This window comes from Janthinobacterium violaceinigrum (assembly GCF_009208555.1).
In the GTDB taxonomy this organism is placed as follows: Bacteria; Pseudomonadota; Gammaproteobacteria; order Burkholderiales; family Burkholderiaceae_D; genus Janthinobacterium; species Janthinobacterium violaceinigrum.
Window position 1 is genome coordinate 1 of sequence record NZ_WFLI01000013.1, and the last position, 57671, is coordinate 57671.

Annotated in this window: 49 protein-coding genes and 1 pseudogene (1 of these 50 running past the window's edge); 19 read left to right on the top strand and 31 right to left on the bottom strand. The window is 64.1% G+C overall.

Features of this window, described 5'->3' with window-relative positions; translation table 11 throughout:
* The 3 genes from GCN75_RS13065 to GCN75_RS13075 all read left to right on the top strand — a co-directional run.
* A partial coding sequence (locus GCN75_RS13065; protein WP_152282908.1) for a hydrolase 1, exosortase A system-associated occupies positions 1-659 on the top strand: 659 nt, incomplete at its 5' end.
* Positions 660-682: 23 nt separating this feature from the next.
* On the top strand, positions 683-1915 hold the full coding sequence (locus tag GCN75_RS13070; RefSeq protein ID WP_193317489.1) for a glycosyltransferase: 1233 nt from the start codon (positions 683-685) through the stop codon (positions 1913-1915).
* Positions 1912-2625: a tetratricopeptide repeat protein gene (locus GCN75_RS13075; RefSeq protein WP_152282910.1), complete on the top strand. Its 714-nt coding sequence runs from the start codon at positions 1912-1914 to the stop codon at positions 2623-2625. Before GCN75_RS13070 ends, GCN75_RS13075 begins: the two co-directional genes overlap by 4 nt.
* Here the strand turns inward: GCN75_RS13075 and GCN75_RS13080 are convergent.
* From GCN75_RS13080 to GCN75_RS13120, 9 genes are all read right to left on the bottom strand, one after another.
* On the bottom strand, positions 2612-3355 hold the full coding sequence (locus GCN75_RS13080) for a hypothetical protein (RefSeq protein ID WP_152282911.1): 744 nt from the start codon (positions 3353-3355) through the stop codon (positions 2612-2614). The genes GCN75_RS13075 and GCN75_RS13080 overlap by 14 nt on opposite strands.
* 16 nt (positions 3356-3371) lie before the next feature.
* Positions 3372-3809 (bottom strand): DUF6678 family protein, encoded by a 438-nt coding sequence (locus GCN75_RS13085; protein WP_152282912.1) that lies wholly within the window; start codon positions 3807-3809, stop codon positions 3372-3374.
* A 10-nt stretch (positions 3810-3819) separates the two neighbouring features.
* Positions 3820-5049 carry a formate-dependent phosphoribosylglycinamide formyltransferase gene (gene purT, locus GCN75_RS13090; RefSeq protein WP_152282913.1) on the bottom strand — a complete coding sequence of 410 codons (1230 nt, stop codon included), beginning with the start codon at positions 5047-5049 and terminating at the stop codon, positions 3820-3822.
* A 112-nt stretch (positions 5050-5161) separates the two neighbouring features.
* Positions 5162-5659, bottom strand: coding sequence for a VOC family protein (locus tag GCN75_RS13095; RefSeq protein WP_152282914.1), 498 nt, complete (start codon positions 5657-5659; stop codon positions 5162-5164).
* Between the two features lie 67 nt (positions 5660-5726).
* Positions 5727-7163, bottom strand: coding sequence for a TolC family protein (locus tag GCN75_RS13100; protein ID WP_152282915.1), 1437 nt, complete (start codon positions 7161-7163; stop codon positions 5727-5729).
* A complete protein-coding gene (locus GCN75_RS13105) occupies positions 7153-8496 on the bottom strand; it encodes an HlyD family type I secretion periplasmic adaptor subunit (RefSeq protein ID WP_152282916.1) in 1344 nt (447 codons plus the stop codon). The genes GCN75_RS13100 and GCN75_RS13105 overlap by 11 nt, the downstream gene beginning before the upstream one ends.
* A complete protein-coding gene (locus GCN75_RS13110; RefSeq protein WP_152282917.1) occupies positions 8493-10691 on the bottom strand; it encodes a type I secretion system permease/ATPase in 2199 nt (732 codons plus the stop codon). The genes GCN75_RS13105 and GCN75_RS13110 overlap by 4 nt, the downstream gene beginning before the upstream one ends.
* Before the next feature lie 89 nt (positions 10692-10780).
* Positions 10781-13828, bottom strand: a complete 3048-nt coding sequence (locus tag GCN75_RS13115) for a calcium-binding protein (protein ID WP_193317490.1) — start codon at positions 13826-13828, stop codon at positions 10781-10783.
* Between the two features lie 241 nt (positions 13829-14069).
* Complete coding sequence (locus GCN75_RS13120; protein WP_152282919.1) at positions 14070-14966, bottom strand: LysR family transcriptional regulator; 897 nt, start codon at positions 14964-14966, stop codon at positions 14070-14072.
* Between the two features lie 111 nt (positions 14967-15077).
* Here GCN75_RS13120 and GCN75_RS13125 point away from each other — a divergent pair, with 111 nt between their 5' ends.
* The gene (locus GCN75_RS13125) at positions 15078-16577 is read left to right on the top strand and encodes an MFS transporter (protein ID WP_152282920.1); all 1500 of its coding nucleotides are present in this window, start codon (positions 15078-15080) and stop codon (positions 16575-16577) included.
* Here GCN75_RS13125 and GCN75_RS13130 read toward each other — a convergent pair.
* The 3 genes from GCN75_RS13130 to GCN75_RS13140 all read right to left on the bottom strand — a co-directional run bounded on the left by GCN75_RS13130 (position 16559) and on the right by GCN75_RS13140 (position 19488).
* Positions 16559-17095: a CPBP family intramembrane metalloprotease gene (locus GCN75_RS13130; protein WP_193317491.1), complete on the bottom strand. Its 537-nt coding sequence runs from the start codon at positions 17093-17095 to the stop codon at positions 16559-16561. The genes GCN75_RS13125 and GCN75_RS13130 overlap by 19 nt on opposite strands.
* A 97-nt stretch (positions 17096-17192) precedes the next feature.
* The gene (locus GCN75_RS13135; RefSeq protein WP_152282922.1) at positions 17193-18773 is read right to left on the bottom strand and encodes a methyl-accepting chemotaxis protein; all 1581 of its coding nucleotides are present in this window, start codon (positions 18771-18773) and stop codon (positions 17193-17195) included.
* A gap of 280 nt (positions 18774-19053) precedes the next feature.
* On the bottom strand, positions 19054-19488 hold the full coding sequence (locus tag GCN75_RS13140) for a hotdog fold thioesterase (protein WP_152282923.1): 435 nt from the start codon (positions 19486-19488) through the stop codon (positions 19054-19056).
* A 144-nt stretch (positions 19489-19632) separates the two neighbouring features.
* Here GCN75_RS13140 and lpxO point away from each other — a divergent pair, with 144 nt between their 5' ends.
* From lpxO to fdx, 3 genes are all read left to right on the top strand, one after another.
* Positions 19633-20532, top strand: a complete 900-nt coding sequence (gene lpxO, locus GCN75_RS13145; protein WP_152259182.1) for a lipid A hydroxylase LpxO — start codon at positions 19633-19635, stop codon at positions 20530-20532.
* Positions 20533-20613: 81 nt separating this feature from the next.
* A complete protein-coding gene (locus GCN75_RS13150; protein WP_152282924.1) occupies positions 20614-21000 on the top strand; it encodes a DUF6331 family protein in 387 nt (128 codons plus the stop codon).
* 61 nt (positions 21001-21061) lie between these two features.
* Entirely contained in the window at positions 21062-21394 is a 333-nt protein-coding gene (fdx, locus tag GCN75_RS13155) for an ISC system 2Fe-2S type ferredoxin (protein WP_152282925.1), read from the top strand.
* Between the two features lie 33 nt (positions 21395-21427).
* Here fdx and GCN75_RS13160 read toward each other — a convergent pair whose 3' ends face one another.
* Positions 21428-23464 (bottom strand): M13 family metallopeptidase, encoded by a 2037-nt coding sequence (locus tag GCN75_RS13160; protein ID WP_152282926.1) that lies wholly within the window; start codon positions 23462-23464, stop codon positions 21428-21430.
* A gap of 222 nt (positions 23465-23686) precedes the next feature.
* Between GCN75_RS13160 and GCN75_RS13165 the strand changes: the two genes are divergently transcribed.
* Positions 23687-23923: a DUF7661 family protein gene (locus tag GCN75_RS13165; protein ID WP_152283000.1), complete on the top strand. Its 237-nt coding sequence runs from the start codon at positions 23687-23689 to the stop codon at positions 23921-23923.
* Positions 23924-23950: 27 nt separating this feature from the next.
* Here GCN75_RS13165 and GCN75_RS13170 read toward each other — a convergent pair whose 3' ends face one another.
* The 6 genes from GCN75_RS13170 to GCN75_RS13195 all read right to left on the bottom strand — a co-directional run bounded on the left by GCN75_RS13170 (position 23951) and on the right by GCN75_RS13195 (position 31050).
* Positions 23951-24520, bottom strand: coding sequence for a DUF1439 domain-containing protein (locus GCN75_RS13170; protein WP_152282927.1), 570 nt, complete (start codon positions 24518-24520; stop codon positions 23951-23953).
* Between the two features lie 206 nt (positions 24521-24726).
* Entirely contained in the window at positions 24727-25671 is a 945-nt protein-coding gene (locus tag GCN75_RS13175; protein WP_152282928.1) for a hypothetical protein, read from the bottom strand.
* A gap of 34 nt (positions 25672-25705) precedes the next feature.
* The gene (locus GCN75_RS13180) at positions 25706-26149 is read right to left on the bottom strand and encodes a hemerythrin domain-containing protein (RefSeq protein WP_152282929.1); all 444 of its coding nucleotides are present in this window, start codon (positions 26147-26149) and stop codon (positions 25706-25708) included.
* A gap of 93 nt (positions 26150-26242) precedes the next feature.
* Positions 26243-27598, bottom strand: a complete 1356-nt coding sequence (gene prsR, locus GCN75_RS13185) for a PEP-CTERM-box response regulator transcription factor (RefSeq protein ID WP_152282930.1) — start codon at positions 27596-27598, stop codon at positions 26243-26245.
* A 15-nt stretch (positions 27599-27613) separates the two neighbouring features.
* A complete protein-coding gene (prsK, locus tag GCN75_RS13190; RefSeq protein WP_152282931.1) occupies positions 27614-29665 on the bottom strand; it encodes an XrtA/PEP-CTERM system histidine kinase PrsK in 2052 nt (683 codons plus the stop codon).
* Positions 29662-31050, bottom strand: a complete 1389-nt coding sequence (locus tag GCN75_RS13195; protein ID WP_152282932.1) for a TIGR03013 family XrtA/PEP-CTERM system glycosyltransferase — start codon at positions 31048-31050, stop codon at positions 29662-29664. The genes prsK and GCN75_RS13195 overlap by 4 nt, the downstream gene beginning before the upstream one ends.
* A 202-nt stretch (positions 31051-31252) precedes the next feature.
* Here GCN75_RS13195 and nadB point away from each other — a divergent pair, with 202 nt between their 5' ends.
* Entirely contained in the window at positions 31253-32866 is a 1614-nt protein-coding gene (nadB, locus tag GCN75_RS13200; protein WP_152259173.1) for an L-aspartate oxidase, read from the top strand.
* Positions 32867-32905: 39 nt separating this feature from the next.
* Here nadB and GCN75_RS13205 read toward each other — a convergent pair whose 3' ends face one another.
* Genes GCN75_RS13205 through GCN75_RS13225 form a run of 5 tightly spaced genes read right to left on the bottom strand, consistent with a single transcriptional unit; the run spans position 32906 to position 39346 of the window.
* Positions 32906-34213, bottom strand: coding sequence for a toxin-antitoxin system YwqK family antitoxin (locus tag GCN75_RS13205; RefSeq protein WP_193317492.1), 1308 nt, complete (start codon positions 34211-34213; stop codon positions 32906-32908).
* Positions 34198-35544 carry a toxin-antitoxin system YwqK family antitoxin gene (locus tag GCN75_RS13210; RefSeq protein WP_152282934.1) on the bottom strand — a complete coding sequence of 449 codons (1347 nt, stop codon included), beginning with the start codon at positions 35542-35544 and terminating at the stop codon, positions 34198-34200. Before GCN75_RS13210 ends, GCN75_RS13205 begins: the two co-directional genes overlap by 16 nt.
* A 9-nt stretch (positions 35545-35553) precedes the next feature.
* Positions 35554-37893, bottom strand: a complete 2340-nt coding sequence (locus GCN75_RS13215; protein ID WP_152282935.1) for a hypothetical protein — start codon at positions 37891-37893, stop codon at positions 35554-35556.
* Positions 37890-38648, bottom strand: a complete 759-nt coding sequence (locus GCN75_RS13220) for a PP2C family serine/threonine-protein phosphatase (RefSeq protein WP_152282936.1) — start codon at positions 38646-38648, stop codon at positions 37890-37892. The genes GCN75_RS13215 and GCN75_RS13220 overlap by 4 nt, the downstream gene beginning before the upstream one ends.
* A 14-nt stretch (positions 38649-38662) precedes the next feature.
* On the bottom strand, positions 38663-39346 hold the full coding sequence (locus GCN75_RS13225; RefSeq protein ID WP_152282937.1) for a vWA domain-containing protein: 684 nt from the start codon (positions 39344-39346) through the stop codon (positions 38663-38665).
* Positions 39347-39505: 159 nt separating this feature from the next.
* Here GCN75_RS13225 and GCN75_RS13230 point away from each other — a divergent pair, with 159 nt between their 5' ends.
* The 5 genes from GCN75_RS13230 (at position 39506) to GCN75_RS13250 (ending at position 42550) form a co-directional block, all read left to right on the top strand.
* Positions 39506-39967, top strand: a complete 462-nt coding sequence (locus GCN75_RS13230; protein ID WP_152282938.1) for a hypothetical protein — start codon at positions 39506-39508, stop codon at positions 39965-39967.
* 198 nt (positions 39968-40165) lie between these two features.
* Positions 40166-40900, top strand: coding sequence for a helix-turn-helix transcriptional regulator (locus GCN75_RS13235; RefSeq protein WP_193317493.1), 735 nt, complete (start codon positions 40166-40168; stop codon positions 40898-40900).
* A gap of 186 nt (positions 40901-41086) precedes the next feature.
* Positions 41087-41536, top strand: coding sequence for a hypothetical protein (locus GCN75_RS13240; protein WP_152282940.1), 450 nt, complete (start codon positions 41087-41089; stop codon positions 41534-41536).
* 33 nt (positions 41537-41569) lie between these two features.
* Positions 41570-41962, top strand: a complete 393-nt coding sequence (locus GCN75_RS13245) for a hypothetical protein (RefSeq protein ID WP_152282941.1) — start codon at positions 41570-41572, stop codon at positions 41960-41962.
* Positions 41963-42025: 63 nt separating this feature from the next.
* Complete coding sequence (locus GCN75_RS13250; protein ID WP_152282942.1) at positions 42026-42550, top strand: hypothetical protein; 525 nt, start codon at positions 42026-42028, stop codon at positions 42548-42550.
* Between the two features lie 74 nt (positions 42551-42624).
* Here GCN75_RS13250 and GCN75_RS13255 read toward each other — a convergent pair whose 3' ends face one another.
* Positions 42625-44667: a carbohydrate binding domain-containing protein gene (locus tag GCN75_RS13255; protein WP_152282943.1), complete on the bottom strand. Its 2043-nt coding sequence runs from the start codon at positions 44665-44667 to the stop codon at positions 42625-42627.
* A 276-nt stretch (positions 44668-44943) separates the two neighbouring features.
* On the opposite strand from GCN75_RS13255, the pseudogene GCN75_RS13260 reads away from it, so the two are divergent.
* Positions 44944-45767, top strand: a pseudogene (locus GCN75_RS13260) (lipid II flippase Amj family protein).
* A gap of 104 nt (positions 45768-45871) precedes the next feature.
* Here GCN75_RS13260 and GCN75_RS29955 read toward each other — a convergent pair.
* From GCN75_RS29955 to GCN75_RS13285, 5 genes are all read right to left on the bottom strand, one after another.
* Entirely contained in the window at positions 45872-46126 is a 255-nt protein-coding gene (locus tag GCN75_RS29955; protein ID WP_152282944.1) for a nucleotidyltransferase family protein, read from the bottom strand.
* The gene (locus GCN75_RS13270) at positions 46123-46266 is read right to left on the bottom strand and encodes a ParA family protein (RefSeq protein WP_226941362.1); all 144 of its coding nucleotides are present in this window, start codon (positions 46264-46266) and stop codon (positions 46123-46125) included. Before GCN75_RS13270 ends, GCN75_RS29955 begins: the two co-directional genes overlap by 4 nt.
* A 214-nt stretch (positions 46267-46480) precedes the next feature.
* Positions 46481-50530 carry a phosphoribosylformylglycinamidine synthase gene (gene purL / locus GCN75_RS13275; protein WP_152282945.1) on the bottom strand — a complete coding sequence of 1350 codons (4050 nt, stop codon included), beginning with the start codon at positions 50528-50530 and terminating at the stop codon, positions 46481-46483.
* A 201-nt stretch (positions 50531-50731) separates the two neighbouring features.
* Positions 50732-51796, bottom strand: a complete 1065-nt coding sequence (locus tag GCN75_RS13280; RefSeq protein ID WP_152282946.1) for a GGDEF domain-containing protein — start codon at positions 51794-51796, stop codon at positions 50732-50734.
* Positions 51797-51954: 158 nt separating this feature from the next.
* Positions 51955-53007 (bottom strand): GGDEF domain-containing protein, encoded by a 1053-nt coding sequence (locus tag GCN75_RS13285; protein ID WP_193317494.1) that lies wholly within the window; start codon positions 53005-53007, stop codon positions 51955-51957.
* 234 nt (positions 53008-53241) lie between these two features.
* Here GCN75_RS13285 and GCN75_RS13290 point away from each other — a divergent pair, with 234 nt between their 5' ends.
* The 3 genes from GCN75_RS13290 (at position 53242) to GCN75_RS13300 (ending at position 56830) form a co-directional block, all read left to right on the top strand.
* Positions 53242-54867: a response regulator gene (locus GCN75_RS13290; RefSeq protein WP_152282948.1), complete on the top strand. Its 1626-nt coding sequence runs from the start codon at positions 53242-53244 to the stop codon at positions 54865-54867.
* 153 nt (positions 54868-55020) lie between these two features.
* Complete coding sequence (locus GCN75_RS13295) at positions 55021-56352, top strand: S41 family peptidase (protein ID WP_193317495.1); 1332 nt, start codon at positions 55021-55023, stop codon at positions 56350-56352.
* On the top strand, positions 56345-56830 hold the full coding sequence (locus GCN75_RS13300; protein ID WP_193317496.1) for a MarR family winged helix-turn-helix transcriptional regulator: 486 nt from the start codon (positions 56345-56347) through the stop codon (positions 56828-56830). The genes GCN75_RS13295 and GCN75_RS13300 overlap by 8 nt, the downstream gene beginning before the upstream one ends.
* 70 nt (positions 56831-56900) lie before the next feature.
* Here the strand turns inward: GCN75_RS13300 and GCN75_RS13305 are convergent, their stop codons facing one another.
* The gene (locus tag GCN75_RS13305; RefSeq protein WP_226941365.1) at positions 56901-57293 is read right to left on the bottom strand and encodes a hypothetical protein; all 393 of its coding nucleotides are present in this window, start codon (positions 57291-57293) and stop codon (positions 56901-56903) included.
* A 256-nt stretch (positions 57294-57549) separates the two neighbouring features.
* Between GCN75_RS13305 and GCN75_RS13310 the strand changes: the two genes are divergently transcribed.
* A protein-coding gene (locus tag GCN75_RS13310) for a VOC family protein (RefSeq protein WP_152282951.1) crosses the window boundary here: on the top strand, positions 57550-57671 show its beginning. It continues 277 nt past the right edge of the window; the window shows 122 of its 399 coding nt (coding positions 1-122); its start codon is at positions 57550-57552; its stop codon lies off the right edge, out of view.

Genomic DNA, 57671 nt, shown 5'->3' on the forward strand with positions numbered 1-57671 from the left:
GCCTGGGCGCCCACGCTGGCCGCCAGCTGCTGAATGGCCTGCGCCTGGTTCGTCCGGTCCGCAACGTAGAGGCCCACCAGCTGCGGGTGGGCGGCGCGCTGGCGCAGTTCTTCGACGCCGTGCCCTCGCTGCGCGAAGTGGCGCTGTGGGGCTTGTGCGACGGCGCCACGGCAGCCGCCTGCCATGCGCCGCGCGACGCGCGCATCACCGCGCTGATCCTGCTCAACCCGTGGGTGCGCAGCAGCGCCGGCCTGGCGCGCGCCACCCTGCGCCACTATTATCTGCGCCGCCTGCTGCAAGGGACCTTCTGGCGCAAGCTGGCGGCCGGCGGCATCAGAGCGGGCGCCGGCCTGGCATCGCTGCGCCGGGTGGCGGCCGCCACGCAGCAGCAGGCGGCGCAGGAAGACGACGCGCCCGCGCCAGCCCTGCTGCGGGCGCTGGCGCAATTCCAGGGCAAGGTCTTGCTGATCCTTAGCGGCGAGGACCTGGACGCGCGCGAATGGCAGTCCCTGCTCGATGCCGATCCGGCCTGGCGCGCCGTGGCCGCCCGCGGCCACTGGACGCAGGCGCAGGTCGATGGCGCCAACCACACGTTCGCCAGCGCCGCCTGGCGCGGCGAAGTCGAACAGCTGTGCGCACGGTGGCTGCAGTCATGGTAGGGACCGCGCCAAAACGGGTATTGATGATCGCCTACCATTTTCCCCCGCTTGCAGGCGGCAGCGGCATCCTGCGCACCGTGGGCTTTGCGCGCCATCTGCCCGCCTGCGGCTGGCAGCCGCTGGTACTCAGCCCCAGCGCCAGCGCGTATGCGCAACGCGATGATGCGCAGCTGGCGCCCGCCACCGTGCGGCGCACCGTGGCGCTGGACGCGGCGCGCCACCTGGCCATCGCGGGGCGTTATCCGCGCTGCCTGGCGCTACCCGACCGCTGGAGTTCCTGGTGGCTGAGCGCCGTGCCGGCCGGCCTGCGCATGATCCGCCTGTACCGCCCGGACGCCATCTGGTCCACGTATCCGATCGCCACGGCGCACCTGATCGCCATCACCCTGCAAAAGCTGAGCGGCCTGCCGTGGATTGCCGACCAGCGCGACCCCATGCTCGACGACAGCGATCCGCTGGCGCCGTATCCGCCCGAAGCGCGCCTGCGCCGCGTGCATGCGTGGATAGAACAGCGCATCGCGGCGCGCAGCGCGGCCATCGTCTGCACCACGCCGGGCGCCATCGCCGCGCACGAAAGACGGCTGGCGCAGGTGGGGCGCGCGCGCTTCCACCTGATCGAGAACGGCTACGACGACGGCCATGAGCATGACGGCGCCACTGAGCGGACGGGCCCGCGCGGCCGCTTCCTGCTGCTGCACAGCGGCGTGATCTACCCGTCCGAGCGCGATCCGCAAGCGCTGTTCCAGGCCCTGGCCCGGCTGCGCCAGGATGGCGTGCTGCATGCGCGTAATTTCCAGCTGGTGCTGCGCGCCACGGGCCACGATGCGTGGCTGGCCAGCCTGCTGGTGAAATACGGCATCCTCGACCTGGTGCGCCTGGAACCCTTGCAGCCGCACGGCGCGGCCCTGCGGGAAATGCAGGCCGCCGATGGCTTGCTGCTGCTGCAGGCGGCCAATTGCAACGCGCAGATTCCCGCCAAGCTGTATGAATACCTGCGCTGCGGCCGGCCCATCCTGGCGCTGACGGACCTGGCCGGCGACAGCGCGGCCACGCTGCGCCACTGCGGCATCGACACCATCGGCCAGCTGGCTTCCAGCAGCGACTGCGCGCACGCCCTGCTGCGCTTCCTGGCACTGGCGCGCCAGGGCCGCGCGCCGCTGGCCAGCCCTGCCGCCGTCGCCCTGCAATCGCGGCAAGCCCGCAGCAACGCCCTGGCCCAGTTGCTGGACCAGGTCAGCCACAGGAGAAGCGCATGAAACGCCCGATACTTGCCTGCATCCTCGCCGCCTGCTGCGCCGGCGCCGCTGCCGATTGTCCGCCCTACGTCAAGCACACGCCGGGCGGCGACTACACGAGCGCGGAAGACCGCGACGGCCTGGCCGTCGTCGAGAAATTCCATTTTTCGCGGGCCGTGGAAACGCTCGCGCAGGGCCTGACGGGCAGCCTGGGCGCCGACATCAGCTACACGCTCGAGCACTTCCCGAATCACCACCGGGCGCTGGCCTCGATGGCAAAACTGGGCTTGCGCCTGAAAAGCGCGCAGCCCGTCGGCGCCCGCTACACGGTCAGCTGCTATTTTGAGCGGGCGATCTCCTTCGCGCCGCACGACGTGACGGCGCGCATGGTGTTCGGCAACTACCTGCTGGCCACGGGCCAGGACGCGGCGGCGCTGGAACAGCTGGACGCGGCCAGCCGCCTGGCGCCCGACCAGGCCACCATCCAGTACAACCTGGGCCTGATGTACGTGAAAAAGAAGGAATACGAGAAGGCCAGCGCGCACGCGCAAAAGGCCTATGCGATGGGCTTTCCCCTGCCGGGGCTGAAGAACAAGCTGAAGGCGGCGGGCAAGTGGCGCGAACCGCCGCCCGCGCCCCCTGCCGCTTCCGCTGCCGTGGAGGTTGAAGCGGCGGCCTCCGCACCGGCGGAACCGGCCGTGCCGCCGGTGGAAAAACCTAGCGGGGAATGACGGCCGGCCGCTGCGCCACGCTCAGGTGGCCCGTCGGCGAGGCGGCCAGCGCGGCGGCCAGGTCGCGCCGCGATTGCGCCTTGTCGGCGGCAGTGCCGATATGCGCCAGTTCCGCCGGCTGCAGCACGGTGGCGGTGAGCAGCATCACTTCGCCAAATGGCGTGCCGAATGACGGGGGGATCGTCGCCGTGCCCTGGGCCAGCAGCACGCCCACCTGTCCGTGTTCATCTTCCAGGCCTGTCGGCGCCTCCTGCACGTCCAGCACCATCGATACGCTGCCGTGGCGCTGCACCAGCAAATCGATGGAGCCGTGGTCGGCCACGTTCTGGCTGACCTGGTAAATCGCGTCGAACAGCCAGGATTGCGCCACGGCCTGGCCGTCGAAGGCGGCCAGCGGCGCCTCGATGCACACTTCCAGCAAATGGCCGCGCGGGACAAAAACGTCGTCGTCATCCTCGAACGGGTCGCTCAAGCCGTCGCTGGCGAGAATGATGGTATCGGCGCGGCGGATCACGCGCCAGGCCTGGCGCAGCGACGGCCAGCGGGGGCCGCCCATGAAGGCGGGATTGACGAGGGGCGCCAGCACGTCGGCGTCAACGTCGCCCAGGCTGGCATAGAAGGCGTCGCGCGCGGCGCAGGCCGTGGCCAGCATCTGCGCGCCCGCTGCCTTGCCGACGACGGCGTCGTCCGGTTGCGGTACTTGCGGAATAGCGTGTTCGTTTTGAGACATGGCGAAACTCTGAAAATTAGTCGGCGGGGGGAAAGTCTTCATTATTGCGGGGCAAATAGCCCCAGATGCGCGCCACCCGGTCGCGCACCTCGAAATCAAAGCCGATGCGTGCCAGTTCGGGCACGATCCACACGCCATGGTCGATGATTTTCCTGGGCAGCAGCATGCCCACGTGTTCTTCCGAATACAGGCTGATGTCGAACCATTCCACGCCCATGAACGGAAACGGCGGGTGGTAATCCCATTCCGTATCCCAGCGCGACACGTAGCCGGTGACGGAGCCGTAGCGATAGGATGGCACCCAGTCCTTGCGCCCGCGCATGAAGGCCAGCAGTTCGTTCCACTTGCAGTCGTTGGCGGCGCCGGCCAGGTTGCGCCGCGCGATGTGGCCGCGCAGCTTGCGCTTGATGTCATCGCCGCCGGCGTCGGCCAGCGGCAGGCTGGGGTCGGCCATCACGCCGCCATCAGCGGGCGACCGGCTTGACTTTGGAGGCGGCCAGCACGGCCCGTTCGCGGGCCGTTTCGATATCGTCGGCCGTGGCCAGCGCCACGCCCATGCGGCGGCGGGCGAACGATTCCGGCTTGCCGAACAGGCGCAGGTCCGCGCCCGGCACGCGCAAGGCGTCGGCCACGCCTTCGAAGGCGATGCCCTTCGCTTCGACCTGGCCATAGATGACGGCCGAGGCGGCGGGCGAACGCAGCGCCACGTTGACGGGCAAGCCCAGGATGGCTTTCGCGTGCAGTTCGAATTCGCTCTGCGCCTGGCTGGCCATGGTGACCATGCCCGTGTCGTGCGGACGGGGGCTCACTTCCGAGAACCACACCATATCGTCCTTGACGAACAGCTCCACGCCGAACAGGCCCAGGCCGCCCAGGTTGTCCGTCACCTTGCGGGCGATGTCGCGCGACCGCTCGAGTGCCAGCGGCGCCATGCGGGCCGGCTGCCACGATTCCACGTAGTCGCCCTGCACCTGCAAGTGGCCGATCGGTTCGCAGAACTGCGTCTCGACCTGGCCCGAGGCGCCCACGGCACGCACGGTCAGCAAGGTGATTTCATAATCGAAGTCGATGAAGCCTTCGACGATCACGCGGCCCGTGTCGACCCGGCTGCCGCTGGCCGCATACGCCCACGCCGTTTCCACCTCAAGCGCGCTATCGAGCTTGGACTGGCCCTTGCCCGACGAGGACATCACGGGTTTCACGACGCACGGGAAGCCGATTTCCTGGCAAGCCGTTTGCAGCTCTTGCAGGCTGCTGGCGAAACGGTACGGCGACGTGGCCACGCCCAGGGTTTCGGCCGCCAAGGTGCGGATGCCTTCGCGGTTCATCGTCAGCACGGCCGCGCGCGCGTTCGGGATGCACGTGATCTGCCCCGCCGCTTCCAGCGCCGCCAGGGTGTCCGTGGCGATGGCTTCGATTTCCGGCACGATCAGGTCCGGCTTTTCCAGGTCGATCAGCGCAGCCAGGGCCACGCCGTCGCTCATGTCGATCACGTGCGAGCGGTGGGCCACGGGGTGGCCGGGCGCATTCGGGTAGCGGTCGACGGCGATCACTTCCACGCCCAGGCGCTGCAGCGAGATGATCACTTCCTTGCCCAGCTCGCCGGAGCCCAGCAGCATCACTTTGATGGCGGTGGAAGACAGGGGCGTACCGAAGGTGCGTGGCGCGATGGTGCTGCTGGTGCTTGAGGTCATGGCAGAGTCTGTAGGCGGATGGAAAGATGGCTGGGACTATAACAAATGCCGGCCATCTTGGACAGGGCGCGCCGCTGCCGTGCGGCCCCGTTTCCCAGCCTAGCGGGCTGCGCTAGCCCGCGTACGCCCGCTTGATCTGCTCGATGTCGATCTTTTTCATGCCCATCATGGCTTTCATCACGCGCTGGGCCTTGACGGGGTCGGGGTCCGTCAGCAGGCGGATCATGATGGTGGGCACGATCTGCCACGACACGCCGAACTGGTCCTTGAGCCAGCTGCATTGCTGGGCTTCCGGCGGCCCCCCTACGGACAGCAGGTTCCAGTAGTGGTCGACCTCATCCTGCGTTTCGCAATTGACCTGGAACGAGATGGCTTCGGAAAACTGGAACATAGGGCCGCCGTTCAAGCCCGTGAACGTCTGGCCATCGAGCTCGAAGGCCACCGTCAAGACGCTGCCCGGCTCCTGGCCGTGGATTTCCCTGCCCTCTTCGCCGTAGCGCAGGATCTGGCCGATCTTTGAATTGGGAAATATTTCCGTGTAAAACCGGGCTGCCGCCTCGGCGTTGCCGTTGAACCATAAACATGGGGTAATCTTTTGTACGCTGTGCATGATGTCTCCCTTGGTCGAAGTAGAAACACCTTCCCTGTGCGGGAAGGCCAGTGCACCATCATAGTCACTATTGCGCCGTCAAGGCGCGCAATTTGCCGCCTGCGCCGCCGCTTTTGCCACTTTCTTGCGCGATATCGCCGCGCCCCAGCATGCCGGCGCTGGCCAGCAGGCGCAAGCGGGCCGAGCGCCATTCCGCTTGGCAACGGATGCGTTCCTGCTGCGCTTCCAGCAGCGCCGACTGCGTAGTGAGCATTTCCAGGATGTCCGCCGCGCCCAGGCCGAACTTGCGCTGCACGCTGGCCAGCGCATCCTGCGCCGCACCCAGCCACGTCTGCGCGGCAGTCAGGTTGGCCAGGGCCGTGCTTGCCTCCGCATGCGTCCTGACCAGGTCCATCAGGGTCTGCTGCTGCACTTCCTGCGCCTCCGCTTCCCTTTGTTCGGCCTGCGCCTGCGCGCCGCGCACCTTGTAGTGGCGCGCAAAACCGTCGAACAGGGGGATGTTGAGCGAAATGCCCACCAGGGTTTCGCGCGTGGAGGCAGGCGACAAGCCCTGGTTGGGGCGGCCATTCTGGTACATATTCGCCGTCAGGTCGATGCTGGGCCGGCCCTCGGAGCGGGCCACGGCCACCCGTTCGCGTGCGGCAGCCAGCTGCGCCTGCGCCGCCACGATGGCCGGATGCCGCTCCCGGGCCTGTGCCAGCCAGGCGTTCAAGTCTTCGCGCAAGCCCGCGTTCAAGCCCGCCCCTGCGCCATCCCCGTCGTCGTCCACGAGCACCGCCGTATCGGCCGGCAAGCCCAGGGTGTACACGAGCACGGCGCGGGCCTTGCGCTCGTCGCCGTCGGCGCGGCTGGCGCCCAGCGCCGCCTTGGCCAGCGCGCTCGTCGCTTGCAGGGTGTCGCTGTGCGAGCCCAGGCCCCGCTGCGCGCGCCGCTGCGTCGCCTGCACCGTTTCCTGGGCCAGCGCCTCGTATGCCTGCCGCATCCGCACGCTGGCGCGCGCCGTCTGCGCGTCGAAATACGCGCTGACCGTTGCCGCCAGAGTCTTTTGCAGCACGGCGTCGCGGTTGGCCAGGGCCGCATCGAGCAAGGCCTGGGCCGAACGCTGGCCCGCCGCGCGCCCGCCAAAGTCGAACAGACGCCAGGACAGGCTGAGCGAACCCGTATTGCTGGCCAGGCTGCTGGAAGCCGTTGTGGTGCCGGGATAGGCCGTGCGGTCATGCACGCGGCTCAGGCTCCCATTCAGGGTGGGCAGATAGGCGGCCCTCGCTTCGCCCACGCCGGCCGCCTGCAGCCGGATGCCGGCCCAGGCGCCGTGCACCTGCGCGTTGCGGCACAGGGCCAGGTCGACGGCCGCCGGCAGGCTCAATGGCAAACTCAGTTGCACCTCGGCCCCATAGGCGGACGCGCATGGCGCGGCGGCGAGCTCGCCCGCCTGCTCCGCCCGCACGGGCAAGGCCCCCAGCAAGGCGGCGGCCAGCAAGGCGGTGCGGCATCTAGCGTTCATGCAGCGCCTCCTTCTGGTGCTGCACCAGCGGCGACAGCACGTATTCGATCACGCGCCGCGTGCCCGTGCGGATTTCCGCGCGCACGGCCATGCCGGCCGACAGCGGCACCACTTTGCCGTCGATGACGATGGCCGGCTGCCGCAGCGTGATCCTGACGGCGTAGACGAGGCCCTTCTTCTCATCCTCGATGGCGTCGCGCGACACGCTGCTGACGACGGCGGGCACGGTGCCATACTTGGTGTAGTCGAAGGCGTCGACCTTGACGGCAACCGCCTGCCCTTCCTGCACGAAGCCGGCGTCGCGGTTTTCCAGCATGGCGTCGATTTCCAGCCGGCCCTGGCGCGGGACGATCTGCATCAGCGCCTGCGCGGCCGGCACCACGCCGCCCACCGTGTGCAGCTTGAGCTGCTGCACCGTGCCGTCGACGGGCGCCGTCAAGCGCAGCAGGCTGCCGCGGGCGCCAGCGCGGCGCGCATCCTGGCCGCTGGCGGCCGCCACCCTGGCCCCTTCCGCCAGCGCATCGTATGCATCCTTGCGCGTCTGCGCGACCAGGGCCGCGCGTTCGCTGCGGGCCGACGCCAGCTGGCCCGCCAGGTCGATGCGCGCCTGCTCCTTTTCCAGCCACGCGTGTTCGGCCACGTCGCGCGTGGCCGCCAGCGTCCGGTAGTCGCCGGCGCGCTGCACCGCCAGCGGCAGCGCCTGCGCATAGCGGGCGATTTCGCCATCGAGATGGGCCAGCCGGGCGCGGAAACTCGCATACTGGCCATCCACATGCGCCTGGGCGGCGGCGACGTCGGTGGCGGAAGCCTCCACGGGCGGCGCCAGCTTCGGCGCGCGCACGCCGTCGACGGCGGCGATCAGCGCGCGCGAGCGGGCCATCTGCAGCGCGGCCGCCACGGCGTCGCCGGCCGCCTTGTCGCGCTCGGCGTCGGGGCCGCGGCTGTCCAGCTCCACCAGCAGATCGCCCGCCTTCACGGCTTGCCCCTCCCGCACGTGCAGGGCGCGCACGGCGGCCACGTCGACGGAAGCGATGGTCTTGGTGTTACCGGACGGAATGATCTTGCCCGCCGCATTGACGATGATGTCCACCTTGCCGAAGACGGCCCACAGCACCACGCAGCCGACGAGCAGCATCAGCACGCGCGCCGTGAAGCGCAGCGACGGCGACACGGGCCGCTCCTGCAGCGCCAGCGCGGCCGGCAGGAAGGCCGCCTCGTCCTCGCTCAGCACGGGTCCGCCCAGGGTGGCGCGGATGCGCCAGCTGTGCCGCAGCACCTGGCCGTAGCGGGCCAGCAGTTCGCCATATGCGGCCAGGCGATGGCCGGCGCTCATGCGGTGCTCCCCGTCGTTCCCTGCTGCAAGCCGTACAAATGGGCGTAGATGCCGCCGGGCCGGGCCAGCAGCGCCGCGTGGGTGCCCAGCTCGGCCACCTGCCCCCGCTCCATGACGACGATGCGGTGCGCCTCGCGCACGGCCGACAGGCGGTGGGCGATGATCAGCACGGTGCGCCCCGCGCAGATGCCCCGCATATTGTCCTGGATGATTTTTTCCGACTCGTAGTCGAGCGCGCTCGTGGCCTCGTCGAAAATCAGGATGCGGGGATTGCCGACGAGGGCGCGGGCAATGGCGATGCGCTGGCGCTGGCCGCCCGACAGGCCCGTGCCATGCTCGCCCACCATGGTGTCGTAGCCTTCAGGCAACTCGCAAATGAAATCGTGGGCGCCTGCCAGTTTCGCCACGGCAATGACGGCGTCGATGGGCAGCGCCGGGTCGCTCAGCGCGATATTGTCGCGCACGGAGCGGTTGAACAGGATGTTTTCCTGCAGCACCACGCCGATCTGGCGCCGCAGCGACGCCGTGTCGATGACGGCGATATCCTGTCCGTCGATCAGCACCCTGCCCCGCTCGGGGATGTACAGGCGCTGCGCCAGCCGCGTCAGGGTGCTCTTGCCGGAACCGGAACGCCCGACGATGCCGATCACTTCGCCGGGCGCGATGGCGATCGACACGTCGCGCAGCACCTCGGCCGCGTCGGGCCGGTAACGGAAACCCACCTGCTGGAAGGCGATGGCGCCCGCGATGCGGGGCATGCGCGCCTTTTGGCCGCCCCCGTTCAGGCCGCCGGATTCCGTGCGGGCATTGAGGATGTCGCCCAGCCGGCTCATGGAAATACCCACCTGCTGGAAATCGTTCCACAGCTGCGCCAGGCGCAGGATGGGCGAGGCCACCTGGCCCGCCAGCATATTGAAGGCCACCAGCTCGCCCACCGTCATCTTTCCATCGATGACGAGGGTGGCGCCCCACCACATGATGGCCGCCGTCACCAGTTTGCTGACGAGGGTGACGCCGCCGCTGGCCAGCATGCCGATATTGTTTGCAGACAAGCCAGCCGACACATAGCCGGCCAGCTGCTTTTCCCACTGCTGCTGCCAGCGGGGCTCGACGGCCATGGCCTTGACCGTGTTGACGCCGCTGATCGTTTCGACCAGGAAAGACTGGTTTTCCGCGCTGCGGTTGAATTTGTCGTTCAATCGCCCCCGCAGCACGGGCGTGAGCAGCATCGACAGGGCTGCGTAGACGGGAATCGAAGCGAGCACGATCACGCTCAGCGCGACGCTGTACCACAGCATGGCGGCGATGAAGATGAAGGAAAACAGCACGTCGAGCACCAGGGTCATGGCGTTGCCGGTGAGGAAGGAGCGGATGCTTTCCAGTTCATGGATGCGGGCCACGGAATCGCCCACGCGGCGCGCCTGGAAATACGCGATCGGCAAGGCCAGCAGGTGGCGGAACAGGCGCGCGCCCAGTTCCACGTCGATCTTGCTGCTCGTGCGCGCAAAGACATAGGTGCGTATCTGGCCCAGCACGGCCTCGAAGACGATGGCGCAGACCAGACCAATGGCCACCACGTTCAGGGTCTGCATGGCGTGGTTGACCAGCACCTTGTCCATCACCACCTGGAAAAACAGGGGCGTGGCCAGGCCGATCAGTTGCAGCACGAAGGAAATCAGCAGCACTTCACCCAGCAGCCGGCGGTATTTGACGATGGCGGGGATGAACCAGCTGAAGTCGAAGCGGGCCGTCTCGCCCGCATAGCTGGCCTTGCTGGTGAAAAAGATCAGTTCGCCTGTCCAGGTGGCGAGAAACGCTTGCAGGCCCAGAATTTGCGGCGGCTGGCCCGGATGCTGGATCAGCAGCTTCGCCATGCCCGCCCCGCTGTCTTCGACCTTGCCGAGGATAAAGAAACGGCCGTCCGTATCGATGGCGATGGCCGGCAGCGGCGCCTGCGCCAGCCGCGTCAAGGGCTGGCGCACCAGCTTGGCCGTCAGCCCCAGCTGTTTTGCGGCCAGCAAAATGGTTTGCCGCGTGAACACGGCCTGGCCGTAAGCGTGCTTGAGCTGGGCGCCGTCGGCAGGCACGCCATGCAGGCTGGCCATCAGCAGCAGCGACAGCAAGCCCGTATCGGGCGTGGCGGATTCAAGGGGCGGCGTATCGTGGCTATGGGAAGTTGCGGGAAGTGCGCTCATCGGATCATGTCAAAAATTCAATGGCGCAGCCTGGCCGGCACGTGCAAGGCCGGCCAGGCTGCGTAAGGGGTGATACGGCTAGCCAGGCTTTAGTGGGCTGCCGCCAGCTGGATCTGCGCCGACGCAGCGCCATGGCCCGACCACGGGGCCGATGCAGCGGCCGGCACGGCAAAGCCGGCCATGGCTTGCACCAGCTGCGCCGCATCGGCTTGCCAACCGCCGCTGCCGCCCTGGCTGGCAGCGCCCAGCTGCTGGCCCGCGCGCCAGTTCTGCGCCAGCACCGGTGCCAGGGTAGCGGCCGTGCCAGCAGGCAAGGTAAGCTGGCCCAGAGGCGGCGGCGTCAGGCCCGCCATCGCCTGCACGAGGTTTTGCACATTGTTGCCCAGCAAAACGCGGCCATCGGCCATGCGGAATTCCTCGATGCGCACCGCCGAGTCCGAGTACCAGTTGTTGATGGTGATCTTGTCCGTCGTGCCGATGGTGCTCACTTCCAGGTGCACGCCCACCTGGCGGAACCACAGCTGCTCGGCATTGACGCCGGCCAGGAAGGACACGACGTCGTGGCTGCCGGCCTCCACCACCTCGGCGATGATGTCGGCGCCGTCGCCGCGGGCGAAGATATAGGTATCGTTGCCGGCAGCGCCGGCCAGGGTATCGTCGCCCTTGCCGCCCTGGAAGGTATCGTTGCCCAGGCCGCCAAAGAGGATGTTCCTCAGCTCATTGCCGATCAACACGTCGTCGAACTTGCTGCCGATGAGAGTATTGAAATTGGCCAACACGTCGACACCGGGACGCGCAGTCATGGGACCGCCTGCCGGTGCGAAGACCGCCGTCACGCCCGCAGTGGCACCCGTATAGTTGACCGAGTTGCCCGCGCCTGCGCCGTCGAGCACGTTGCCGCCCGGGGTCTCCACGTAAAAGACGTTGTTCGTGTAGGCGCTGCCCGTCACCGTCAGGCCGGCGCCGTTCAGGCGCACGTTTTCCACGTTGTCGGCCACCGTGTAGTTGACGCTGGTGTACACGGTATCGTTGCCGCCGTTGCCCCGTTCGACGATGAAGTCGCCGCCATGGTTGACGTAATACGTATCGTCGCCGCCCAGGCCTTCCAGCAGGTCGGCGCCTGCGGACCCCGTGAGGACGTCGGCGTTCGCCGTGCCCGTGAAGGTCTGTCCCGTGGGCTGGGTGGGACCGTTGAAGTGCCAGGCCTGGGCCAGCACGGGCGCCAGGGCGGCGGCCGTGCCGGCCGGCAAGGTCAGCTGGCCCAGCGGCGGCGGCGTCAGGTTCGCCATCGCCTGCACCAGCAGCTGCACGTCGGTGCCGCGCATGACGTGGCCGGCGGCCGTGCGGAATTCCTCGATGACGGGCGTGGCCGCCTTCCAGTCGCGGATGGTGATCTTGTCCGTCGTGCCGATGGTGCTCACTTCCAGGTCCGCCCCCACCTGGCGGAACCACAGCTGGTCGATATTGACGCCCGCCAGGAAGGCGATGGCGTCGTAATTGGCTTCGCCGGTCGACTCGGCGATGATGTCGGCGCCGTCGCCGCGCCCGAAGACGTAGATATCGTCGCCCAGACCGCCGACGAGGAAATCGTCGCCCTTGCCGCCTTGCAAGGTATCGTTGCCCAGGCCGCCGGACAGGGTGTTGCCCAGCTCATTGCCGGTGAGCACATCGTCATAGCCGCTGCCCGTCAGGCTGGAAAAATTGAGCAGCACGTCGCCGCCCGGGCGTGCCGCGGGGTTGTCGTTGCTGGAAATCATGGTGGCCGTCACGCCAGCCTTGGCGCCCGCATAGGTGGCGCTGGTGTTCACTCCCGTGCTGCGCAGCACATTGCCGCCGGCGACATCGACGTGGAATACATTACCGCTGCCATTGCCCGTCACCGTCAGGCCGGCGGCACCCACATGCACCTCTTCCACGTTGGCGGCCAGCGTGTAGTCGACCGTCGTGTAGACGGTGTCGCGTCCGCCGCCAGCCTGTTCGATGACCACGTCGCCGCTGTGGTTGACGTAATAGATATCGTCGCCGGCCAGGCCCGCCATCACATCGGCGCCCGCCGTGCCCTTGATGATGTCCGGGTTCGCCGTGCCCACAAAGGCGCCGTTGCTGGGCTGGTTCGGGCCCTCGGTGCGCCAGTTCTGCGCCAGCTTTGGCGCCAGGATGGCGGCGAGGTTGTCCGGCAGGGTCAGCTGGCCGGTCGGCGGCGGCGTCAGGCCCGCCATCGCCTGCACCAGGTTTTGCACGTCGCTGCCCAGCAGCACGCGGCCGTCCGCCGTGCGGAATTCCTGGATGCGGGGCGCCGAGCCGACGACATACCAGCCGTTGACGGTGATCTTGTCCGTGGTGCCGATGGTGCTCACTTCCAGGTTCGAGCCCACCTGGCGGAACCACAGCTGGTCGGCGCTGACGCCGGCGAGAAAGGACACCACGTTGCGGCTGCCCGCCTCATCCGTCTCCATGATGGAATCGGCGCCGTCGCCGCGGGCAAAGATATAGGTATCGTCGCCCTGCAGGCCTGCCAGCAAATCGTCGCCCTTGCCGCCTCGCAAGATATCATTGCCCAGATTGCCGACCAGGGCATTCTTGAGATCGTTTCCGGTCAGGACATCGTCGAACTTGCTGCCGACGACGCTGGCGAAATTGAGCAGCACGTCGCTGCCGGCAGGCGCCGTTTGAGGGACATTCGGCGTTGCCAGGGTCGCCGTCACGCCAGCGCTGGAACCGAGGTAGTTGACCGAGTTCCCCGTGCCGCCGCCGTCGAGCACATTGCCGCCGGCCACGTTGACGTAAAAGATATTGTTGGTGTTGACGCTGCCCGTCACCGTCAGGCCGCCGGCCGTGAGGCGCACGTTCTCGACGTTCTCGGCCACCGTGTAATTGACGCTCGTGTACACGGTATCGGTGCCGCCGTTGGCCAGCTCGACGATCACATCGCCGCTGTCGTTGACATAATAGGTATCGTCGCCGGCCAGGCCTTCGAGCACGTCGGCGCCCGTCGTGCCGGTGAGCACATCGGCATTCGCCGTGCCCACGAAGCGCTGCGGGGCCGCCGCGACGCTGTTCAGGTATGCCTCGAGGGCGGAAACGCCATCGTCGCCGGCGGCGGAAACGGTAGATGCAGGTGCAAATTGCTTGGTCATGTTGCAGTGTCCTGTCGTTAAGCTGAAAACATCAAGGTTGAATAGGCCGGCGCGAGCCGGCATCGGGCAAAAGTCCCGGCCGCATGCGGCCCTGGCCTTTCGGCGCATGGACGGCGCGGCTGAGCATCGCCTCGCATGCACCCCCTACTGACGTTCAAACGGGAGAAACACTGTTATTTGTCATGCAAATGTCACACTGCACGACGGTGTAGCATGGTGAGTAATCTGCCCTCGCTCTGGGCTAGGTGCCGAAAGTGCAGTCCTGTAACTGTTCCACCATGAAATCAATGAACACGCGCAAGCGCGGCGGCATGTGGCGGCTGGCGGGCCACAGCAGCCAGAATGCCGTCTGCGCCTGCGTATGCTCGTCCAGCACGCTTTCCAGCTGCCCCGCCGCCAGCTCGCGTCCCACGGTAAAGGCGGGCAGATAGGCGATGCCCTGCCCTTGCACGGCCAGGTAGACGCGCATTTCCACGCTGTTGCACACCATGCCGGGCGCCGGCGGGACGGCTTGCCCCATCGCCTCGCCCAGCGGCCACTGTTCCAGGCGACCCGTGGCGGGAAAGCGGTAGTCGAGGCGCTGGTGCCGCAGCAGCTCGGACGAATGCGCGGGCCGGCCATGGCGCGCCAGGTAGGCGGGCGACGCCACCAGCAGGCGGCGGAACGTGCACAGTTTGCGCTGCGTCAAGCCCGAGTCCAGCAGCGCGCCCGTGCGCACGACGGCGTCGAAGCCGTCGCTGACGACATTGACCAGGGTATCGGAGAAATCGAGGTCCAGCTCGATGGCGGGATACGCTTGCATGAAGGCGGCGATGGCCGGCTCGAACAGGCCGCTGTAACGTGGCAGGCTGATGCGCAGACGGCCGCTCGGTGCGCTGCCGGACTCGCTCAATTCCCGCTCGGCCGCTTCCACCTCGGCCAGGATGCGCTTGCAGCGGTCGAGGAACTTTTCCCCTTCCGCCGTCAGCGCCAGATGCCGCGTACTGCGCTGGAACAGGCGCACGCCCAGCCGCGCCTCCATGCGCGCCACGCTCTTGCCGACGGCCGACGACGACAAGCCCAGCAGCCGGCCCGTGGCCGAGAAACTGCCGCTGTCGGCCACCTGTACGAACATGGCGATGCCGCCCAGACTATCCATGCAATTCCCCCATTAAAGACAAATGTGTCCGATATGTTGATCAGTTTAGCCCATTTTTCTTCAATTCCAGGCGCGCCATACTTGCCGCTTCTTCTATCCGAACCCACTTCCATGCCCTCTTCCCCACGTTTGACGCTTGCCCTGCAAGTGCTGGCCGCCTGCCTGACGGGCTTGCTGATTCCCTTGTGCTTCACGGGCCCGGCCGTGGCGCTGCCCGCCCTGGGCGCCGAATTGCGGGGCAGCGCCGCCGCCCTGAACTGGGTCATCAATGCTTATATCCTCAGCTATGGCAGCGCCATGATGGTGGCCGGCAGTCTGACGGACGTACTGGGCCGGCGCCGCGTCTGGCTGGCGGGGCTGGCCCTGTTTTGCGCGGCCACCCTGGCCATCGCCGTGGCGCCGTCCGTCGCGCTGATCGCCGCGCTGCGCTTCGTGCAGGGCCTGGGCGGCGCGGCCGCGTTCGCCGCCGCCATGTCCTCGCTGGCGCCCCTGTTCCACGGCGCGGCACGCAGCCGGGTGATGAGCATGCTGGGCACGACGTTCGGCCTGGGCCTGGCCTTCGGCCCGCTGGCGGCCGGCGCCATGCTGGAACTGGCCCGCTGGCCCGCCATTTTTTACGCCACGGCCGCGCTGGGCGCCATCGGCGCGCTGCTGGTGCTGGCCAGCGTACCGGCCGATGCGCCCCGTGCCCAGGGCGGGCTGGACTGGCCCGGCGCCGTCAGCTTCAGCGGCGCGCTGTCCCTGCTGACCCTGGGCATGCTGCTGGCGCCCGAACATGGCTGGCGCAGCGGGGCCGTGCAGCTGTCCCTCGCCGCGTCCGCACTGCTGTTTTGCGTGTTTGTCGCCGTCGAACGCAGGACGGCGCAGCCCCTGCTGGACTTGACCCTGTTTCGCCAGCGCCGCTTTGTCGCCGTGCAAGTGCTGGCCGCCTCGCCCGCCTTTTTGTTCATCGTGCTGATCGTCATGCTGCCGGGGCGCTTCATCGGCATCGATGGCGTGTCGCCGCTGGCGGCGGGCCGCCTGATGGTGGCCCTGGCCGCCCCCTTGCTGGTGGTGCCCATGCTGGCGGCGCTGCTGTTGCGCTGGGTCCAGGCCGGCACCGTGTGCGCAGCGGGATTGCTGCTGGTTGCCGCCGGACTGACCTGGCTGGCGCAGGTGCTGGGCAACGGCGGCACCGCCGCACTGGCAGGACCGCTGCTGCTGGTGGGCGCCGGCATCGGCTTGCCGTGGGGCTTGATGGATGGCATGGCCCTGAACGTGGTGGAAACGCAGCGGGCCGGCATGGCGACGGGTATCTTCAATACCGTGCGCATCAGCGCCGATGGCGTGGCGCTGGCCCTGGCGGGCGCCGTGCTGGCCAGCCTGATCGGTGCGGCGCTGCTGCGCCAGCTGCCCGCCGGCCTGCCCGTGCTGGCCGCCGCCAGCCGCGCCGCGCTCGGCGATATCCAACAAGCAACACAGCTGCTGAGTGGCCAGGAAGCATTGCTGCGCGCCAGCTATGACGCTGCCTTCCGCCATTTGCTGCATGGCTTGGCGTGGCTGGCCGTGGCGCTGGCGGCGCTGGTGCCGTATTTGCTCAGGAAGGATGCGTCTCAGGCGTCGAGGCCATAAAAAACGGCCACGAGGATGGCGATGTTGTTGCAGGCGCGCGCAAACGCCGTCGTCGCATAGGCGGCCGCCACGCCCGGGTCGCGGTAGCGCAGGTAGACAAAGCTGAACATGGCGCCCGACCCCAGCGCGACGATGGCGTGCAGCAAGCCGCCGCTGATGAAATGCACAATGCCCCACAGCACGGCGCCCAGAAAAATGCTCAGCTGGCGGCTGGCGCCCAGGCGCTTGAGGATTTCCAGCGGCAGCAGCTGGCCCAGGAAGGTTTCCAGGATGGGAGAATAGATGACGACCCAGAACACCAGCAGGGGCAGCGACATTTCACGCTTGAACCTGGCCAGGCCCGTGTGCGCGCCCCAGTATTCGGGCGGCAACAGCCATTTGGTAATAAAAAGGATGGCAAAGCACAGCAAGCAGGTGAGCAAGCCCCAGCCGAGACCGGCAAGGGCCAGTTGCAGCACGGGCGGCGCCGGTTTGTCGTCGTCCGGGCTGGAGAGATCATGGCTGCTGCGCACTTGCATGAGAAGTCCTGGCGGTGATCCAGCTCTCATTGTAGCGCGGAATACGACTATTGGCGCGTGGCTGCCGGCGTGCCGCGCGCCGCCCTGCCGTGCGGCCTCAGGCCGCCAGGCGCAATGGGCCGTTGGCCGGCCGGGCCAGCTTGAAGATGCCCACTTCCTGTTCCAGCTGCGCCGCCTGCTGCTGCAACTCGTGGGCGGCGGCGGCCGCCTGTTCCACCAGGGCCGCGTTTTGCTGGGTCACCCGGTCCATGTCGACGATGGCGCGGTTGACTTGCTCGATGCCGGCGCCCTGCTCCTGCGTGGCGTGGCTGATCTCGGCCATGATGCCCGTTACCCGGCCGATGCCGGCCACCACGTCATGCATGGTGGCGCCTGCCTGCTCGACGAGCAGGGTGCCCGTGCCCACCTTGCTGACGGAGTCGTCGATCAAGGCCTTGATTTCGCGCGCGGCAGCGCTCGAACGCTGGGCCAGGCTGCGCACCTCGGTGGCGACGACGGCGAAGCCGCGCCCCTGCTCGCCGGCGCGCGCCGCTTCCACGGCCGCATTCAGGGCCAGGATGTTGGTTTGGAAGGCGATGCTGTCGATCACGCCGATGATGTCGACGATCTTGTTTGACGACGCATTGATCAGCCCCATGGTATGCACCACTTCGGCCACGGCCTTGCCGCCCTGCTCCGACACGGTCGACGCTTCGCGCGCCAGGCGGTTTGCCTGCTGGGCGTTGTCCGCATTCTGGCGCACGGCGGAAATCAGTTCTTCCATCGACGACGCCACTTCTTCCAGCGAGCCGGCCTGCTGTTCCGTGCGCTGCGACAGGTCGCGGTTGCCCGTGGCGATCTCGGTCGATGCCGTGGCGATGCTTTCCGTGCCGTGGCGCACCTTGCCGACGATGGCGGCCAGGTTGTCGCGCATGGTCTTGATCGCAAACAATAAGCTGCTGTCATCGCCGTGGCGCGTGTGCACGTCGATGGCCAGCTCGCCGAGCGCGATGCGCCCGGCAATCGAAGCCGCATAGGCGGGTTCGCCGCCCAGCTGGCGCAGCAAGCCCCGCGTGATGACGGTGGCGACGGCAATGCAGATGAGCACGCTGAGCGCGGCCAGCACGCCGATCCAGCGCAGGGACTGGCCGTAGATGGCGCGGGCATCGATGGCGGCCTGTTCCGATTCGCGCTGCACGTTTTTCAGGACGGTATCGATGTCAGCGACGATCTGGCGCCGCAGGGGGCTGCATTCCTCGACGAGGAAGGTGCCGTACTGCTCCATCTGCCCCGTGGCGCGGAACTGGCGCGGACGCAGCAGTTCCTGCGCCATGGTTTTCAGGCCCGTGCTGACTTTTTCGAACTGGGGGTCGCCGGCGAACTGCGGCGCCAGCTTGGCCAGCGCTTCCAGGTACAGCGCCTTCTGGCTGTCGAGGATGGCCAGCTCTTTCTCGGCGGCGGCCTGGTCATGGAAGATATAGGCGTTGCGGGCGGCCAGGCCTGTCTGGTCGAGCGCTTCGCGCGCCACATACAGGGGGTCAAGTTTTTCCAGCTGTACTTTGTCTTGCGCGTCCATGGCGCCGGAGATGGCGCCGATGCGCAGCAGCGCGAAGGCAGCCAGCACCAGCATGAATAAAACCAGCAGCCCGAAGCCTGCGCTCAGGCGCGCGCCTATCGTCAAACGATTGAATGACATCATTGTTGTTATTGCCCTGTAATAAAGTTGATTGTTGCCGGTTCGGTCAGCACTTCAGTACTGCCAACCGGCGATCTGCTCGCCGTCGTGTTGCCTTTCCTGCGTGGCGCAGGATGGTTCTCTAACTGGCGTTTTTTGGGCAGTCAGCTTCTAAATTCGGGCAATGCAGGCGCGCGGGACATGCCCTGCGCCATACAACAGCACACTGAATTATAAGCGAACAGCGTTACGGATGATTCCACGCGCTCACTTTTAATGCCTTGATGCATATCAAAAAAGACAATCAACTGTTCCTGGGAGCATCGATGACGGCCATGGTGATGCGCGAAATGCAGCACAGTTTGCCATCTGCATCGACGATGCGGATTTCCCAGACCTGGCTGGTGCGGCCCCGGTGTATCGGCGTGGCGCGCCCCGTCACGTGGCCGCCCCGCACGCCGCGCACGTGGTTGGCGTTGATTTCCTGCCCCACGCTCACGTGGCGGCTGGAATCGAGGCAGGCATTCGCGGCCATGCTGCCCAGGGTTTCGGCCAGCAAGACGGACGCGCCGCCGTGCAGCAGCTTGAACGGCTGCATGGTGCGGTGGTCGACGGGCATGGTCGCTTCGATCCAGTCGGGGCCGAACGCCGTGAATGCGATGCCCAGGTGGCGCATGGCCGTGCCCTCGCCGGCGGCGTTGAGCGTGTCCAGGTCGAGCGGTGCGTGCCAGATTTCCATTATTACCTCGGATCAGTGTGAAGAAAAAGCTATTGTAGGGCAGCCCGTCCGCGCGCGCGGCTTCATCTTTCCTTCACCGTGGCACGGGGTGGCGATGGCATTAACTGGTTATAATTGCCCCATTCTTAAAAAACGAGGTTGTGTATGAAGTGGGCCTTGCTGGGCATTTTTGTGTTTTCTGTTTTACATATTCATTTTCGTGGCAAGGTGCGCCTGCCGTTCCGCCGCCAGATCTTCGATCACTCCTCGTTCATGGCGCCGCTGAACCTGTTCATGCACACTTTTTCCAAGGTGCCGGCCACGCCGTATCTTTCCGTCGATCAATTTCCGGAACTGGCGCCGCTGCAGCAGAACTGGCAAATCATCCGCGATGAAGCGCTGCGCATGCAGGAAATGAAAAAGATCAAGGCAGCCGAAAAGAACAATGACGTGGGCTTCAATTCCTTCTTCAAATATGGCTGGAAGCGTTTCTACCTGAAATGGTATGACGCGAACCACCCGTCGGCACAGCAGATGTGCCCGCAAACCTATGCGCTGCTGCAATCGATTCCCTCGATCAAGGCCGCCATGTTCGCGGAGCTGCCGCAAGGCGGCAAGCTCAACCCGCACCGCGACCCGTTCGCCGGCTCCCTGCGCTATCACCTGGGCTTGCAGACGCCCAACGACGACCGCTGCTTCATCGACGTCGACGGCGAGCGCCACAGCTGGCGCGACGGCCAGGCCGTGATGTTCGATGAAACGTATATCCACTGGGCCCGCAACGACGCCGACAGCGACCGCATCATCCTGTTCTGCGACATCGAACGCCCGATGCGCTACCGCTGGGCGCAAGCGCTGAACCGCTGGCTGGGCCGCAACCTGATGACGGCCGCCGCCTCGCCCAACGAACTGGGCGACCAAGTGGGCGGCGTCAGCAAGCTGTTCCAAATTTCCTGGACCATGGGCCAGTACCGCCGCCGCTTCAAGGCGTGGAACAAGACGGCTTACCAGGTCACCCGCGTGGCCCTGGTCGTGGGCGTGGTCGCGCTGATCTACTTTATCTAGGCGGCGCTCCGCCCCCATCAAAAAAACCGCCTTCGGGCGGTTTTTTTATAATGCGATGCACCGACCAGGAGAATTTGCAGAATGACCGAACGTGACCGCCAATACGATATCCAGATTGCCGATGACCGATGGATCGAATTCATCGACCTCGCGGGACGCTACGACCAGGCGATCGACCTCGATGTACTGCTGGGGGAACTGTGGCCGCTGATTTACCGGCTGGAAACGCATTGCGTGGCCGGTTGTTGCGGCATCGATGCCTACGACTTCACGCGCGAAGCCGTGGACGCGGCGCTGGCCGAACTGGATCGCGCGCAAATGCGTGACGCCTGCGCCGCGGCCAGGCAGGCCGTGATGGCGGCCGACGGCGATGTATTGATGAGTGCCGCGATGAACCACTATGCGGATAAACGCGTGATCCTGCAATTGCTCGATCACCTGGACGCTTGCATTGCCGAGCGCGCTTGACCTTGCCAAGGCGGGAAGGTCCAAGGTAGCGGCATTGAACGATAACCGAGGAGAATCGACCATGCCCAGGATCACCGTCCTGCCCCACCCCGAACTGGCCCCCGATGGCGCCGTGTTCGACGCGCCCGAGAACATGAGCATCTGCGATGCCTTGCTGCGCCATCGGATCGACATCGAGCACGCCTGCGGCCAGGTGGGCGCCTGTTCCACCTGCCACGTGGTCGTGGTGCAGGGTTTCGACTCGCTCAACGAACTGGGCGACAATGAGGAAGACATGCTCGACCAGGCCTGGGGCTTGCAGCCCCACTCGCGCCTGTCGTGCCAGGCCCGCGTGAGCCACGAAGACCTGACGGTGGAACTGCCCAGGTACACGCTGAACCACGCCAAGGAGTAATCCCCGGCGCGGCTGCGCCACCTTCCTACCTGCTTACCACATGATTACGCGCTGCTCGGGCGGCAGATACATCGGGTCGCCCGGCTTGATGCCGAACGCTTCGTAGAAGCCGGGCTGGTTCATCACCGTACCCTTGGCGCGGAATTCGCCGGGCGAATGGGGATCGCTCTTGATCTGCGCGATCGCCGCTTCCGGACGCAGTTTCGCGCGCCACTTCTGCGCAAAGCCGATGTACAGGCGCTGTTCGCCCGTCAAGCCGTCGAGCACGGGCGACGGCTTGCCGCCCAGCGAACGCTGATACGCCTTGTAGGTGATCGACAGGCCGGAATTGTCGCCGATGTTTTCGCCCAGAGTCAGCTCGCCATTGATGTGGTAGCCCGGCACGGGGCTGTAGGCGCCGTATTGCTTGACGAGGCCGGCGGCCAGCGCCTTGAAGGCTGCGCGGTCTTGCGCCGTCCACCAGTTGCGCAGACGGCCCTTGGCATCGTACTGGCTGCCCGAATCGTCGAAAGCATGGCTGATTTCATGGCCGAAGGTGATGCCCAGCAAGCCGTAGTTGACGGCGTCTTCCGCTTTCACGTTGAAGAATGGGGGCTGCAGGATGGCGGCCGGGATCGTGATCGCATTGAGGGCCGGGCTGTAGCTGGCGTTGACGGTTTGCGGCGTCATCGACCATTCGTCGCGGTCCACGGGCTTGCCCAGTTTTTCCAGATTTTGCTGGCGGCCCCAGACACGCGCGGCCCGCACGTTGGCGACCAGGTCGTTCGGCTGCGTCCGCATGGCGCTGTAGTCGCGCCATTTATCCGGGTAGGCGATCTTCGGCTTCAAGGCTGCCAGCTTGAGCTGGGCTTCCTTCTTGGTTTCCGGGCCCATCCAGTCGAGCTGCTCGATGCCATCCTTGAACGACGCGACGAAATTGTCGAACATGGCCATCACGCGCGGCTTGGTTTCCGGCGGCAGGTACATTTCCACGTAGCGCTTGCCCACGGCGTCGCTGATGGCCGCATCCGTGAAGCGCAGCGCCAGCTGCCACTGCGGTTCGCTTTGCGGCACGCCGCGCAGCACCGTGCCTTCAAAGGCAAAGCGCTCCTTGACGGTGGCGCTGTCCAGGTAGGACGCATAGCTTTCGATGATGCGCCAGTTCAGATAGCTCTTCCACGATTCCAGCGGCACGGCCGTCACGGTCTCGGAAAAACCCTGGATGAAGCTGGGCTGGCGCACCACGGCCATCGAGGCTTTCGGCGCCAGGCCGGCAGCCGTAAAGTAGGCGTTCCAGTCGAAGGCCGGCGCCAGCGCGCCGAACTTGTCGAAGTCGACGCGGTTGTACGATTTGACGGGATCGCGCATCTGCACGCGCGTCCACTGCGCTGCCGCCAGGCGGGTCTCGATGTCGAGGATCTGCGCCGCATGTCCGGCGGCGGCCTTGTCGCCGCTCATGGCCAGCATGGTCTCGATATGCTTGAGGTATTTCTCGCGCACGGACTTGAGCTTGGCGTCGTCATCCTTCAGGTAATAGTCGCGGTCCGGCAAGCCCAGGCCGGACTGGCTCACGTTGACCGTGTAGCGCTCGGGGTCCTGCGCATCGGGGGCCACGCCGGCGGAAAACGGCGTCTGGATGCCGTTGCGCTGCAAATAGGCAAACAGGGCCGGCAATTCCTTCTTGTCGCGGATGGCGGCGACGCGGGCCAGTTCGGCGCGCAGGGGCTTGAATCCGGCCGCATCGCGCGCCTTTTCGTTCATGAAGCTCGTGTACAGGTCGGCGATCTTGTGCGCCTCGCTGCCGGGCTTGCCGGGATGCTTCAAGGTGGCATCGATCAGGCCGCGCAGCTGGCCCTGCGCGATTTCGCGCAATTCGATATACGTGCCCCAGACGGATTTGTCGGCCGGGATTTCCGTATTGCGGGTCCACACGCCATTGACGTAGCCGTAGAAATCATCCTTGGGGCTGACGGCCGGGTCCAGGGTTTTCAGGTCGATGCCGGAGACCGGCGCGGCTTGCTGGGCATGCAGCAAGGGCGAGGACAAGGCGAACAAGGCGCAGCAGGCGGCGCTGATGAGTGAGCGTTTCACGAAGATTCCTTTAATTGTTTTGACTTCATGTTGGAGAACATGCTGTATCCAGGCATGGAGGCAGGATTATAGTCGGCCTGCCTGCCGCGCAACAATGACGGTTGAACAAGTCCAGTAATCCGATGGCTACCAAAGCAAGCGTCAAACCGCGCCCATGATCGGCAAATGTTACCATGTAGCAATAGCCATGTAACAATAGATATCCCAGACTGGAGCCGCTTGATGCAGGAATTCCGATTCAATGTTTTCGGCACGCTGATTGCCGTCCGGGGGACGCCGGGAGCGTGGCGCGCCTTCTATCTCGGCGCGGAAGGCAAGCGCCGGCCCGCCGATTTCATCATTCCGGACGATATTCAAGCAGATGCGCTGTGCGAATACCTGGCCGACCTGTTCCATGAAGAGGCGACGCCGCGCAATCACACGGCAACGCGCATCGATGCGCCCGCGTGCGGGGCCTGAGTTAGTTCACCGGCTTACTTCACCGGCCTACTTCACCGGCTCGAACGTCACCGTCAAGCCATTGCCCGTGGTCCGTATCTGCGTGGGCACGAATTGCACGCCCGCATAGCGCAGTTCGTCCGGTTTGAACGTGTAGATGGGCGTTTCATGCATGAGCTGGTCGGCCACCAGGCTGGCCACCTTGGCGAACTGGCGCTGCTGCGCTTCATCCATGCCATCGATGGCGACCTTGTCCACGCTCGCTTCGCTCAGGTAGACGGCGTTGCGCTGGGCGTCGAGCACGAGGCGGCCCGACATGGCCAGGCTGCCGCGCCAGCTTTGGCGTATGAACGGCGGCAAGACGCTGGCATCGACGCTGAGGGCCACTCGTTCGCGCTCGGGCTGCAAGGACAGCTGCGGGTGGGTCAGCTTGACATCCAGCACAGACAGCACGCGCTTGTCGATAGGAAAGCGGCGCTCCAGGCCTTGCTGCATCTTGCTCAGCGACACATTCACGTCGCGCGGGCCGATCAGGGTGGAGCACGAGGCCAGCACAGTGCAGGCCAGGGCGGCGATGGCGGCGGTTTTCAGCAAGGGACGCAGGGCAGTGGCATTCATGGATAGTCTCGGTGGAAAGATGGCGCCATCTTACACATGCGCCCGCTTTCACGCAAAAACCGGCGCCCGCCTTGCAGCGGACGCCGGTTTGCAGGTTTGCCTCGTTAGCGTACGAACAGGGCGATCAGTATGACGATGGGCAATGGAATGCCCAGCAACAGCAAGAGGATGGAACGCATGGCAGTCTCCTGGATAGAATCGGTAAATTAAATGGTCACATGGCGCAGCACGCGCTCGTGGTCGCGCTGGCGGCCGCCAAAGGTGGCGGCCAGGCTGGCCACGAAAGCGCCCAGCAGCAAGGCGACGAACATCCACAGGGCCGTATGGGCGCCGGCCTTGCGGGCCGTATCGGCAGCTTGCTGTGCCTGTGCCTTGGCATCGGCAGCGGCCTTGACGGCGCGGCCGTAGACGGCGTCGACGCGCGCTTCCGCTTCCGCCTGCGTCAAGCCCGTGCGGCTGGCCACGACCTGGCCCAGATAGGCGCGGTCATCGGCGGCCAGGCTGCCCGTGGACAGGCCGGTGGCGAAAATCTTGCCGATTTCAGCACGCTGGTCGGCGGCCGTCACGCCGGGATTCGCTACCGCTGGCGCAGCAGTCGCGGCTGGTGCCGGGGCCGCGCGCAGCAGCATGTCGGAAAAATAGTCGAGCGGGTTGGCACTGCTGCCCTCGCCCGCCTTGGCGCCGGAGGCACCGGCACCAGCTGCCGCTGCGCCCGCCCCTACGGCCGGGCCCACTGCCGCCGCCACGCCGCTGCTCGCATCGATGGCGCCGCTGAGCACGGCGCGCGTGCCGCCGGCCAGCACGGCCACGGTGATCAGGGTGGCCACGGCCCAGGCCAGCAAGCCGTGCGCCGTATCGCGGAAGTGCACTTCATCCGTGTGGATGGAACTCCACTTCACGCGCAGACGGCCCGCCATGTAGCCGCCGATGCCGGAAGCGGCCAGCTGCATGAAGGCCAGCCAGGCGATGGTCGACACGCCGATGGCCGTGGCGTTGAACGACCACGGCGACACGGACGACAGGCCCAGGCCCACGCCGAGTATCAGCAGGATGAAGGACAAGGCGGCCGCCGCGGCAGCGCCCGCCAACACGGCGCCCCAGGACACGCCCGGGTTGTTCAAGTCCGAGACGGACAGTTGTGTAGCTTGCATGGAAATCTCCCTTGGTTGGTAATGGTTATGGCGTTCAGGCAGCGACGCCCGTCAGCTGTTCCTTGCGCGCGGCCATTTCCCGGCCCAGCGCGTCCAGGTCGACGGCCGTGTGGCGCACTTTGGGAAACATGTCGTTTTCCTCTTCCTTGACGTGGTGTTCGATCTGCTCGGACAACACCTTGACCTTGGCGTCGTACAGGTCGTCGGCAGGGTCCATCGCTTCGATCTGCGCGATGAGTTCCTTGGCGCTCGCGTGCTCGACGACGGCCTCATCCATCAGGTCGCCATCGTGGATGGGGCGGCGCACGGCCGGATAGAAGATTTCTTCTTCCAGCTGCGTGTGCACGGTCAATTCCTGGCAGATCTGGTCGGCCAGCTTTTTCTTCGTGGCAAAAGAGCGGTCGCTCAAGCCTTCATACTGGGCAAACAAGGCTTTGACAGCCTTGTGGTCTTGCATCAATAAGCTGATCGCGTTCATGGCGCCTCCTCGTTGTGGATGAGGCAAGGATGCGCCACGGCGGCGCCAGCGTATGTGCGACGCCATACACAATCTTGATATTTAGTTACCTGCCTACTTGATGCCGTGATGGCTCATCAGGTCGTACAGGGTGGGCCGGCTTACGCCCAGCAATTCAGCCGCGCGGGCGATATTGCCGTCGGCCCGCGCCAGCGCGCGCACCATCACCTTGTACTCGGCCGCCTCGCGGGCCTGGCGCAGGTTGATGGCGTCTTCAACGGGCGCCGCCTGCGCGCTGGCGGGCAAGCCCAGGTCATCGACCGCGATCTGCGGACCGTCGCTCATGATGACGGCCCGCTTGATGCAGTTTTCCACTTCGCGCACATTGCCGGGCCAGCCATAGCTTTCGATCAGCTGCAGCGCGCCGGCGCTGAAATGCAGGTTGCTGCGCCCTTCGCTGGCGCAGAACTTGTTCTTGAAATGGTGGGCCAGCAAGGCAGCATCGCCGGCCCGTTCGCGCAGGGGCGGAATGCGCAGCACGATTTCGCTGAGGCGGTAAAACAGGTCTTCGCGGAAGCGTCCCTGTTCCGCCAGCACCTTCAAGTCCTGGTGCGTGGCGCACACGATGCGCACGTCGACGGCGATCTCGGCCCGTCCGCCCACCCGTTCGATCACCCGCTCCTGCAGGAAGCGCAGCAATTTTGCCTGCAGCGCCATCGGCATGTCGCCGACCTCGTCGAGAAAAAAGGTGCCGCCGTGGGCCAGTTCGATCTTGCCCAGGGTTTGCCGCGCCGCGCCCGTAAACGCGCCCCGCTCATAGCCGAACAGCTCGCTTTCCAGCAGGTTTTCGGGAATGGCCGCGCAATTGATGGCAACGAAGCGCTGCGCGTGGCGGCTGGACAGCGCATGCAAGCCACGCGCAATCAATTCCTTGCCGCTGCCCGAGTCGCCCAGCAGCATGACGCTGGCCGACGAGGGCGCCACCTTTTCCACGCTGCGGCACAGTTTCAGCATGCCGGGATCGCGGCTGACGATGCCGGCCAGCGGCGAATCGGCCTGCGTCTGCAGCATGCGGCGGTTTTCCTGCTGCATGGCGTGCAGGTAGAACGCGCGGGCGATGACCAGGCCCAGCATGTCGGCGTCGAATGGTTTCTGGTGGAAATCGTAGGCGCCCAGCGCGATGGCCTTTAACGCATGCGCGCGCTCCTGGTTACCGGAAAGAATGATGACCTTCGTGTCCGGCGCCAGCGCAAGAATCTGCTGCAAGGTGGCCAGCCCTTCCGTGGCGCCGTCCGGATCGGGCGGCAAGCCCAGGTCCATCGTCACGACGGCCGGCTGGTGGCGCCGCACCAGCGCCAGCGCCGCTTCGCGCTCGCCCGCCAGCAAGACGTCATAACCGTCAAAACTCCAGTGCAGCTGCTTTTGCAGGCCGGGATCGTCTTCGATGACAAGCAGTTTTTGCTTGGCCATGTTCTTCCTTTCTGTTCACGCGGCATGCAGCGGCAGGATCACGCGGAACGTCGTGCCCACCTGCGGCTCGCTGCGCACTTCCAGGCTGCCGCCCACTTCGCGCAGATATTCGCGACTTTCGAACACGCCGATGCCCATGCCCGCCGTCTTGGTCGTGTCGAACGGCTTGAACAGGCGTTCGCGGATGAATTGCTCGCTCATGCCCTGCCCTGTATCGTCGAGTTCGACCACGGCCGTGTGCTGCTCGCGCCGCAGCCGCACGGCCACCTTGCCATCGCTGGCCGTGGCTTCGATGGCGTTCTGGATCAGATGGCCCAGCACGCGCTCCAGCCGCGCCCGGTTGGCCAGCACCGTCAGCTCGCCATCGACAATTTCCAGCCGCGGCGCGGGCGCCAGGCTGGCCTTGGCGGCCACGGCCTGGCGCAGCAAGCCATCGAGCAGCAGCGGCGCCGGCGCTTCCGGCGCCTCGCCACGCGCCAGTTTCTGCAGCAAGGTCTTCATTTTCTGCACGGAATGATCCAGGGTACCCAGCATGTCTTCCTGGAAGGCGGGATTGGCGCGGTGCTTTTCCGCATTGCTCAACAACAGGGACAGCTGGAACACGAGGTTCTTGAGGTCGTGCACGATGAAAGTGGACATGCGGTTGAACGAATCGAACTGGCGCGACACCGTCAGGGTATCGAGCGATTCGCGGTGCGCCAGGTAGCTGGCGGCTTGGCTGCCGGCAATTTTCAGCACGTCGAGGATTTCCCAGTTCAGGCCGATGCGCGTGCGGGGCCGCGCCAGCGCGACAAACGCGAACAGCTGGCCATGCAGCATCAGGGGCACCAGCAGCCACACGTCCGGCAGCGCCAGCAGCGGAGGCGGCAACAGCAAGCCGCCGTACTGGCGGGGGTTTTGCCGGCAATCGGGCACGTCGACCACCCATTGCCTTGCCTCCAGGAACTGGCACAAGAGGCCAGTGGCCGGCTCGCTCCAGGCGGACGGCGGCCAGTTCCAGCTGGCGGCCGGGGCAAACTGTCCCTGGTCGCGCAAGATCCACAGCGCGCCGGCGCGGCTTTCCACCAGTTGCGCCATCGCCTGTATCGTGCGCTCGCCCAGGGCCGGGCCATTTTCGGACAGCGCGCGCGTAAATCTCAGCCATTCTTCGCGGTAATCGAAGATGGCGTTATAAAAATGTTTATTGATGGTCACCTTGAGCTTGGCCCGCAGGCTGCCGGAAAACAGCACACCCGCCAGCAGCAGGGCCGCGCCGCCCAGGTAAGCCATCTGCATCAGCGAGCCCCAGGTGCCGCCGAAATAGCGCAGGTAGTACGCGCTGGCCGCCATGGCCAGCAGATAGATGGCCGAGCCCAGCAAGGCGGCCGAGCGGTACAGCATCTGGCGCGAGACGGACAGGCCCAGCGCCCAGCCCGGATTGCGCGCGGCCGACACGGCCAGGAGCGGCGCGCACAGGGCGTCGACAATGCCGCGCGCGGCCCAGATATCGTCGTTGATCGCACGAAACAGCAAGGCATCGCTGTACAGGTAGAAATCGTAGGCGAACAGGCCGCCCACGCCCAGGCACGCAAACTTGATGCCCCAGCGTTTCAACGGCGGCGTGTTGCGGTACCATTGTTCCACCAGCAGCATGCCCAGCACGGACAGCAGCAAACGGCTGGCGCTGGCGATGATGCGCGCCGGCAAAGGCAGCGCCAGCCACGACGAGGCCAGCGCGCACAATGCGGGCGCCAGCGCCGTGAGGACGATGCCGGCCAGCACGAGGCGCAAGCGGGGCCGCGACGGTTCGATCAGCAGCAACAGGAACACCAGCCAGGCCAGGGTGCGCAGCAATTCGAGCGCATCACCGGCCAGCGAGACGCGCTGCCCCAGCAGCACCAGCACCACCGTGCCCGTGGCCCAGCCGCCCGTCGCCAGGCACGCCACCAGCAAGGCCCGCACGTTCTGCCGGGCCCGCCAGTTGCTGATCAGAAGCAGCGCCAGCGCGAAGAAGGCCAGCGACGCCAGGCCATGGCTGAGCGCTGCCGCGTCGGCGGCCGCCAGCCAGGCCGACTGCGCCCGCATCATCGGCTGCCCTTGCCAAACAGCACCACCTGCACCGTGTCGAGCAGGATCAGCAGGTCGAGGAACAGGCTGTTATTTTTCACATAATACAAATCATATTGCAGCTTCTTCACGGCGTCATCGACGGAGGCGCCATATTGATAGCGCACCTGCGCCAGGCCCGTGATGCCGGGCTTGATGCTGTGGCGGATGTTGTAGTACGGCACCTGCTGCTTCAGTTGCTCGACAAAGTAGGCGCGCTCGGGACGGGGCCCCACAAAGCTCATCTCGCCGCGAAACACATTGAACATCTGCGGCAGCTCGTCGATGCGCAGCTTGCGGATCCAATTGCCCACGCGCGTGATGCGCGCATCGTTGGCCTGCGCCCAGATGGGCTTGCCGTCACGCTCGGCATCGCAGCGCATGCTGCGAAATTTCAGCACGTTGAACGGCAAGCCATCGCGTCCCACCCGCTCCTGCTGGTAAAACACGGGGCCGCCGTCTTCCAGACGGATGCAGACGGCCGTCGCCAGCATCACGGGCAGCGCCGCCAGGCAGATGACGCTGCTGGCGGCCAGGTCGAATAGGCGCTTCGACGCGGCGCGGAAGAAACTCTGGTCGAAGCCGCCGCCATAGATCAGATAGCTGGGCTGCAGGGAATCGATGCGGATCTGGCACGCCTCGCGCTCGAAAAACGTGGCCGCGTCGATCACCTTGACGCCGCCCAGCGCGCATTCCAATAGTTGCTTGGCAGGAAACGCGCCATTGCGCCGGTCGCTGACGGAGACGACGATTTCATGCGCGGCATGGCGCTGGGCCATGGCCAGCAGCGATGGTTCGGCCGGCAGCAAAGCCGAGGCCGGCACGCAGCATTGCTCGCCAGCCACATCGATGCAGCCGACGACGGTAAACTGGTGGAAACCGATCTTGCTGGCAGCCAAATCCATGCATTCGCGCGCCAGCGCCCCGCCGCCCACGAGGATCAGCCGGCCTTCCATCAGCGCCGATTGCGAGGATTTGAACACCACCAGGCGCGCCAGCAGCACGCCGATGGCGCCCAGGCCGAAGATCAGCACGCTGCCGCGCCCGAATTGCAGCGCGGGAATGAAGCGTATCAGCACGCTGAGCACGGCAAAGCCCAGCGCAAACGACGGCAGGATGCGCAGCAGGGTGTTGCGGATATCTTCGCGCGAACGGTGCTGGTACATGCCCAGCGCGCTCATGCAGAGCACGATGACCAGCGTAAAGATCGAGGAAGACAGGTAGACCTCGCTCGCCCGCACGAGGCGGTTGCCGTCCGCCAGCCACAGCAAGGAAGTCAGGGTGGCCGACAGCAGCAGGATCATGATTTCCAGCAACAGCAAGATAAACGCTGTTTTCGAGACATAATGGCTGAAGATGCGGATCATGGTTCCTCCTGCGGCAAGAAGCATCGGGCCGGCACGGGGCGGCCTGCAGCTGTCCTGCCATCATGGCGAACTGTTCCGCGAAGACATTGATGCGCCACAAGCTACGGCCCCAGCTATCTTTTGCTTGCAGAATTTATCTCAACACATTACCGAATGCAGGGAAATGGCATATAGTATGCATCCCCTAAAAGAGATAAATGTCATGAAATTTGATGTAGCGATTGTCGGCAGTGGCCTGGCGGGTTTATCGGTTGCACTGCATTTAGCTGAGACGCGCACCGTCGCGATCATTTCCAAACGCGCGCTGCTCGATGGCGCCAGCAACTGGGCGCAGGGCGGGATCGCGGCCGTGCTGGACTCGGGCGACAGCCACCAGCAACACATCGAAGACACCCTGATCGCGGGCGGCGGCCTGTGCGACGAGAGCGCCACGCGCTACATCGTCGAACACGGCCGCGAAGCCATCGAATGGCTGATCGAGCAAGGCGTGCCGTTTACGCGCGACGCCTCGGCCGAGCTGGGTTTTCACCTGACCCGCGAAGGGGGACACAGCCAGCGCCGCATCATCCACGCGGCCGACGCCACGGGCCACGCCGTGCAAGTCACGCTGGAAGAAAAGGTGCGCGCCCACCCGAACATCACCCTGTTCGAACACCATTGCGCAATCGACCTCATCACTTCCGACAAGCTGGGCATGAAACCCGCGCAGCGCAACGCGCAACCGCATTGCCATGGCCTGTACGTGCAGGATGAGCAAACGGGCAAGGTCCTGACCTTTGCCGCCGAGCACACGGTGCTGGCCACGGGCGGCGCCGGCAAGGTGTATTTATATACAACGAATCCCGACACGGCCAGCGGCGACGGCATCGCCATGGCCTGGCGCGCCGGCTGCCGCGTGTCGAACATGGAATTCATCCAGTTCCACCCCACCTGCCTGTACCACCCTTACGCGAAGTCCTTCCTGATCACCGAAGCCATCCGTGGCGAAGGGGGCTTGCTGAAACTGCCGCCTGAAGCAGGCGCCGCAGCGGGAACGCGCTTCATGCTGGCCCACGACGAGCGGGCCGAACTGGCGCCGCGCGACGTGGTGGCGCGCGCCATCGACTTCGAGATCAAGAAACGAGGCCTCGACTACGTGCACCTGGACATCAGCCACAAGCCGGCCGAATTCCTCATCGAACACTTCCCCACCATCTACGCGCGCTGCCTGGAACTGGGCATCGACATCACCAAGCAGCCGATTCCCATCGTGCCCGCCGCCCACTACACGTGCGGCGGCGTCGTGACGGACCTGTCCGGCCGCGCCGACCTGCCGGGCCTGTACGCGGTGGGCGAGACGGCGTGCACGGGCTTGCATGGCGCGAACCGCCTGGCGTCGAATTCCCTGCTCGAATGTATCGTCATCGGCCGCGCCTGCGCACAGGATATCGAAAGCAAGGAAAAGCTGGGCACGCCCTACCTGCCCGACTGGGATGAAAGCCGCGTCACGGATGCGGACGAGGAAGTGGTGATTTCGCACAATTGGGACGAACTGCGCCGCTTCATGTGGAATTACGTGGGCATCGTGCGCACGACCAAGCGCCTGGAGCGGGCCCAGCACCGCATTGCCCTGCTGAAGGAAGAAATCGACGAGTACTACCGCAACTTCCGCATCACGCACGACTTGCTGGAACTGCGCAATCTCGTCGACGTGGCTTCGATGATCGTCAACAGCGCCCTGTCCCGCCGCGAAAGCCGCGGCCTGCACTTCAGCCGCGACTATCCGGAAACCTTGCCGAAGGCCATCGCCAGCGTGCTGACGCCGCCGCACCGCTAACAGCGGCTGGAATGCGCGCCGGGCATGCACTGGCGCGCATTATTCTTCCGGCATGTCAAACCCGATGCCATCTTCCGTGTACGAAAGCTTGGCAGAATCGCCCGTGCATTCCCCCTGCGGCACATCGGCCACATAGCGGCACTCGCTTTCCACGCTGCCATCCGCGCGCCAGTGCCGCGTCCAGCCTTGGCGCTCGCCATCGACGTATTCGATCAGCTGCTTCGGCTTGCCGTCGGCATACCAGGAGCGCAATGCACCCTCCTCGCGTCCGCCTGCGTTCCACTGCTTGTGCACGATCAATATGCCGGCCTGGCTGAAGCGCTGTTCGCTGCGCAGGATATTGCGGCCGCTGTGCGTGCGCTTGCTGGCGACTTTGCCGTCCGGATAATATTCCACGCTCTCGCCCGCCGGCTGGCCATCGACGTAATGCGTCGTGCGCTGCACCTTGCCATCGGGGAAATAGCCGGTGCTCGGTCCCGTGATGATGCCATTGACATACTGGCTGCGGCTTTCCACGGCGCCGTCCGGATAGAACAGCAGCGATTCGTCCGGCTGGCCCTTGACCCTCGTCGTGCGCGTGCGCAGCTTGCCATCCGTGTCGAAGGTTTCCACCAGGCCATCGGCCTGCACCCGGTCGTGGGACTGGCCCGCCGCGCTTTCCTGCACGCCATTGAACAAAGTGGCGCGCAAGGCCAGCTGGCCATCCGGGCGATACCGCGTCTGCACGCCGCGCCCCTCCTGCTGCTCCACCTGCATTTCCAGCTGGCCATGCGGGTAATACATGCGGTAGTTGCCCACCAGCTTGCCGCGCAGGTAATCGGGAGCGTTGACCTGGCCCGTCAGCCGCTTCGGTTCGCCTTCGCGCACGTGATAGATCTCGACTTGCCAGGTGCCCGGTATCTTACCGGGCGGCAGCGGGAGCACGAGTGCGTAACGCGCGCTTTCCATGGCCTCGCCGCGCGACAGGTTATGGTTCAGGTACAGACGGGCCTTGCCATCGGCACAGTGCGCATCGCAGCCGCGCAGCATGCGGACAACGGGAATGGCACCGGCCTGATCTGGCACCGGACAGGCAAGGATGCGCACCAGCACGGGGTTCCTGTCGCGTATCATGTTGGCCAGCTCGGTCTTCATGACGCCATACTGCTCCTCGCTCAGCCCGACCGATGCCGCATCCATGCGCAGCTGCCGGCCGCCGCAGCCCGTATCGTCGTCCACGGTCAGCACATCGCCGCGGCCTGGCGCGGCCTTGATCGCCGTGATCACTTGCCGCTGCACGATTTCGGCCTGGGCCATGGCCGGCAACAGCAGCATGACGCCAACAAGGTGATTTATAAGGCGCGCCATGCTTGCTCCTTGCGCTGCAATTCCGGCGCTGGCGGCGCTTCGCCGCAGTCGCCCTGTGCCTTGCCGGCCACATACCGGCATTCGCTTTTCAAGCTGCCATCGTCGCGCCAGCTGCGGCTCCAGCCGTCACGCCGGTCGTTCACGTAATCGATCGCGTGCTCGGGCTTGCCGTTCTCGTACCACGAGCGCGACGTGCCCTGCTCGCGCAGCCGCGCATCCCAGCGTCGCTCCAGCACCAGCACGCCCTGGGGACTGTAGCGCCGGACGCTGAGCAGCCCGCCACCATCGCCATACTGCTGGCGGCTTTGCACCTTGCCATCCGGATAAAACTCCAGCGCTTCCCCGACCGGTAAATCATTGCGCTGCGTCATGCTGGCGCGCACGGCGCCATCGGGGTAGTAATCCGTGGTGCTGCCATTGAACTTGCCCTTGCTCACTTGCGTTCTGTTCGACACTTTCCCATCGGGAAAATATGCGAGCAGTTCGCCTTCCATGCGTCCATCGCGCAGCACATAACTGGTGCTCAGCTTGCCATTGGCATCAAATGTCTGCACGGGACCGTCCACGCGCTGTCCCTCGCGGTACACGCTGGCCTCGCGCAGCTTGCCCGTGGCGTGATATTGCTGGTGCGTGCCTACCGGCAAGCCATGACGCCAGTTGCCACGCGATTCCAGGCTGCCATCGGCACGATAGAGGCTAGTAAAGCCATCCTGCCGGCCTTGCCCATCCTGCGCCACCTGCTTTTCGATCTTGCCATCGGGGTAATACGTGACATAGCCACCCACCAGTTCGCCCTGTGCATAATCGGCGCGGTTGACGTGGCCTGACAGGCGCAGCTTGCGGCCCGCCACGCTATAGATTTCCACCTTCCACGTGCCCGGCAGTTTGTCTTTCGGCAATGGCAACAGCAGCACGTTGGGCGCCTGTTCCCGCTCGATGGGATAGAAACGCTCGTGCAGGTACAGCCGCGCCCGGCCATCGGCGCAATCGGCTGGCGTGCAGGCGGCGATCTCGCGCACGATGGGCACGCTCGCATCGTCCGGGCATTGTTTCACGGTGACGAGCATGGGCGTCCTGGCGCGCATGCGTTCAGCAAGCTGGACTTTCAACGCTTCGTACGGCGCCTCGTCCAGGTTCATCGAGCGGGCATCCATGCGTATCTGCTTGCCGCCGCAGGCTGTCGTGCCCGCAATGGTAAAGACATCGCCGCCTTCGCTATCGGGCTCGCCGGCCATGCTGGTCACCACCAGGCGCTGCACGATGTCCGCCTGCGCCATGCCTGGGTACAACAAGGAAACGCCCAGCACGGCGCATATCGTCTTGATTTTCATGGTATTCCTCTAATGTTCCGCCGTGACGGCGACACCGCCCGGCACGAAGCTGACCCGGCCATCGCGGTAACGCACCAGCACCACCACCTTGGCATCCTGCAATTGACCGTGCTGCACGGCAGGCAGATAGGTCCAGCGTTTCACGCTATCGAGCAGCACCTTGTTGAGCATGGGTTCCATCGGCAATTCCGCCGTCGCATGCGTCAGGCTGCCGTCGGCGGCAATGGTCAGGATCAAGCGGTTTTCGCCCGTCGCGTGCTTTGCATCGAGCACGCCATAGTCGACCGTCGTCATCGTCTCGCGCTGCACGCCGCCGACCTGGTCCCGCAGGGGCGGCATGGCCTGGAGTTTTTGCGCCAGCAGCGCGCCGTCGGCCAGCGTCTTGTCCCAGCGCTTCTGGTAGGCGCCCGGTTGCGTCAGGCGCAACACCCTGGCGGTCAGGTCCATGCGCTGCATCGTGCGCGCGACGCCATTGTCGGCCGGCTCGCCCGGGTCCGCCGGCAAGGCGTTCTGCACGGCATAGCGGTAAGCCGTCAGCCGCGCCAGCGCCACCAGATTGACGGCATCGCGCTCGTCGCCACCGCGCAGCTGTGCAGCCGCCGCGATGCCCAGCCAGGCCGTACCATCGGTCGGGCGCGCCCACACGGCTTGCTCGAAGTACTGGCGCGCCGCCTGCGGTTCGTTCAGGCTCAGGTGCATGCGGCCCATGGCCGCCGCCACCAGATGGTCGCGCGGGTTGGCTTGCAGCAGATCAAGATAACTGGCGACCAGCGCCGGCTCATAGCCGGGCACCCAGCCCAGGCCTTCCAGCAACGAGGCGCGCAGCTGCGCCTGCGTGCGGTCGCCGCCGTAGCCGGACTGCTTTTCTTCGCCGGCACGGTACAACAGTTGCAAGCCTCGCGTGACGGCATCGTCGTCGCCCTTGCTGATCGCTTGCGACAGGCTGCGCACGGCCTTGCGCGCATCGGACGGCTGGAAACCGGCCGTCCTGCGCGGACGCCAGGAAAATACTTCCAGGCCTGCCGCCTGGTCGGCTTGCGCCTGCAGGCTGGCCTTGTCCTTCACTGCATCGGGCGACGAGGTCCAGGCCGTAAAGCCGATCAGGAACAGCACGATCAGCACCACTACCACGCCCCAGCCCTTGCCGGAAATGCCGGCGCCAGTGTTGCCCGCCAAGGGGATGGAAACCGGCGCCTGCCCCGGCGCCGTGCGGCGCGCGCTGCGCTGCTGCGGCAACGATTGCTGCTGCAGCAGCGTCTGCTGCGCCTGCACCGACGCTTGCGCGGCAGCACCGATGACCTTGTCGCGCGCACAGGCGGCGCAGCCCAGGCCCGCAAAATGCTGGTGTTCGGGATGCACGGCACACACGACGAGCTTGCCTCCGCTGCGCTGCGCATAGCCGCGCAGCAGCTGCGCCCAGTCGGACGCCGACGGCCGCTGGGGTTTCGGCGACGGGGAAAACGCGCGGTCGAACATGGCGCGCAGCTCGGGCGGCATCAGCGCATGGCCGCTGGTGGCGTTCGGCGCCAGCTGCTTGTGGCGTTTTATGCCGTACGCATAGCAGCCGTCGCGGATGCGCCCGGGTATGTCGCTTGCCACTTGCGCATTGCCGGGCCGCCCGCTGTACGGGTGGATGCCGAAGTTGAGCAACTGGAAGATGACGACGGCCAGGGCAAAGCGGTCTTGCGCCATTTCCGTGCCCGCCGGCATGCCCTTGCGCTGGAATTCCGGCGCCAGGTAGTCGGCCGTAAATTGCTCGGCAGGAAAACGCTCCGCATGGCCCTGGATGCTGAAACCGTCGCAGTCGAGCATGGCGATGTACAGCGAGTCGCGGTAAAAGCGCAGGTTCACGGGCTTCAGATCGACCACGTAATGCTGCTGCTGGTGCAGCGCGTCGATGACGGCGGCCAGGTTGGCGGCCAGGGTCAGCTTGGGACCGAGTCCCGTGGGCAAGCCGGCCGCGCGCGCCTGCCGCTCCTGCATGATGTGTTCCAGCTCGGCCGTTTGCGCCATGTCCAGCAGGGGCATGACGAAGCCCGCGAATCCGCCCTGGCCGTCGAACACTGCCGCTTGCGGCCAGGCGATCTGCACGTAGCGCTTGCCGTTTTCCATTTGATCGGGTAACTCGGGCGACAGTTCCAGCATCGCTTCGAGCTTGCGCCGGTTGGCGGCCCGGTCCAGGTGCGGGTGGTACAGCTTGGCCACCTGTGCAGGCGCGTCAGGCAACAGGTACACGCTGCCAGCACCGCCGCTTTTAATCAGTTTGCCCAGGATCAGACTGCGGACTTTATCCAGCCAAATTTTTCCACCGGGACTCAGGCCCGGTGTCACACCCTGCTTCTGGCTCATGCGCGCAAGGCCAGCAGCAGGGTCTTGTCATCGCCCGTGATCTGGTGCGTGCGCGGGTCGGCCAGGGTGGACGCCAGCGCCGCATTGCCCAGCTCGATGCTGTCGACCGTGCGCAGATAGCCTTGCACGGCATCCATGAATGGCGCGTACAGGCCCCCATTGTTCTTGCTCATGGCAAAAGGCATGCAGCCGTCGGACATCAGCACGACGCCGCGCACGGACTGGGGAATCGGCAACAGCCGCAGCTGTTCGCGCCAGTGCTCGCCGCTGAGAAAATAGGTTTCATTGGCGTATTCGCCGTTGGCGGGCAGCGAGATCAATTCGCCGCCATCGCCCAGCTGCGCCACGCCCAGGCCATCGCCCAGGTGGAAAAAGAAGCCTGTGTCGGCTCCCATCACCACGCCGACGACCGTGGCAGCGTAGTCGTCGACGGTGGCGTCGGCCGCGCGGGCGATGTCGTCCAGCGCGGCGCGGATCTGCGCCAGGGTGGCCGCCAGCGCGCCGTCCTGTAAATCCTGCACGGTGGCGCCCTGCTCCAGCCGGCCGGCCAGCGCCTGCACGGTTTGCGTTGCGACAAACTGCGCGCCCTGCTCGCTGAGCCTGGCGGAACCGGCACCATCGCAGACGATGGCCAGCAAGACGTCGCCCACGACGGTGTGCGCATGCGCATCCTGGCAAGCGATGTCTTTATCCAGGTGCGCCTTGCCCGTGACGGAGGCGCCGAACACGCGCCAGGTATTCTGTACTGCAGTCATGGATCAGCGGGCTTTCACGTATTCACGACCGACCAGCCGTCCGTCGACGCCAGTTGCGCCTGCGCGCCGGGACGCGATTGCGACACCACTTGCATGCTGGCACTGAGCCACAGGAACAGCTCGCGGAATTGCAAGCCTTTCAGCTGCTTCACGCCCCGCTCGCCCCGGCTGGAAAAATGCCCCAAGGAATCGATATTCGCGTTGTCACCCACGGCGATGGGGAAGATCGCTACCTTGTTCGACTGTTCCGCCGCGCGCGCCTGCTCGGCGCCGTGCTGCCAGCGGTCCGTCGGCTCGCCGTCCGACATCAGGAACAGCCACGGCCGCGTGTACGCGACGCCTGCCTGGCGGAAGCGCTGCTTTTCCTGCTCGATTTCCGCCAGCGCCAGTTCCACGGCCGCGCCCGTCGGCGTGGTACCGTTCGCTTCCAACCGGGGCGCCGTGAAATCCATGGCGTCGCACCAGTTGCTGGCGACGACCGCTTCATCGTGGGCGCCGTATTGGATCACGAGGATGCGCACGCGCTTGGCAGCGATCACGTCGGATTTCAATTCCTGTTCCAGCAAGGCCAGGCCATCGTTGAGCAGCGAGACGGGTTCGCCATCCATGCTGCCGGAGCAGTCCAGCACGAGCACCAGCGGCGTGCGTTGTTCGGTATTGTCGACCAGGGCGACGTCGGGGATCATTATGGAAGTCATGTATTTTTGATAGAGTTGCGAAATAGCCTAGCCCCGAAGCTTACCCTATGGATATGTTTTCCATGCGTCCGATTGCTTCGGATTGCACCGGGCAGCATTAGAATGCGCATTTGTACGAGATTTAACCACCCACTACCGTTGCCATGAGCGCACTTGATAATGATCGCTATCGCGAGCCTGGAAGAGCTTGAAGAATTCCTTGGAGAAAAGCTGGACCAGTTCGAACCAGGGCTGCCAATAGCGCACCCAGGGATACGTCTGTCGCAAGCGTGCAAACATGTGCGGCGGGCAATCCTGGATGATCACCCTGCCGCCGTGCGCATCGCATGCCGGGTGATCGTGGAAGACCCTGGCATGCCCTTTGGAAAGCTCATCAAGAGTGGTTTCGCCAGAGCCTTGAAGCAACGGGTCCACCTCCTGTCCGAGATGCAACGACGTGGTTTGGCAGCGAAAACCTGTGCGTTGCTGGGACTCGAATTTTGTCCGCGAGAAACGGAAGACTATTGCAAGCTGATTAAAAAATTTGAACCATCCGAGCTGCTCCCGGGAATTCAGCAGGTTCACGCCAGCGATGAAAAATCCCGCACGCTCTTGCAACGCTTGATGAACGGAAGTCCGTAAGCTACATCGGCAATCTGCCATCAGCACCGCATTGCGGTGATGCGGTGTTTGTACTATCTTGAAAGATGCCCAGGCCAGATGGCAGCGACTAGCCCTTCCTCACAAAGGTAGTGTGGATCGCTGCGCCACACCGCCCTTACCCAGTTCCGCACCTGCATGCCTGCGGCACACTGATGTAATCAGGCAATGGGGGCAAGCATGGGGACAGTGGCAGCAACGGCGGACGTGGGCAAACTGATAGTCGCCCTGTACGGCGCAGCCTGCGGCGAAAACGACTGGCCGCAGCTCGACAGCGCAGGCCTGAACGGTGCGCAATGGCAGGAACTCTTGCCGCATCTGCAACGCGCGCGATGCCTGCAGCAGCGCCTGCGCGAGTCGCAACTGGCCAGCCACTGCGCGCTGGCGGCGCTCGACGCCATGGGCGCCGCCGTGCTGGTACTCGACGCCAGCCTCGGACTGCGCTTCGCCACCCCCGCCGGCCACGCCTTGCATGCAGCGCACTTGGCGTATGCCGCCCCGCCCGCCCTCGTGCGCGCCGTGCGCCTGGTGATCGCCAGCGCTGGCGGCGCAGCGCAATGCCAGTCGCTGCGCCTGACGCGCACGCAGCAGGCGCCGCTGGCGCTCACTGTCACCCCGCTTGCCGCTTGCCAGCCTCCATGCGCGCTGCTGATCGCCCGCGACCCCACGCAAACGAGCACGTCCATTCCTGCCTTGCGCCAGCTGTTTGACTTGACGCAAGCCGAAGCGCAAGTGGGCAAGGCCCTGGCGCAGGGTGCCACCATCGAGGAAATCGCCGCCCGCGGCGGCATCAGCGTCAACACCGTCAAGACCCATCTGCACCACACGTATTTGAAGACGGATACGCGGCGCCAGGGCGAGCTGATCGCCCTGATCCACGGCGCCACGGCGCACCTGGCCGTGCTCGACGCCTGAGGCCGTGTCATCCGATCGGATGATGCGCACGGCAACTCGCCTGCCTACACTGGCAAGACCGGCAGCCCGCGCCTTGCCCATGTACCAGCACCGCACGCGGACCAGCCGGTTCGATTTGCCTGGCACCCACATCAACATCGCCGCACCGGCAGCGGACGGCACCACAATTCAAGGATGGGCTGGAAAATGAAAACATGGATACTCGCCGGCACCCTGGGCGTCTGCGCCCTGCTGGCCAATGCGCAATCGCTCCCCGACAGCCAGACCGTCGTCATTCCAGGCGGGCGCCTGCAGACGATAGAACTGCCGGCACACCGATACTTCATGAGTGCCGAAACGTTTGGCCAGTTCCGCGGCGCCTATGAGCTCTCGAACGGCCAGGTGCTCTACCTGCGCAACGCGGGCAGCCTCGGCGCCATGATGTATGCGCGCATCGACGACCAGGAAGAGCACCGCATCATCGCCTCCGACAGCAACCGCTTCGTGGCGCTCGACCGGCAACTGGCCATGCGCATCGACCTGCGCGACAACGGTAGCGTGGGCGGCGAAGTGCAGATGCTGGTGCCGGCCGAAAAACTGGCCAGCGGCGACATCGTGCCCGCCCACGTGCAAAGCCTGAGCCTGGCATCGCGTTGATGCGGCAAGCCCCGTTCCCCATGGGTGGCAGCCATGAGCAAACAGTATTCTGTCCAACAGCAAAACGCGCTGGCCCTGGCCGCCATCAAGCAGACGGCGGCCTGGTGGCGCGCGCGCCCCGTGCCCGAGGCCTTGCGCCAGTGCGCGGCCAGCCACGGCGTGGCGCTCGACGCGGCCATCATGCTCGACCTGCAGCTGGCCTTCCCCGGCATGCCCGCCGTGTCCGGCAAGCTGCTGAGCGCCGATGGCCATTTCATCCATTTCGAGATGGACCTCGACGAGGCCCTGCACCCCTTGCCCGGCAGCGTGGCGTGGGACGACATCAGCGCCCGCTACGACCTGGCCGTCCACAAGCGGGGCACGGGCGTGGGTTACGGGGTGCTGTGCCAAAAAGTGCTGCAGGAATTGAATCGCGGCGCGTGCTAGCGGAACCGCCGTCCGCGCATGCTATGATCGGCGCCCCGATCATGAGACAAATGGCAACGCCACATGCAGCATCCATCCGGCGGCAAATCCCCATCCATGCTGCGCCGCGGCCTGCGCCTGCTGGCCTGGCCCTTGCTGGCCCTGGTCAGCGCCGCCTGCACCAGCACCACGCGCCATCCTGCCAGCGAGCCTACGCCAGTCGTCCTGCGCTTTACCTATGACGACGGCAAGCCGATGCGGCATGACGATTACCTGGCCCAGGCGCGCCAAGAAACGTATATCAAGCACTGCAGCAAAGTGGGCAGCACCCGTGTCTGCGATGTCGGCTCGGATCTACTCTTCATGGGTGGTGACGCCCCGCTGGACGCCAACGGCGAAGTGCGCGTGACCCTGCACTCGACCGGCCCCATCGGCAGCAATCCGACCAGTCTTTGCATCAAGGGCAAAGGCTACGTCTTTGATTCCGGCGACTGGAAACGCGGTCCCTTCAGCCCCGGCCAGGTGATCGAGATCCGCTACAGGATCAGCGAAGTGGACATGGCGTGCCCCTGGTCGTCAAGCACGCCGCCCTGGTGGGACAGGAGCTAGCCGCGCCGTGACTTCGGTTGAGGCCGCTTGCCCGGAATACAAGCAGCCAAGGCACGCCAGCGCACCATTTCCCGTCACTGCGGCCAGCGGGCCTTGGCGCGCGCCTTGATCTTGCTGGCGACTGCCGCCAGGTCCTCATACTTGCCATTGTCGACCCAGGTGGTGTACATGAAGCCATCGACGCCCGTCACGCCATCCGCTTCGGCCGCATCCAGGTTGTCGAGCCATTCGTCCGTCAGCGGCAAGTCGTCGTAATACAGGGCGATCACCTGCTTCAGGTTGCGGTCGTGGAAAAATTTCAACGAAGACTGCTGCAGCGGGATCGGCGGCGGGTCGACGTACACATTTCTCTGCGTCCAGTTGACGATGACGGTATTCGGGTGGATGCCATCGGCAGCCCCCAGCAGGCTGCCATTGACCATGAAATACTTGTCGATGGCATTCATGTTGGGATCGAACATGTCGTTCCACACATACAGTTCCACGCCCGGATTGACCTGCTTGACCATCGCCTGCATGGCCGTCATCGTACCGGCCAGGTAGGCGCCCGCGCTCGCGTACTGGCAGCTCGGGTCCCAGTTCATGATGCGCCATTCGTCATAATTGATGAAGAATTTCTGGCTGGTGGGATACAGCGCCTTGATTTTTTCATAGCCCTGCTTTTGCAAGGCCATGAATTGCGGCGGACATGCGCTGGCGGGCGAGGTCCAGACCGGCATCATGTTCTTCGCCTCCTGGTACCACGACACCAGCAAGTTGCTGCCATCGGGGATGGCGCTGGTGGCGGGAATGGCCAGCGATTCGGTGCCAGCCACGTAATCCTTGCCATTCACCGAGGAATACTCCACCGTGCCATCGGCCGAAGTGACGACTATCGGCAGCCCAGCGCGCGTGACCGTATGCGCGAGGCCGATTTCGCGGATCTGCATGTCGTCTACCCAGGCTTGGCCCGCCTCGTTATTCTTGGCATTGCTCCAGGCGCCAAGGTAGAAACGGATGCTGGTATTGGCGCCGGTATTGAAATCGAAGTTGTAGTTCGTCCAATCCTGGTCAGGCAATACCGTGTTCGGCAAGACGTTCCAGGCGCCATTCGTCGTACCCCGCCCCATCGGATACAAATTCAGGTACAGCGGCACCTTGACCGCATCGTCATAGATCTGCACCTTCAGCGGCGCCTTGTAGTTCGCCGTACGCAGCCAGAACGACACGCGGTAAGCCGTGTGCGGCTTCATATTGACAAACCGCCGGTGCAAGCGCGTTTGCGTCTTCATGCTGCCGTCAGGCAGCAGCACATTCGGCTGCGACAGCCGGATCGCGCCCTTGCCCGGCACATTGCCCGTCTTGAGGCGGTCGGTACCGCTATCGAAGCTGACCGTGCCGGGGTCCATCAAGTCCCATGGCCCATTGCCGTTGCTGAAATTGTCGTTGGCCAGCCAGCGCACGGCTGGTACCGCCCGCCCCTGGCTGACGACAAACGGCGTCTTTTCCACGGAAAGCGCTTCCGACAGTTCCGGCTGCAATTGCGCAGGGATGTGCGGATGGCCGCCCATCGGTATCAGTTCGATGCCTTTATCCAGCGCCAATTGCTTGATGGCCGCCAGATTGCCGGCAAAATCGGGCGAATCGCGCGAGTCGGAAATATATGAGTCTTCGCCGCCGATATTGACGACGATGCCGTTATAGCCCAGCGCTGCCGCGTTGACGATCAGCGCCGACAGCTTGTTGAAGTCCGCGTTCGCAGTCTTTTTACCCCAGGCAATACCGCCATAAAAATAGATCCAGCGTTTGCTAAAGCAATTCGTCACGCAGGCGGGCGCCAGCTGCACCGTCACTTGCTGCGACACGCTGGCCCCGCCACCCTGGCACGTCACCGTATAGCTGGTGGCCGCCTGCAGCGCCGGCGGCGTGTACGCCCCCGTCAGGGGCAGCGACGGCGACGGCGACCACGATGAAGCGCACGATTCGGCACCCAAGGCATCCCAGGCAATCGAGGTGCTCGTTCCCTTGGCCACCACCTCCGGGCTGGCGGACAGGTGCACAGTGGGCGCCGCGATGGCCAGCCCTGTCAGGCAAGTGCCCATGAGTACGGCGATACGGCTAAAAGCGAGCTGGCGCATGGCATTCCTTATCAAAGTGGAATTTTTATTTTAATAAGTTTTTGCATTTTTGGCAATTCCGTCTCGAATAAGACGAACGCATGCAGCGCAGTTGCGCTGCCGCCGTCACCGGCCCCACAGCGTGCGTTCCCGGTTTCTGTGCCGGGCTGGCCATACACTGCGCGCCAGCCAAAACACCACAAATCCCCCATCACAGGAAAATTAATTTATTTGCAGTTGAAAAATAAGTAATCCCATGGCAGCATGGAATTACATTTTCTTTATTGCAAGGTTGTGATGGACAAGCAATTGATGTTGATTTGCGCACTGACGTTCATCATCCACATCATCGGCACCCTCGCCTATTCCGTGCGCATCGCCGGCATCCGCACGCGGCGCATCGCCGTGTCCCTGGCCCTGCTCAGCATACTCATGCTGCTGTCGCGCACCTCGAATTCCTTCCTGGGACCATTCCTCGCCAAGCGCGTGGAAACCGGCATAGACCAGCACGTCACCGCCAGCACCCTGCTGCTGGACTTCCGCTGGCTGCTGTTCTCCGCCAGCCTGGCGACCTTGCTGGGCGCGATACTGATCCCCACCTTCCAGCGCGCCTTCTGCCGCGCCGTTGAGCACTTCCAGGTGCACAGGTCGGTGCCGAAACTGCTGCTGCACGCCGTCTTCAAGGGCGGCCTGTCCTACCTCAGGACTTCCGCCAGCCTGCCCAAGCCCGCCAACGTCACGGGCCTGCGCGAAAAATCCGGCGTCTCCGTCTCCATGACAGCCATGAAACGTCATCGCCACGGCCCTGTGGACGGTGGGCGCATCTTTGTCCACCTTACACCGCGGCCTTGTACGCGGGCGTGCTGGACCCCAGCGTGCGCGTCACCTCCAGCACCCTGTCCTCCATCATCAACGGCGGCGCCACCATCATGATGGCCGTCTTCATCGACCCGCACATGTCGGGCATGACGGACGACGTCATCGAGGGCAAGATCGAAGAATCGCAATTCCGGCGTGCGGTGGTGTGGCTGGTGGGAAGCCGGCTGGCGGGAACGCTGATTGCGCAGTTTTTGCTGGTGCCGTCGGCGGTGGTGATTGTGGGGGTGGCGAAAAGACTCTAATTTTCCTTGGACCATATTCATGGCAGGGCCTCCAAATTAAAAAATATGAAGTCCCACCACATAAATATATAAGATAATTTTCGAGTTAAACCAGAGGGAGAAATTTAAGCCCCTCTCTCCTCATGAATTTTAAATATAGAATCAGCCAATCTCGACCCAGTCGAAACCAATTTCGACAAAACTCTTAGCTGTTCAATATTGGCAGTTTGATCCGTTTTATTTGGATAATTTATTGAATGATCAATCTCCCCCCAAACCTCCTCAAACAGTGTCCGCACTTGCACCTCGCAACAAGTCCCATCCAGCCTGTTGGCTGGCGCAATCAAAAAATGAACACTTGTATAATATGATGGCTTCACAGAAGTTTTAGATTACACTGAGGATCCGCATCAATGATTAATACTTTATTACCTAACTCACTTAAGGAGTGAGCTAAATGATATGTTAATGTGGTTTTACCCACCCCACCTTTATTGTTAAAAACAGAGAGAATTTTCATTTTTTAAATTACAAAATAGGCACATTTGTCGAAATGAAACCATATATCAAATTCTCAAAAAAATCAAATTTATATTAAAATTTGAATATCAATATGACACAACTAAGCACTATTTTCAGAAAACTCACGTTCCATAAAAAACTCAATCCCCCAAAAAAAAACCGACATCGAATGATGTCGGCTTCCGTCCAAATCTACACAAAACACATAAAACTTACCCCACAAACTTCCGTGCATTCCTGAACATGCGCATCCACGGCGAATCCTCGCCCCATGCTTCAGGGTGGTAGGACTGTTGCACGCTGCGGAACACACGTTCCGCGTGCGGCATCAGCACGGTGAAGCGGCCGTCTGGCGTGGTGACGGAGGTGATGCCTTCCGGCGAGCCGTTCGGGTTGTATGGATACGCTTCCGTGGCGGCACCCTTGTTGTCGACAAAGCGCATGGCTTTGGTGACCTGGGTGATGTCGCCCGTTTGCGAGAAGTCGGCGTAGCCTTCGCCGTGGGCGATGGCGATGCCGGCCTGGGTGCCGGCCATGCCGTTGAAGAAGATCGATGGGGAATCCATCACTTCGACCATGGCAAAGCGGCCTTCGAATTTCTCCGACTTGTTACGCGTGAATTTCGGCCAGGCGTGGGCGCCGGGGATGATGGATTTCAGATTGCTCATCATCTGGCAGCCGTTGCAGATACCCAAACCGAAGCTGTCGGTGCGGTTGAAGAAGCGCGCGAACTGTTCCGCCAGGCTGGCGTTGAACAGAATCGTTTTCGCCCAGCCTTCGCCTGCGCCCAGCACGTCGCCGTACGAAAAGCCGCCCACGGCGATGACGCCCTGGAAGTCGTCCAGCTTCACGCGGCCCGCAATCAGGTCGCTCATGTGCACGTCGACGGCCGTGAAGCCTGCCTGGTGCATGACGTAGGCCGTCTCGATGTGCGAGTTGACGCCCTGCTCGCGCAGGATGGCGACACGGGGACGCACGCCCGTGGCGATGAATGGCGCGGCGATGTTCTCGTTCTGGTCGAAGGTGACGATCGGCGACATGCCCGGGTCTTGCACGTCCAGCAGGCGGTCGTATTCGGCGTCCGCGCAAGCCGGATTGTCGCGCAGGCGGGCGATGCGCCAGCTCGTTTCGCTCCACAGGCGGTGCAGGTCGGCGCGCGGCTGGGTGTAAATCAGCTTGGCGTCGCGCGTGAATTCGATCACGTCGCGGTCGTTCAATTTGCCGATGATATGGCTGCAAGCGCCCAGGTTGAAGGTGCGCAGCACGTCCATGACGAGCGATTTTTCTTCCGCGCGCACCTGGATGACGGCGCCCAGCTCTTCGCTGAACAGGGCGCGCAGGGTCAGTTCGTTGCGGCGCTCGGCCACCTGGCCGGTCCAGTTCTTGGCGTCGCCCCAGTCGCTGGAGTGCTCGCCTTCCATGGTCAGCATGTCCAGATTGACGGACATGCCCGTGTGGCCGGCAAAGGCCATTTCCGTCAGGGTGGCGTACAGGCCTCCGTCCGAACGGTCATGGTAGGCCAGCAGCTTGTCGTCGCCGTTCAGCTTTTGAATGGCGGCGAAGAAGCCTTTCAAGTCTTCCGCGCTGTCCACGTCCGGCGTGGCGTTGCCCAGCTGCCCCATGACCTGTGCCAGCGCCGAGGCGCCCAGGCGGTTCTTGCCGCGGCCCAGGTCGATCAAGATCAAGGACGTGTCGCCCTGGTCCGTTTTCAGTTGCGGCGTGAGCGACTTGCGCACGTCCGTCACTGGCGCGAACGAGGAAACGATCAGCGACACGGGCGACGTGACGGATTTCGCCGCACCCGTACTCTCGTCTTTCCATGTCGTGCGCATCGACAGCGAATCCTTGCCGACGGGGATGCTGATGCCCAGCGCCGGGCACAGGTCCATGCCGACGGCTTTGACCGTGTCGTACAGGGCCGCGTCCTGGCCAGGCTGGCCGCAGGCGGCCATCCAGTTGGCGGACAATTTGATGTCGGAGATGTCGGCAATCGCTGCGGCGGCGATGTTGGTGACGGCTTCGCCCACGGCCATGCGGCCCGAGGCGGCGGCGTCGATGACGGCCAGCGGCGTACGTTCGCCCATGGCCATCGCTTCGCCCAGATAACCCTCAAAGCTCATGGTGGTGACGGCGCAATCGGCCACCGGCACTTGCCATGGTCCCACCATCTGGTCGCGCACGGTCATGCCGCCCACGCTACGGTCGCCGATGGTGATCAGGAAGGATTTGTCGGCCACGGTAGGCAGCAGCAGCACTTTTTGCGCCACATCCGTCAAGTCCATGCCCGTCAGGTCGATGGCAGGGAAATCGTTGGCCACGTGGACCACGTCGCGCTGCATCTTCGGCGGTTTGCCCAGCAAGACGTCCATCGGCATGTCGACCGGTTCGTTGCCCAGTTCCGGGTCGATCAGCTTCAATTGACGCTCTTCGGTGGCCACGCCCACGGCGGCGAACAGGCAGCGTTCGCGTTCGCACATGGCTTTGAACAGGGGCAGGCTTTCCGGCGCGATGGCCAGAACGTAGCGTTCCTGCGACTCATTGCTCCAGATTTCCTTCGGCGCCATGCCCGATTCTTCCAGCGGGATCTTGCGCAGGTCGAAAATCGCGCCGCGCTTGGCGTCGTTGGTGATTTCCGGGAACGCGTTCGACAAGCCGCCCGCACCCACGTCGTGGATGGAGATGATCGGGTTGTCCGCGCCCATTTGCCAGCAGGCGTTGATGACTTCCTGGGCACGGCGTTCCATTTCCGGATTGCCGCGCTGGACGGAATCGAAGTCCAGGTCGGCCGTGTTGCTGCCCGTCGTCATCGACGAGGCGGCGCTGCCGCCCATGCCGATGCGCATGCCCGGGCCACCGAGCTGCACCAGCAGGCTGCCGACGGGGATGTCGTTCTTGTGCGTGTGCTGCGCCGAGATATTGCCGATGCCGCCGGCGATCATGATGGGCTTGTGGTAGCCGAAGACGGCGTCCGCAGTGCCTGCTTCCTTCGCGCCGACGTTCTGCTCATACGTGCGGAAGTAGCCGCCCAGGACGGGACGGCCGAATTCGTTCGAGAACGCGGCGCCGCCCAGCGGACCTTCGATCATGATCTGCAAAGGCGAAGCGATGCGTTCCGGTTTGCCGTATTGCTCCGCATCCGTGCGGGAAGCCAAAGGCGCCGTCACGGAAGCGGCCGTTTCCCAGCTGCGCACGGCGTCCGGCAGGGACAGGTTCGATACGGTGAAACCCGTCAGGCCAGCCTTCGGCTTGGCGCCGCGGCCCGTCGCGCCTTCGTCGCGGATCTCGCCGCCCGCACCCGTGGAGGCGCCGGGGAATGGAGAAATGGCCGTCGGGTGGTTATGCGTTTCCACCTTCATCAGGGTGTGCGTCAGTTCGTTTGACGCCGCATATTCGTGCTTGTCGCCGCGCGGGTAGAAGCGCGAGACCGTCGCGCCTTCCATAATCGAGGAATTGTCGCTGTAGGCGACGACGGTGCCCTTCGGCTGCAGTTCGTGCGTGTTCTTGATCATGCCGAACAGGGACTTGGTCTGCGCCACGCCGTCGATGGTCCAGTCGGCGTTGAAGATCTTGTGGCGGCAATGCTCGCTGTTCGCCTGCGCGAACATCATCAGTTCCACGTCTGTCGGATTGCGGCCGGCCTTGGTGAAGGCGGCGTCCAGGTAGTCGATCTCGTCTTCCGACATCGCCAGGCCCAGCTCGACGTTTGCCGTTTCCAAAGCACGCTTGCCCTGCCCCAGCAAGTCGATCGATTCCAGCGGACGCGCTTCCAGGGTGCGGAACAGGTCCTTGGCGTCGTCCGCGCTGCGCAGCACGGATTCCGTCATGCGGTCGTGCAGCAGGTCGGCCACGGCCTGCACCTGCTCGTCCGTCAATTTGCCCGCGCCGATGGCGCTGCCCAGGATGCCCGATTTCAGGTTGATGCGGAAAGCGATGCCGCGTTCGACGCGCTTGATGTGCGCCATGCCGCAGTTGTGCGCGATGTCGGTGGCTTTCGAGGCCCACGGCGAGATCGTGCCGAAACGGGGGATGACGAAGAATTCTTCGGCAGCGCCTTCCGAATTGTCAGCGTGGGCCGGTTCGCCGTACGTCAGCAAGGCGCCCAGGCGCGTACTGTCGTCGTTGGTGAGCGGCGCGCTGGCATCGATGAAATGGACATAGCGTGCTTGCACGGCAACAATCGCAGGCGAAACGGCTTGCAGTTGGCTTAACAGACGGTGGCTACGGAAATGGGACAGGGCATTGGAACCCGGCAGTATCAACATGATTGGAAGGTGGTTGATGCAGCGTGGCTGCGGGTTAAAGGTAGGTATGACAATATCTTTCGTACGGCAAATTTCCTTTGCGCGCATTATACCCGTTTTACCCCTGCCTTATGACCGGAACTTGGGGCTTTGCTCCCCTTTTGCCCCGCAAAGCGGCCATTTTTGACGCGGCAACAACACCGCGGGCGCGCCTCAGGCGCCTCAGGCGATCACATAGCGGTTCTTGCCCTGGCGCTTGGCCAGGTACAGCGCTTCGTCGGCCAGGCGGTAGCTGTGGCCCAGGTCCTTGCCCCGGTCCAGCTCGGCCACGCCCACGCTGATCGATACGAACTGCGCGGCCAGGAAGCCCTGGCTGACGGCCTCGACCAGGGTGCCGGCAAAGGCGCGCACGGCCTCGCGGTCGCCCGCGTAGACGACGCCGAATTCCTCGCCGCCCAGGCGCCCGCACAGATGGCCTTGCGCCTTGTCCGCGATGATGGCGGCCGTGCGCACCAGCACTTCGTCGCCCGCATCGTGGCCCTGCTGGTCGTTGATGACCTTGAAATCGTCGATATCGATCATCAGGAAATACAGCATGCCGCCGTGGGGCGCGCCATGCATCTGCTGGGCCCGCTGCGTGAACATGCGGCGGTTGTTCAAGCCCGTCAAGCCATCCTGGAAGGCCAGCCGCGTCAATTCCACCTTGGAGTGATAGTTACGCAAACGCAATAAGCTGAAGCTGACATTCAGCGCCAGCCCGAACAGCACGCTGACGGCGATCATCAATGGCGCCCACGATTCGTCGGGCAAGCCCGCGTTCACGGGATACAGGCCGTGACCCACGTTCCACCACACGCCGGCCACCACGGCCAGGTAGCTGAGGCCGCCATTGAAGATGGAAGCGATGGCCAGGGTCATGAAGACGCCCACGGGCAAGACCCAGAAACTGGCGTGGTGGACGGCGTCGGCCATGGTGCGCAGGCCGAAGGTCAGGGTCAGCACGGCGCAGGCGCCCGTAATCGTCAGCACGGGCAAGGTGGTGCAGCGGTAGCGCACGATCAGGCTCGTCAGCATGCCCAGCAGCGCCAGCACGGCATGCGTCTGGTTCGGATGATAGGGTTCCGGCATCATCAGCCACGTCAGGCTGTAGGCGATGATGCCCAACAGCTGCGTGACCATGCCGACCCGGTGCAATTCCGCAAAATATGTGTGCTGCTGTTCGCTGTTGCCGCCGAACGCGAGGGGGACGGCGACGCGCCGCAGGGTATTGATGGAAGGAAGGCGCATCACGAAGGCTGGATTTTCTCTGGTAAGGGTGAAACGCCAGCGGTCACGTCACGGTGAAACTCTGCGTCTGCGCCACATCTGGCCCGTTTCCGGCCGATATGTTAATACAAATAGAATACCTGCTCCCTGCCGCCTTCGCAAGACGGATGTGCGTGCCCTCAGGCGATGACATAGCGGTTCTTGCCCTGGTGCTTGGCCTGGTACAGCGAGGCGTCGGCCTGCCGGTAGCTGTGCGCCAGTTCCGTGTCGCAGGCCAGTTCGGCAATGCCCACGCTGATCGACACGGCCTGTCCCGGATTGAAGGCCAGGTAGACGGCATCGACCAGGCTGGCGGCAAACTGGCAGACGGCGCGGCGGTCCCCCAGGTAGACGATGCCGAACTCCTCGCCGCCCAGGCGCCCGCACAGGTGGCCGCCGCAGGCGTCGGCGATGATGCGCGCCGTCTTGACCAGCACCACGTCGCCCGCATCGTGGCCCAGGGTGTCGTTGATCTTCTTGAAATTGTCGATGTCGATCATCAGGAAATACATCGCTTGCCGCTGCAGCTGCATTTGCTGCGTCAGTTCCGTAAACCGGCGGCGGTTGTTCAAGCCCGTCAATCCATCCTGGTAGGCCAGCCGGGTCAGCGCTTCCCTGGCGCGGAAGTCGCGCAGGCGCAACAGATTGAAACTGATGCTCAGCACGAGGCCAAACAGCATGCTGTAAGCGATCAGCAAATTCGCCCAGGCGGCGTGCGCCATGGCCGGGTCGAGCGGGAAATGGCCGTAGCCCAGTATCAGCCAGACTGCCGCGGCAACGATGAGATACACGACGCAGCCATTGAAGATGGGCGCCGCCAGCAGCACCATGAACACGCCCACGGGCTGCATCCAGAATTCCGCCTGGCCCGCCGCCTCCGCCAGCAGGCGGAAGCAATAGGCAATGGCGCACATGCCCACGGCGCCGCCCAGTTTCAGCACCCAGATGGCGCGCGCGGCCACATTGATGCCGATGGCCAGCACGATGCCGGCCAGCGCAGACAGCAGCGCGCCCCTGTCGAGCGTATTTACATGCGGAATAAAAGCCCACACGAGCAAGATACTGGCCAGGCCAAAGGACTCGCTGACGACGGCCATGCGGCGCAATTCGGGAAAATACTTTTCGGCATGCGCCCGCCCTCCGCCAAACAGCAGATGGTGCAGGGTCTGCCTGCGGGTCTCGTTCAAGTACATGGCGGTTTTCCTAGTGTCAGGCATGAGCGAACGCAAAAGGTTGCTTTTAGGATACCCCGCCCCTGCCCCGCCCGCAAGCGCACGCGGCTGCCGTGTCGCACCGCGCGCACGCGCCTGCATTTTGTTAGCGATTTGCACTGGCTTTGCAGTATGCTGGCAATTAATAATATTATTAGGCAACGTCGTCGCCCCATCGAGCCGCAGAGCCCTACACAGATGAACGAGAGCTGAACAATGCCAGAAACTAGCGACTTATCTGTCCTGATCGTCGACCCGAACCCCAGCATGCGGGGCAATCTGCACAATATGCTGAACCAGGCGGCCATCACCAAGGTGGAATATGCCGTCAATTCCGGCACGGCCATCCGCCTGCTGACGAAGAAACCGTTCGATATCATCCTGTGCGAATACGATCTTGGTAGTGGCATGGACGGCCAGGACGGCCAGCAATTGCTGGAAGACTTGCGCCACCACAAGCTGATCGGCCTGTGGACGATCTTCATCATGCTGACCTCGGAAGCCATCCACAGCAAGGTGATCAGCGCTGCCGAACTGACCCCGTCCGACTACATATTAAAACCGTTTACCGTCGATGTGCTGAGCGGCCGCATTGCCCGCGCCATCGAACGGCGCGCCGTTTTCCTGCCCACCTATCAGTTGATCGACAAGGGCGACCTGCGCGAAGCCGTGAAAAGCTGCCGCGCGGCCGAACTGCAGCATCCGCGCCTGGCGGCCGATTTCACGCGCCTGCGCGCCGAACTGCACCTCACCCTGGGCGAATGGAAGGAAGCGGAACAGCTGTACGCCGACATGCTGGCCACGCGGCCCATGGCCTGGGCCCACCTGGGACTGGCGCGCACCCTGTTCGAGCAGCAGCGCCACGAAGAGGCGCAGGATACGCTGCTGGAACTGGTGGAAGCCTATCCCCGCTTCATGGCCGCCTACGACCTGCTGGCGCAAAACCACGAAGCCATGGGCCAGCAGTTGCAGGCCAAGAAAATCCTCGAAGACGCGGTGGCCATTTCGCCGCACATGGTGCGCCGCTTGCGCCACCTGGGCGGCATCGCGTTCGACACGGGCGATATCGGCGCGGCCGAACGGGCCTACAAGCAGGTCGTCACGAAAGCCAAATACTCGGAATTCCGCGACCCGGAAGACCACGTCAACCTCGTGAAAACGCTGGTCAAGAAAGGCGACGCGCCGCAGGCCAGCGGCGTGCTGCGCGACATGGAGCGCTCCTTGCGGGGCGGCGCCAACGTGGAAGCGTGCCGCGCCATCTCGGCCGCCATGCTGCATGAATTGTCGGGCAACGACATCGCCGCCGCCAGCGAACTGCAGCTGGCCGCCGCCGCCCTGGACACGGCGCGGGGCCTGTCCACGCAGCTGAAGGTGGGCCTCGTGCAGAGCTGCCTGAAAAACAATCTGGAGCAGGCCGCCTCCGACGTCATGATGAAGCTCGTCAACGAGGCGGACAGCGAAGTGACGATGGAAGCGGCCGTCGACGTGTTTGAAAAGGCGGGCCGCCACGACCTGGCGCAAGGCATGGGCCAGCAGATCACGAACCAGGTGCAGGAACTGATGCAGGATGCGGCCAGCAAGTCGGAAAGCGGAGAGCTCAAGGGCGCCGTCTTCGTGCTGCGCCAGGCCCTGCGCAAGACGCCGGGCAACCTGCCCGTGCTGTTCGCCTCCGTCGACGCCATCCTGCGCCAGCTCAATATGCTGGGCTGGGAAGCGCCGCTGGCCGAACAGGCGCAGCACCAGATGCAGGTGATCCGCAAGATCGACCCCAAGCATCCGAAGCTGGAATCGCTGAAGCAGCAGTATGCGGCCACGCAGCACAAATACGGTATCGCCACCTGAAACTGCCGCACCCCGTGACTGCCGGGGGGATGCGACGTAAACGGAAGTGGTTTGTTCCCAAAATCGATGCCGAGTCGATGCCGGCGAATTTTTCTACAACATATTGCGCAATATATTGTATGCTGGAGTTTCACCGAGGGAGGGAATATCAGAATGCGCCATCACCTGTTTCTGCTTCATACGCTGTCGGCACTGTCCATCATGTGCGCACCGAGCGCTTTTGCCGAGGCGCCTGGCATCTCGCGAGACGAAAAAGGCGCGATCATCGCCTCCCTCGACAGCACCTTGAATGCAAACTACCCATTTCCGGACATCGCACGAAAAATCAGGCCCGTGCTTCAGGAACATCTGAAAAAGGGAGCGTATGACTCGGCGACCACGAAGGCAGCGTTTGCGAGCAAGCTGACCGACGATCTCATCAAGGTCAGCGGCGACCTGCATTTCCTGGTGGCCACCGACCCGGAATGGATCGTGGAATTCAAGGCGAAGGCGAACCCGGCGCTCAAGGCCGGGATACGACGAGAAGAAGCGAGCCGGCTGGAAGAAACCAATTTCGGTTTCGACGAGGTCGCCCGCCTGACGGGAAATATCGGCTATATACGCTTCAGCTATTTTGCCGATCCGGAATTTGCCCATGATACGGCGGCATCCGTCATGCGCTTCGTGGGCAATACGGATGCCGTTATCATCGATTTGCGCTACAACAATGGCGGACACCTGGAAATGGCGCAATTTCTAGCGAGCTATTTCTTCTCCAGCGAAAAAGACCAGCTGCTCTTCGACTACTATTACAACGAGGATGGCAAGCGCATCCAGCGCGGGCAATGGGTGCTGCCGGGCTTGCCGGGCAAGCGCATGGTGGACAAGCCCGTCTACATCCTTACCGGTTCCACGTCGTTTTCCTCCGCAGAATGGTTTTCCTATGCGATGAAAAAGCTCGGGCGAGCCACGCTGATCGGGGAGCGGACGGCCGGTGGCGCGCATCCGGTGGCGCGCAAGCCGCTCAACGATGATTTTTTCGTGCAAGTGCCGATCGGCCAGATCCAGGATCCCGTTGACCATGGCGACTTCGAAGGCGTCGGCGTGCAGCCCGATATCGCCAGCCCCTCCATTCGCGCGCTGCCTGTGGCGCACAAGCTGGCGCTTGAAAATCTGGCGAAGACCGATGACGCCAGGCGCACGGAATTGGCCTGGATGCTCCCCGGCTTGACGGCCGCTATCGAGCGCCCGCACATCGATGCCGCGATGTTGACGAACGCCGCCGGAAAATATGAAGGCCGCCAGCTCATCCTGGACAATGGTGTTCTCTACTATCTCTGGCGCGACCGCTTCCGGGTCGCGCTTGAGCCCATAGGCCCCAACCTGCTCGCGGTGGAAGGCGTGTCGGATTTTCGATACCGCCTCAATACCCTGGATGGAAAAGTGACGGCGCTGGAGCGCGTGAACAAGGATGGCAGCATCCAGAGGTACCAGCGCCTTGACTAAGAAAACGCATTCCCCGGCCGCGATCGATGACGCCGTGTTTCTCGGCCGCGCTGTCGAACGGCTGAGCGTCCTGATCGCCGAACAATCCAGGATAGTCTTCGATACGATGGGGATCGTCATCCCCGTTCGTTCGTGTTCGCTGATGACTGTTCTTGCAACGCTGGGCGCGGCTTCCGCATCGGATCTGGCGCGCGAACTCGGACATTCGCACCAGCTGGTCATGCAAAAAATCCCCAAGCTGCTGCGCCTGGGCCTCATACAGTATCGCAACGATGACCATGATGCGCGGCGGCGGATATTCATGCCCACGGAGGAAGGCTTGTCGCAGCTTGCGAAGTTCGAGCAATGCACGGTGCTGATACGGGAGGCCTATGCCGGCCTGTTTGCCGAGGTGGGAGACGTCAGGCAATTCGTGGATAGAGCCACCGATGCGCTCAACGAGAAGCCGCTGGACAAGCGCATCAATTCCCCAGCTTGACGGCGGCGCCGGCAGGCCGTGGCTTTCGAGCCACCCGCCCCGGCCGCGATGGCGCCATGCCCCCGTGGAGTTAGGCTGGAAATTCCCCTTGCGTGTAGCTTTTCCAAAGGTTGTTAATAAATTCAACATCCAGCTTGTTCTTGCATGCCAGCGCGATCAGGCCCATATCGTCCGATACGTATGCAGCAAGATCAGCGTTTTTAGTGATTTGATAAACCTTCTTGTATGCCGCTTCTCTTACCTCCCTGACCGAGCCATCTTCAGGCGGGCAAGACGATGTTACTTTTTCATGGCTCATACTCCATGCATGATCAAATTCAAAAGAATCTCGTGCGTCTAATTTTGCATCCCAGTCGGTGTTTTTCTTGAAAATACGCTCAAGCAGGATATCGCCGCTGATTCTGGATAAAATCTCACTTGCCGTTGTTATCGCGCCATGCTCGATACTCACTTCAGTCGCCATTTTTCTACGCCCTTCATCAAGTCACCATGCTGTGATTGTAACGGTGAATCGCCCTTGCCAGCCCAGGCGCACGGCAAGGACAGCATATCGGGCTTGCGCGCATGCCATCGATTTCGCCGCTTGCCCGTCACTGTTGCGCTTTCATTTATCGCAAATCTGGAGCACACTATTTTTTGCAAGCGTATCGATTTGTGTGCAATTAAGATCCCAGGGATGCAGCACCGGTTGCCCATTCCACCTTGACCAGGGAAGCGCCATGAAAAAACAGATCATCCTCAACCTGCCCGTGAAGGACCTGGACAAATCCAGGGCCTTCTTTTCCGCGCTCGGCTTTACCTTCGATCCCCGCTTCAGCGGCGAGAACGCGGCATTCATGAA

Bases quoted from the DNA above. Each gene is read 5' to 3' on its own strand.
- GCN75_RS13220 (WP_152282936.1), bottom strand. From the start codon at position 38,648: ATGACTGCAGTACAGAATACCTGGCGCGTGTTCGGCGCCTCCGTCACG.
- GCN75_RS13120 (WP_152282919.1), bottom strand. From the start codon at position 14,966: ATGGATAGTCTGGGCGGCATCGCCATGTTCGTACAGGTGGCCGACAGC.
- GCN75_RS13285 (WP_193317494.1), bottom strand. From the start codon at position 53,007: ATGTACTTGAACGAGACCCGCAGGCAGACCCTGCACCATCTGCTGTTT.
- GCN75_RS13175 (WP_152282928.1), bottom strand. From the start codon at position 25,671: ATGCAAGCTACACAACTGTCCGTCTCGGACTTGAACAACCCGGGCGTG.
- GCN75_RS13230 (WP_152282938.1), top strand. From the start codon at position 39,506: ATGATCGCTATCGCGAGCCTGGAAGAGCTTGAAGAATTCCTTGGAGAA.
- GCN75_RS13290 (WP_152282948.1), top strand. From the start codon at position 53,242: ATGCCAGAAACTAGCGACTTATCTGTCCTGATCGTCGACCCGAACCCC.
- GCN75_RS13070 (WP_193317489.1), top strand. From the start codon at position 683: ATGATCGCCTACCATTTTCCCCCGCTTGCAGGCGGCAGCGGCATCCTG.
- GCN75_RS13245 (WP_152282941.1), top strand. From the start codon at position 41,570: ATGAGCAAACAGTATTCTGTCCAACAGCAAAACGCGCTGGCCCTGGCC.
- GCN75_RS13170 (WP_152282927.1), bottom strand. From the start codon at position 24,520: ATGAATGCCACTGCCCTGCGTCCCTTGCTGAAAACCGCCGCCATCGCC.
- GCN75_RS13215 (WP_152282935.1), bottom strand. From the start codon at position 37,893: ATGAGCCAGAAGCAGGGTGTGACACCGGGCCTGAGTCCCGGTGGAAAA.
- purT (WP_152282913.1), bottom strand. From the start codon at position 5,049: ATGACCTCAAGCACCAGCAGCACCATCGCGCCACGCACCTTCGGTACG.
- GCN75_RS13140 (WP_152282923.1), bottom strand. From the start codon at position 19,488: ATGGAAATCTGGCACGCACCGCTCGACCTGGACACGCTCAACGCCGCC.
- GCN75_RS13125 (WP_152282920.1), top strand. From the start codon at position 15,078: ATGCCCTCTTCCCCACGTTTGACGCTTGCCCTGCAAGTGCTGGCCGCC.
- GCN75_RS13130 (WP_193317491.1), bottom strand. From the start codon at position 17,095: ATGCAAGTGCGCAGCAGCCATGATCTCTCCAGCCCGGACGACGACAAA.
- GCN75_RS13180 (WP_152282929.1), bottom strand. From the start codon at position 26,149: ATGAACGCGATCAGCTTATTGATGCAAGACCACAAGGCTGTCAAAGCC.
- lpxO (WP_152259182.1), top strand. From the start codon at position 19,633: ATGAAGTGGGCCTTGCTGGGCATTTTTGTGTTTTCTGTTTTACATATT.
- GCN75_RS13115 (WP_193317490.1), bottom strand. From the start codon at position 13,828: ATGACCAAGCAATTTGCACCTGCATCTACCGTTTCCGCCGCCGGCGAC.
- GCN75_RS13100 (WP_152282915.1), bottom strand. From the start codon at position 7,163: ATGAACGCTAGATGCCGCACCGCCTTGCTGGCCGCCGCCTTGCTGGGG.
- fdx (WP_152282925.1), top strand. From the start codon at position 21,062: ATGCCCAGGATCACCGTCCTGCCCCACCCCGAACTGGCCCCCGATGGC.
- GCN75_RS13150 (WP_152282924.1), top strand. From the start codon at position 20,614: ATGACCGAACGTGACCGCCAATACGATATCCAGATTGCCGATGACCGA.
- GCN75_RS13255 (WP_152282943.1), bottom strand. From the start codon at position 44,667: ATGCGCCAGCTCGCTTTTAGCCGTATCGCCGTACTCATGGGCACTTGC.
- GCN75_RS13195 (WP_152282932.1), bottom strand. From the start codon at position 31,050: ATGATCCGCATCTTCAGCCATTATGTCTCGAAAACAGCGTTTATCTTG.
- GCN75_RS13165 (WP_152283000.1), top strand. From the start codon at position 23,687: ATGCAGGAATTCCGATTCAATGTTTTCGGCACGCTGATTGCCGTCCGG.
- prsR (WP_152282930.1), bottom strand. From the start codon at position 27,598: ATGGCCAAGCAAAAACTGCTTGTCATCGAAGACGATCCCGGCCTGCAA.
- GCN75_RS13085 (WP_152282912.1), bottom strand. From the start codon at position 3,809: ATGGCCGACCCCAGCCTGCCGCTGGCCGACGCCGGCGGCGATGACATC.
- prsK (WP_152282931.1), bottom strand. From the start codon at position 29,665: ATGATGCGGGCGCAGTCGGCCTGGCTGGCGGCCGCCGACGCGGCAGCG.
- GCN75_RS13210 (WP_152282934.1), bottom strand. From the start codon at position 35,544: ATGAAAATCAAGACGATATGCGCCGTGCTGGGCGTTTCCTTGTTGTAC.
- GCN75_RS13105 (WP_152282916.1), bottom strand. From the start codon at position 8,496: ATGAGCGCCGGCCATCGCCTGGCCGCATATGGCGAACTGCTGGCCCGC.
- GCN75_RS13270 (WP_226941362.1), bottom strand. From the start codon at position 46,266: ATGAAAATTCTCTCTGTTTTTAACAATAAAGGTGGGGTGGGTAAAACC.
- purL (WP_152282945.1), bottom strand. From the start codon at position 50,530: ATGTTGATACTGCCGGGTTCCAATGCCCTGTCCCATTTCCGTAGCCAC.
- GCN75_RS13080 (WP_152282911.1), bottom strand. From the start codon at position 3,355: ATGTCTCAAAACGAACACGCTATTCCGCAAGTACCGCAACCGGACGAC.
- GCN75_RS13135 (WP_152282922.1), bottom strand. From the start codon at position 18,773: ATGATGTCATTCAATCGTTTGACGATAGGCGCGCGCCTGAGCGCAGGC.
- GCN75_RS13240 (WP_152282940.1), top strand. From the start codon at position 41,087: ATGAAAACATGGATACTCGCCGGCACCCTGGGCGTCTGCGCCCTGCTG.
- GCN75_RS13110 (WP_152282917.1), bottom strand. From the start codon at position 10,691: ATGAGCGCACTTCCCGCAACTTCCCATAGCCACGATACGCCGCCCCTT.
- GCN75_RS13235 (WP_193317493.1), top strand. From the start codon at position 40,166: ATGGGGACAGTGGCAGCAACGGCGGACGTGGGCAAACTGATAGTCGCC.
- GCN75_RS13205 (WP_193317492.1), bottom strand. From the start codon at position 34,213: ATGGCGCGCCTTATAAATCACCTTGTTGGCGTCATGCTGCTGTTGCCG.
- GCN75_RS13095 (WP_152282914.1), bottom strand. From the start codon at position 5,659: ATGCACAGCGTACAAAAGATTACCCCATGTTTATGGTTCAACGGCAAC.
- GCN75_RS13250 (WP_152282942.1), top strand. From the start codon at position 42,026: ATGCAGCATCCATCCGGCGGCAAATCCCCATCCATGCTGCGCCGCGGC.
- nadB (WP_152259173.1), top strand. From the start codon at position 31,253: ATGAAATTTGATGTAGCGATTGTCGGCAGTGGCCTGGCGGGTTTATCG.
- GCN75_RS13075 (WP_152282910.1), top strand. From the start codon at position 1,912: ATGAAACGCCCGATACTTGCCTGCATCCTCGCCGCCTGCTGCGCCGGC.
- GCN75_RS13225 (WP_152282937.1), bottom strand. From the start codon at position 39,346: ATGACTTCCATAATGATCCCCGACGTCGCCCTGGTCGACAATACCGAA.
- GCN75_RS13305 (WP_226941365.1), bottom strand. From the start codon at position 57,293: ATGGCGACTGAAGTGAGTATCGAGCATGGCGCGATAACAACGGCAAGT.
- GCN75_RS13280 (WP_152282946.1), bottom strand. From the start codon at position 51,796: ATGCGCCTTCCTTCCATCAATACCCTGCGGCGCGTCGCCGTCCCCCTC.
- GCN75_RS13295 (WP_193317495.1), top strand. From the start codon at position 55,021: ATGCGCCATCACCTGTTTCTGCTTCATACGCTGTCGGCACTGTCCATC.